Annotated in this window: 51 protein-coding genes and 2 tRNA genes (1 of these 53 only partly in view); 36 read left to right on the forward strand and 17 right to left on the reverse strand. The window is 61.9% G+C overall.

Annotated features, from left to right (window positions below; all coding sequences use genetic code 11):
- The first annotated feature begins 26 nt into the window (after positions 1-26).
- From gorA to AC2TC0_RS09065, 10 genes are all read left to right on the forward strand, one after another.
- Entirely contained in the window at positions 27-1,373 is a 1,347-nt protein-coding gene (gorA, locus tag AC2TC0_RS09020; protein WP_484717173.1) for a glutathione-disulfide reductase, read from the forward strand.
- A gap of 70 nt (positions 1,374-1,443) precedes the next feature.
- A complete protein-coding gene (locus AC2TC0_RS09025) occupies positions 1,444-2,460 on the forward strand; it encodes an NAD-dependent epimerase/dehydratase family protein (RefSeq protein ID WP_484717174.1) in 1,017 nt (338 codons plus the stop codon).
- 61 nt (positions 2,461-2,521) lie between these two features.
- Complete coding sequence (locus AC2TC0_RS09030) at positions 2,522-4,048, forward strand: acyl-CoA carboxylase subunit beta (protein WP_484717175.1); 1,527 nt, start codon at positions 2,522-2,524, stop codon at positions 4,046-4,048.
- A gap of 9 nt (positions 4,049-4,057) precedes the next feature.
- Entirely contained in the window at positions 4,058-4,498 is a 441-nt protein-coding gene (mce, locus tag AC2TC0_RS09035) for a methylmalonyl-CoA epimerase (RefSeq protein WP_484717176.1), read from the forward strand.
- Complete coding sequence (locus tag AC2TC0_RS09040; RefSeq protein ID WP_484717177.1) at positions 4,495-5,106, forward strand: glutathione S-transferase family protein; 612 nt, start codon at positions 4,495-4,497, stop codon at positions 5,104-5,106. The genes mce and AC2TC0_RS09040 overlap by 4 nt, the downstream gene beginning before the upstream one ends.
- Positions 5,107-5,117: 11 nt before the next feature.
- A complete protein-coding gene (scpA, locus tag AC2TC0_RS09045) occupies positions 5,118-7,253 on the forward strand; it encodes a methylmalonyl-CoA mutase (RefSeq protein WP_484717178.1) in 2,136 nt (711 codons plus the stop codon).
- Complete coding sequence (bioB, locus tag AC2TC0_RS09050) at positions 7,250-8,257, forward strand: biotin synthase BioB (RefSeq protein WP_484717179.1); 1,008 nt, start codon at positions 7,250-7,252, stop codon at positions 8,255-8,257. The genes scpA and bioB overlap by 4 nt, the downstream gene beginning before the upstream one ends.
- On the forward strand, positions 8,254-8,928 hold the full coding sequence (locus AC2TC0_RS09055) for a CPBP family glutamic-type intramembrane protease (protein ID WP_484717180.1): 675 nt from the start codon (positions 8,254-8,256) through the stop codon (positions 8,926-8,928). The genes bioB and AC2TC0_RS09055 overlap by 4 nt, the downstream gene beginning before the upstream one ends.
- Positions 8,928-10,934, forward strand: coding sequence for an ATP-binding protein (locus tag AC2TC0_RS09060; RefSeq protein ID WP_484717181.1), 2,007 nt, complete (start codon positions 8,928-8,930; stop codon positions 10,932-10,934). Before AC2TC0_RS09055 ends, AC2TC0_RS09060 begins: the two co-directional genes overlap by 1 nt.
- 8 nt (positions 10,935-10,942) lie before the next feature.
- Positions 10,943-11,353: a hypothetical protein gene (locus AC2TC0_RS09065; protein WP_484717182.1), complete on the forward strand. Its 411-nt coding sequence runs from the start codon at positions 10,943-10,945 to the stop codon at positions 11,351-11,353.
- 6 nt (positions 11,354-11,359) lie between these two features.
- Here the strand turns inward: AC2TC0_RS09065 and AC2TC0_RS09070 are convergent, their stop codons facing one another.
- A complete protein-coding gene (locus AC2TC0_RS09070) occupies positions 11,360-12,127 on the reverse strand; it encodes a cyclase family protein (protein ID WP_484717486.1) in 768 nt (255 codons plus the stop codon).
- Between the two features lie 168 nt (positions 12,128-12,295).
- Between AC2TC0_RS09070 and AC2TC0_RS09075 the strand changes: the two genes are divergently transcribed.
- A complete protein-coding gene (locus tag AC2TC0_RS09075; protein WP_484717183.1) occupies positions 12,296-13,873 on the forward strand; it encodes an MFS transporter in 1,578 nt (525 codons plus the stop codon).
- A gap of 28 nt (positions 13,874-13,901) precedes the next feature.
- Positions 13,902-14,945, forward strand: a complete 1,044-nt coding sequence (alr, locus tag AC2TC0_RS09080) for an alanine racemase (protein ID WP_484717184.1) — start codon at positions 13,902-13,904, stop codon at positions 14,943-14,945.
- Between the two features lie 160 nt (positions 14,946-15,105).
- On the opposite strand, the gene AC2TC0_RS09085 is transcribed toward alr, so the two are convergent.
- On the reverse strand, positions 15,106-18,300 hold the full coding sequence (locus AC2TC0_RS09085) for a TonB-dependent receptor domain-containing protein (protein ID WP_484717185.1): 3,195 nt from the start codon (positions 18,298-18,300) through the stop codon (positions 15,106-15,108).
- Between the two features lie 257 nt (positions 18,301-18,557).
- Between AC2TC0_RS09085 and phaR the strand changes: the two genes are divergently transcribed.
- Genes phaR through AC2TC0_RS09100 form a run of 3 tightly spaced genes read left to right on the forward strand, consistent with a single transcriptional unit; the run spans position 18,558 to position 22,978 of the window.
- A complete protein-coding gene (gene phaR, locus AC2TC0_RS09090) occupies positions 18,558-19,115 on the forward strand; it encodes a polyhydroxyalkanoate synthesis repressor PhaR (RefSeq protein WP_484717186.1) in 558 nt (185 codons plus the stop codon).
- 47 nt (positions 19,116-19,162) lie between these two features.
- Entirely contained in the window at positions 19,163-20,686 is a 1,524-nt protein-coding gene (locus AC2TC0_RS09095) for an aminoacyl--tRNA ligase-related protein (protein ID WP_484717187.1), read from the forward strand.
- Positions 20,687-22,978, forward strand: a complete 2,292-nt coding sequence (locus tag AC2TC0_RS09100; protein WP_484717188.1) for a ribonuclease R family protein — start codon at positions 20,687-20,689, stop codon at positions 22,976-22,978.
- On the opposite strand, the gene AC2TC0_RS09105 is transcribed toward AC2TC0_RS09100, so the two are convergent.
- A complete protein-coding gene (locus AC2TC0_RS09105) occupies positions 22,975-23,430 on the reverse strand; it encodes a universal stress protein (protein ID WP_484717487.1) in 456 nt (151 codons plus the stop codon). The two genes, AC2TC0_RS09100 and AC2TC0_RS09105, sit on opposite strands and share 4 nt — an antisense overlap.
- A gap of 163 nt (positions 23,431-23,593) precedes the next feature.
- Here AC2TC0_RS09105 and AC2TC0_RS09110 point away from each other — a divergent pair, with 163 nt between their 5' ends.
- The 8 genes from AC2TC0_RS09110 (at position 23,594) to AC2TC0_RS09145 (ending at position 30,246) form a co-directional block, all read left to right on the forward strand.
- The gene (locus AC2TC0_RS09110) at positions 23,594-24,904 is read left to right on the forward strand and encodes a pyruvate dehydrogenase complex dihydrolipoamide acetyltransferase (protein ID WP_484717189.1); all 1,311 of its coding nucleotides are present in this window, start codon (positions 23,594-23,596) and stop codon (positions 24,902-24,904) included.
- 1 nt (position 24,905) lies between these two features.
- Positions 24,906-25,466 (forward strand): hypothetical protein, encoded by a 561-nt coding sequence (locus AC2TC0_RS09115; RefSeq protein WP_484717190.1) that lies wholly within the window; start codon positions 24,906-24,908, stop codon positions 25,464-25,466.
- 15 nt (positions 25,467-25,481) lie between these two features.
- Positions 25,482-25,805, forward strand: a complete 324-nt coding sequence (locus tag AC2TC0_RS09120) for a hypothetical protein (protein WP_484717191.1) — start codon at positions 25,482-25,484, stop codon at positions 25,803-25,805.
- Positions 25,802-26,215: a hypothetical protein gene (locus tag AC2TC0_RS09125; protein WP_484717192.1), complete on the forward strand. Its 414-nt coding sequence runs from the start codon at positions 25,802-25,804 to the stop codon at positions 26,213-26,215. Before AC2TC0_RS09120 ends, AC2TC0_RS09125 begins: the two co-directional genes overlap by 4 nt.
- Before the next feature lies 1 nt (position 26,216).
- Complete coding sequence (locus tag AC2TC0_RS09130; RefSeq protein ID WP_484717193.1) at positions 26,217-26,879, forward strand: hypothetical protein; 663 nt, start codon at positions 26,217-26,219, stop codon at positions 26,877-26,879.
- Positions 26,872-28,263: a dihydrolipoyl dehydrogenase gene (lpdA, locus tag AC2TC0_RS09135; protein ID WP_484717194.1), complete on the forward strand. Its 1,392-nt coding sequence runs from the start codon at positions 26,872-26,874 to the stop codon at positions 28,261-28,263. The genes AC2TC0_RS09130 and lpdA overlap by 8 nt, the downstream gene beginning before the upstream one ends.
- 109 nt (positions 28,264-28,372) lie before the next feature.
- Positions 28,373-28,798: a hypothetical protein gene (locus tag AC2TC0_RS09140; RefSeq protein ID WP_484717195.1), complete on the forward strand. Its 426-nt coding sequence runs from the start codon at positions 28,373-28,375 to the stop codon at positions 28,796-28,798.
- A gap of 101 nt (positions 28,799-28,899) precedes the next feature.
- On the forward strand, positions 28,900-30,246 hold the full coding sequence (locus AC2TC0_RS09145; RefSeq protein ID WP_484717196.1) for a Xaa-Pro dipeptidase: 1,347 nt from the start codon (positions 28,900-28,902) through the stop codon (positions 30,244-30,246).
- A gap of 8 nt (positions 30,247-30,254) precedes the next feature.
- Here the strand turns inward: AC2TC0_RS09145 and AC2TC0_RS09150 are convergent, their stop codons facing one another.
- Both AC2TC0_RS09150 and AC2TC0_RS09155 read right to left on the reverse strand, forming a co-directional pair.
- A complete protein-coding gene (locus tag AC2TC0_RS09150) occupies positions 30,255-31,034 on the reverse strand; it encodes a tyrosine-protein phosphatase (protein WP_484717197.1) in 780 nt (259 codons plus the stop codon).
- 2 nt (positions 31,035-31,036) lie between these two features.
- The gene (locus tag AC2TC0_RS09155; RefSeq protein WP_484717198.1) at positions 31,037-31,840 is read right to left on the reverse strand and encodes a crotonase/enoyl-CoA hydratase family protein; all 804 of its coding nucleotides are present in this window, start codon (positions 31,838-31,840) and stop codon (positions 31,037-31,039) included.
- Positions 31,841-31,887: 47 nt separating this feature from the next.
- Between AC2TC0_RS09155 and AC2TC0_RS09160 the strand changes: the two genes are divergently transcribed.
- The gene (locus tag AC2TC0_RS09160) at positions 31,888-33,024 is read left to right on the forward strand and encodes an acyl-CoA dehydrogenase family protein (RefSeq protein ID WP_484717199.1); all 1,137 of its coding nucleotides are present in this window, start codon (positions 31,888-31,890) and stop codon (positions 33,022-33,024) included.
- On the forward strand, positions 33,021-33,728 hold the full coding sequence (locus AC2TC0_RS09165) for an acyl-CoA dehydrogenase family protein (RefSeq protein WP_484717200.1): 708 nt from the start codon (positions 33,021-33,023) through the stop codon (positions 33,726-33,728). The genes AC2TC0_RS09160 and AC2TC0_RS09165 overlap by 4 nt, the downstream gene beginning before the upstream one ends.
- A 90-nt stretch (positions 33,729-33,818) precedes the next feature.
- Here the strand turns inward: AC2TC0_RS09165 and AC2TC0_RS09170 are convergent, their stop codons facing one another.
- A complete protein-coding gene (locus AC2TC0_RS09170) occupies positions 33,819-34,949 on the reverse strand; it encodes a CaiB/BaiF CoA transferase family protein (protein ID WP_484717201.1) in 1,131 nt (376 codons plus the stop codon).
- Between the two features lie 76 nt (positions 34,950-35,025).
- Here AC2TC0_RS09170 and acs point away from each other — a divergent pair, with 76 nt between their 5' ends.
- Positions 35,026-36,969 (forward strand): acetate--CoA ligase, encoded by a 1,944-nt coding sequence (gene acs / locus AC2TC0_RS09175; protein WP_484717202.1) that lies wholly within the window; start codon positions 35,026-35,028, stop codon positions 36,967-36,969.
- A gap of 12 nt (positions 36,970-36,981) precedes the next feature.
- Positions 36,982-38,118, forward strand: coding sequence for a zinc-binding dehydrogenase (locus AC2TC0_RS09180; protein ID WP_484717203.1), 1,137 nt, complete (start codon positions 36,982-36,984; stop codon positions 38,116-38,118).
- On the opposite strand, the gene AC2TC0_RS09185 is transcribed toward AC2TC0_RS09180, so the two are convergent.
- The gene (locus AC2TC0_RS09185; protein WP_484717204.1) at positions 38,099-38,707 is read right to left on the reverse strand and encodes a TetR/AcrR family transcriptional regulator; all 609 of its coding nucleotides are present in this window, start codon (positions 38,705-38,707) and stop codon (positions 38,099-38,101) included. The genes AC2TC0_RS09180 and AC2TC0_RS09185 overlap by 20 nt on opposite strands.
- A 110-nt stretch (positions 38,708-38,817) precedes the next feature.
- Between AC2TC0_RS09185 and AC2TC0_RS09190 the strand changes: the two genes are divergently transcribed.
- From AC2TC0_RS09190 to AC2TC0_RS09200, 3 genes are read left to right on the forward strand one after another with little or no spacing between them, the layout of a single operon-like run.
- The gene (locus tag AC2TC0_RS09190; RefSeq protein WP_484717205.1) at positions 38,818-39,870 is read left to right on the forward strand and encodes an efflux RND transporter periplasmic adaptor subunit; all 1,053 of its coding nucleotides are present in this window, start codon (positions 38,818-38,820) and stop codon (positions 39,868-39,870) included.
- A complete protein-coding gene (locus AC2TC0_RS09195) occupies positions 39,867-42,917 on the forward strand; it encodes an efflux RND transporter permease subunit (RefSeq protein ID WP_484717206.1) in 3,051 nt (1,016 codons plus the stop codon). Before AC2TC0_RS09190 ends, AC2TC0_RS09195 begins: the two co-directional genes overlap by 4 nt.
- A 47-nt stretch (positions 42,918-42,964) precedes the next feature.
- Positions 42,965-44,476, forward strand: coding sequence for an acetyl-CoA acetyltransferase (locus tag AC2TC0_RS09200; protein ID WP_484717207.1), 1,512 nt, complete (start codon positions 42,965-42,967; stop codon positions 44,474-44,476).
- 87 nt (positions 44,477-44,563) lie between these two features.
- Here the strand turns inward: AC2TC0_RS09200 and AC2TC0_RS09205 are convergent, their stop codons facing one another.
- The 4 genes from AC2TC0_RS09205 to AC2TC0_RS09220 all read right to left on the reverse strand — a co-directional run bounded on the left by AC2TC0_RS09205 (position 44,564) and on the right by AC2TC0_RS09220 (position 48,335).
- Positions 44,564-45,547 (reverse strand): NADPH:quinone oxidoreductase family protein, encoded by a 984-nt coding sequence (locus AC2TC0_RS09205; RefSeq protein ID WP_484717488.1) that lies wholly within the window; start codon positions 45,545-45,547, stop codon positions 44,564-44,566.
- Positions 45,548-45,554: 7 nt separating this feature from the next.
- The gene (locus AC2TC0_RS09210; RefSeq protein WP_484717208.1) at positions 45,555-47,480 is read right to left on the reverse strand and encodes a PhoX family protein; all 1,926 of its coding nucleotides are present in this window, start codon (positions 47,478-47,480) and stop codon (positions 45,555-45,557) included.
- A 70-nt stretch (positions 47,481-47,550) separates the two neighbouring features.
- On the reverse strand, positions 47,551-48,222 hold the full coding sequence (locus AC2TC0_RS09215; RefSeq protein ID WP_484717209.1) for a nitroreductase: 672 nt from the start codon (positions 48,220-48,222) through the stop codon (positions 47,551-47,553).
- Between the two features lie 22 nt (positions 48,223-48,244).
- Positions 48,245-48,335: transfer RNA gene (locus AC2TC0_RS09220), tRNA-Ser, on the reverse strand.
- 198 nt (positions 48,336-48,533) lie between these two features.
- Between AC2TC0_RS09220 and AC2TC0_RS09225 the strand changes: the two genes are divergently transcribed.
- The 3 genes from AC2TC0_RS09225 to AC2TC0_RS09235 all read left to right on the forward strand — a co-directional run bounded on the left by AC2TC0_RS09225 (position 48,534) and on the right by AC2TC0_RS09235 (position 50,105).
- Positions 48,534-49,448, forward strand: a complete 915-nt coding sequence (locus AC2TC0_RS09225) for a peptidylprolyl isomerase (RefSeq protein ID WP_484717210.1) — start codon at positions 48,534-48,536, stop codon at positions 49,446-49,448.
- 31 nt (positions 49,449-49,479) lie between these two features.
- Positions 49,480-49,803, forward strand: coding sequence for a DUF1905 domain-containing protein (locus AC2TC0_RS09230; RefSeq protein WP_484717211.1), 324 nt, complete (start codon positions 49,480-49,482; stop codon positions 49,801-49,803).
- Positions 49,804-50,030: 227 nt separating this feature from the next.
- A tRNA-Thr gene (locus AC2TC0_RS09235) sits at positions 50,031-50,105 on the forward strand.
- A gap of 108 nt (positions 50,106-50,213) precedes the next feature.
- Here AC2TC0_RS09235 and AC2TC0_RS09240 read toward each other — a convergent pair.
- On the reverse strand, positions 50,214-51,092 hold the full coding sequence (locus AC2TC0_RS09240; protein ID WP_484717212.1) for a LysR substrate-binding domain-containing protein: 879 nt from the start codon (positions 51,090-51,092) through the stop codon (positions 50,214-50,216).
- Positions 51,093-51,242: 150 nt separating this feature from the next.
- Here AC2TC0_RS09240 and AC2TC0_RS09245 point away from each other — a divergent pair, with 150 nt between their 5' ends.
- Positions 51,243-52,169 carry an AAA family ATPase gene (locus AC2TC0_RS09245; RefSeq protein ID WP_484717213.1) on the forward strand — a complete coding sequence of 309 codons (927 nt, stop codon included), beginning with the start codon at positions 51,243-51,245 and terminating at the stop codon, positions 52,167-52,169.
- Here AC2TC0_RS09245 and AC2TC0_RS09250 read toward each other — a convergent pair.
- Positions 52,166-53,461, reverse strand: a complete 1,296-nt coding sequence (locus tag AC2TC0_RS09250) for an MFS transporter (protein ID WP_484717214.1) — start codon at positions 53,459-53,461, stop codon at positions 52,166-52,168. The genes AC2TC0_RS09245 and AC2TC0_RS09250 overlap by 4 nt on opposite strands.
- Positions 53,458-53,793 carry an antibiotic biosynthesis monooxygenase family protein gene (locus AC2TC0_RS09255; protein ID WP_484717215.1) on the reverse strand — a complete coding sequence of 112 codons (336 nt, stop codon included), beginning with the start codon at positions 53,791-53,793 and terminating at the stop codon, positions 53,458-53,460. The genes AC2TC0_RS09250 and AC2TC0_RS09255 overlap by 4 nt, the downstream gene beginning before the upstream one ends.
- Positions 53,794-53,939: 146 nt before the next feature.
- On the opposite strand from AC2TC0_RS09255, the gene AC2TC0_RS09260 reads away from it, so the two are divergent.
- The gene (locus AC2TC0_RS09260) at positions 53,940-54,566 is read left to right on the forward strand and encodes a class I SAM-dependent methyltransferase (RefSeq protein ID WP_484717216.1); all 627 of its coding nucleotides are present in this window, start codon (positions 53,940-53,942) and stop codon (positions 54,564-54,566) included.
- 3 nt (positions 54,567-54,569) lie between these two features.
- Here AC2TC0_RS09260 and AC2TC0_RS09265 read toward each other — a convergent pair whose 3' ends face one another.
- Positions 54,570-55,763, reverse strand: coding sequence for a phospholipase D-like domain-containing protein (locus AC2TC0_RS09265; RefSeq protein WP_484717217.1), 1,194 nt, complete (start codon positions 55,761-55,763; stop codon positions 54,570-54,572).
- Positions 55,764-55,892: 129 nt separating this feature from the next.
- On the opposite strand from AC2TC0_RS09265, the gene rpoZ reads away from it, so the two are divergent.
- Positions 55,893-56,237 carry a DNA-directed RNA polymerase subunit omega gene (gene rpoZ / locus AC2TC0_RS09270; protein ID WP_484717218.1) on the forward strand — a complete coding sequence of 115 codons (345 nt, stop codon included), beginning with the start codon at positions 55,893-55,895 and terminating at the stop codon, positions 56,235-56,237.
- Between the two features lie 63 nt (positions 56,238-56,300).
- Here the strand turns inward: rpoZ and AC2TC0_RS09275 are convergent, their stop codons facing one another.
- Positions 56,301-56,897 (reverse strand): DUF3800 domain-containing protein, encoded by a 597-nt coding sequence (locus AC2TC0_RS09275; protein WP_484717219.1) that lies wholly within the window; start codon positions 56,895-56,897, stop codon positions 56,301-56,303.
- A gap of 6 nt (positions 56,898-56,903) precedes the next feature.
- On the reverse strand, positions 56,904-57,108 hold the 3' end of the coding sequence (locus AC2TC0_RS09280; RefSeq protein WP_484717220.1) for a hypothetical protein. Its footprint extends 281 nt past the window's final position; only the last 205 of its 486 coding nucleotides appear in the window; its start codon lies beyond the right edge, outside the window; the stop codon is at positions 56,904-56,906.

Below are 57,108 nucleotides of genomic sequence, written 5' to 3' on the forward strand. Positions count from 1 at the left end.
CGGGCAACGCAGCGAAAGACCAGAGTATGAGCGAGTTTGATTTTGACCTGTTCGTCATCGGCGCAGGATCGGGCGGCGTGCGCGCCGCGCGCATCGCGGCATCGCATGGCGCGCGCGTGGCCATGGCCGAGGAATATCGCGTCGGCGGCACATGCGTGATCCGCGGCTGTGTTCCCAAAAAGCTGCTGGTCTATGGCTCGCACTTTGCCGAAGATATGGAGGATGCGCGCCGTTTTGGTTGGGACACCATGGGCGCCACCTTTGACTGGCCGACGCTGCGCGACAATGTCGCGGCCGAAGTAGACCGGCTGGAGGGGCTCTATGGCGAAACACTCGATAGTCATAAGGTTTCGCTGTTCCACCAGCGCGCGACGATTGCTGGGCCGAACCGCATCGCGCTTGCCGACGGCAGCGAAGTTAGCGCCGAGCATATTCTGGTAGCGACAGGCGCCCGGCCAATTGTGCCAGACCTTCCGGGTGCAGAGCTGGCCATCACCTCGAACGAGGTCTTCCATCTCGGCACTCTTCCCAAACGCGCGGTCATCGCCGGTGCGGGTTATATCGCCAACGAATTTGCGGGGATATTCCACGAACTGGGCGTCGATGTGACGCTGGTGACGCGCGGCGATCGGATGCTGCGTGGCTATGACAGCGAAATCGTCGACCGGCTGGTCGCGATCAGCATCGCCAAGGGCATCGACATCCGCTTCAACTTTCCGTTTCGCTCTATCGCAAAGCAGGATGACGGCAGCCTGATCGTCGATGGCGGCGAACAAGGCATGATCGAAACCGACCTGGTGATGTTCGCGGTGGGTCGCCAGCCCAACAGTGCGGGCCTTGGTCTCGAGGCGCTGGGTGTCGATATGGGCGATGACGGCACCGTTTTCGTTGACACCCACAATCGCACCAATGTTCCCGGCGTCTATGCCGTCGGCGACGTCACCAACCGCGTCCAGCTGACCCCGGTGGCGATCCGCGAGGGGCATGCGTTGGCCGACATGCTGTTCGGCGGGGTAACGCGCACTATCGATTATTCCAGCATCCCGACCGCCGTCTTTGCAAACCCGCCGCTGGCTGGCGTGGGCCTGACAGAGGCCGAGGCGCGCGACCGATTTGCCGATGTGGTTGTCTATCGCTCCAATTTCCGCGCCATGAAGAATGTGCTCGCGGGCCGCGACGAGCGCGCGCTCTATAAAATGGTCGTTGATGGCGCGTCGGGGCGGGTGCTGGGCCTTCACATCATCGGCCCCGACAGCGGAGAGATTTTGCAGGCTGCCGCCATTGCGGTGAAGGCGGGCCTTACCAAGCAGCAATTCGACGACACCGTCGCGCTGCACCCAAGCATGGCCGAAGAACTGGTGCTAATGAAATAACCAGTTTTGATTTGCAACTAAAATAATAGCACGCTATGCGGCACCTTAGCCAACATCGGGGAGGAAGCCAATGTCAGATACAGTGCTGGTCACCGGCGGTTCAGGATACATCGCCGGCTTCATCATCCGCCAGCTCGTCACCGATGGCTGGACAGTCCACACCACTATCCGCAACCTGAAGCGCGAAGCCGAAGTCCGCGGTTGGTTGGACGTCGACAACAGCAAGCTCAAATTCTTCGCCGCCGACCTGATGTCCGATGATGGTTGGGCCGACGCGGTGGCGGGGTGCAGCCATGTCGCCCACGTCGCCTCACCGCTCCCGTCCAACGCGCCCAAGAGCGATGACGAATTGATCGTCCCCGCGCGCGAGGGCGCCTTGCGCGCGCTGCGCTTTGCCCATGCGGCGGGGGTCAAGCGGCTGGTGATGACCAGCTCGGTCGCCGCCATTGCTTATGGTCATGGCCGCGACCGCCAACGCTTCAGCGAGGCCGACTGGACGAATGTCGATAGCCCCGACGCCTATGCCTATGTAAAATCCAAGACCATCGCCGAACGCGCCGCGCGCGAGTGGATGGCCGCCAATGGCGCGGGGATGGAGTTTGTGACGGTCAACCCGTCGCTGGTGCTGGGGCCGCTATTGACCGGCGATTTTTCAACCTCGCTCGAGGCGATCAAGAAGATGCTCGAAGGATCGCTGCCCGGCATTCCCAATTTCGGTTTCTCGGTGGTTGATGTGCGCGACGTCGCCGACCTGCACGTTAAATGTCTGACCGCCCCGGGCATGGCGGACGAACGCTTCATTGCGGCAGGACCGTGGCTGACGATGAAGGAAATTGCCGCAATCTTGAAAGTTGGCCTAGGTCAGGAAGCGCGCAAGGTGCCGTCGCGCGGGCTGCCCGATTTTCTCGTCAGATTGTCGGCGTTGTTTGATCCGGTGCTCCGGCAGGTAGTTGGCGAGCTCGGCAATATGCGCGACACGCCAGCGGCGCACGCCAAGGAAAGGCTTGGCTGGCAGACGCGCGACGCGCGTGACACGATCATCGAAACCGCGCGCGACATGATCCGGCTGGGCGTGGTGAAGGTCTGACATCTTGCCAAATCGCGCGCTTCCCGCCATCGCCTGAACCAAGGCAATCAAGGGAGCGGGCATGTCGGCCAATATCGCGGAAATGGAACGGCGGCGCGCGGCGGCGCGGCTGGGCGGCGGGCAGAAACGCATCGACACCCAACACGCTAAAGGCAAGCTGACCGCGCGCGAACGGCTCGACATCTTGCTCGACGAAGGCAGCTTTGAAGAGCTCGACATGTATGTCGAACATAATTGCACCGATTTCGGGATGGCCGACCAGATCATCCCCGGCGACGGGGTGGTGACCGGCAGCGGCACGATTAACGGGCGCCTCGTCTATGTCTTCAGCCAGGATTTCACCGTGTTCGGCGGTGCGTTGTCCGAACGCCATGCGCAGAAAATTTGCAAGGTGATGGACAAGGCGATGCTGGTGGGCGCGCCGGTCATTGGCCTCAACGACAGCGGCGGGGCGCGGATTCAGGAGGGCGTCGCGAGCCTCGGCGGCTATGCCGAAGTGTTCCAGCGCAATGTGCTGGCGTCGGGCGTAGTGCCGCAGATCAGCCTCATCATGGGGCCGTGCGCGGGCGGCGCTGTCTATTCACCTGCCATGACCGACTTCATATTCATGGTGAAAGATTCAAGCTATATGTTCGTCACCGGCCCCGACGTGGTCAAAACAGTGACGAACGAGGTGGTGACGCAGGAGGAACTGGGCGGCGCGACGACGCACACGTCGAAGTCGGGCGTCGCCGACGTGGCGTTTGATAATGATGTCGAAGCGCTGCTCGCGGCCCGCGAATTTTTCGATTTCTTGCCCGAAAACAACCGCAGCGGCGTCCCCACCCGCCCGACCAGCGATCCCTATGACCGCGTCGAACCCAGCCTCGACACGCTGATCCCGCCCAGCGCGAACCAGCCCTATGACATGCACGAACTGATCCGCAAAACCGTCGATGAAGGCGATTTTTTTGAGGTGCAGCCGACTCACGCCGCCAACATCATCGTCGGCTTTGGGCGTGTCGAAGGCCGTACTGTCGGCATCGTTGCCAACCAGCCACTGGTGCTCGCGGGTGTGCTCGATATCAATTCGTCGAAGAAGGCCGCGCGCTTTGTGCGTTTCTGCGATGCGTTCGAAATCCCGATCGTCACCTTCGTCGATGTTCCCGGCTTCCTGCCGGGCACGGCGCAGGAATATGGCGGCATCATCAAGCATGGCGCGAAACTGTTGTTCGCCTATGCCGAGGCGACCGTGCCGAAGATTACCGTCATCACGCGCAAGGCCTATGGCGGTGCCTATGACGTGATGGCGTCAAAGCATCTGCGCGGCGATTTGAACTATGCTTGGCCCACTGCCGAAATTGCGGTGATGGGTGCGAAAGGCGCGGTTGAGATTATATTCCGTGGTCTGTCGGGCGAAGAGCAGGCCGAAAAGGTCGCCGAGTATGAGGAACGTTTCGCCAACCCGTTTGTGGCGGCGAGCAAGGGGTTCATCGATGAAGTGATTCATCCGCGGAATACCCGGAAGCGGGTGGCGCTGGGGCTACGAAAACTGCGCAACAAGGCGCTGGAGAACCCCTGGAAGAAGCACGACAATATTCCGTTATAGGAATCTGCCATGAAACTCGGCCGCCTAAACCACATCGGCGTGGCAACGCCATCCATCGCCGACAGCATCGCCTTTTACCGCGACGTCATGGGCGCGACGCACATCCAGAATCCCTTCGACCTGCCCGAGCAAGGGGTGAAGGTGTGCTTTGTCGACACGCCCACCGACAGCGGTATGAACGGTACCCAGATCGAACTGATCGAGCCGCTTCCCGGCAACATCAGTATTTCCGCATTTCTCGAAAAAAACCCCGCGGGCGGGCAGCATCATGTCTGTTACGAAGTGCCCGACATCCACGCCGCTAAAGCCTGGTTCGAGGGGCAGGGCAAGCGCGTGCTAGGCGAGCCGCGCATTGGCGCGCACGGGACGCTAATTTTCTTTGTCCATCCGCGCGATATGCAGGGCGTACTGACCGAGATCATGGAAACGCCAAAGGTGCCGCACGCATGATGTTTTTCGACAGCCCCAACCCTGCGCAAAATCCCCGCCGGGTGCGGATCTTTGCGCACGAGAAGGGCATCACGCTGCCGTCGCAGACGGTGTCGATCATCAAGCGCGAACAAAAAAGCCCCGAATTTACCGCGCTCAACCCGCGCGGACAAACACCGGCGTTGCAGCTCGACGACGGCACGGTGATTGCCGAAAGCGTCGCCATTTGCCGCTATCTGGAGGAGGTGCACCCGGAACCACCGCTGTTCGGCACCGGCGCGCTGGAACAGGCCATGGTGGAGATGTGGAGCCGCCGGGTGGAAATGATTCTGATGCCGCCCATTGGCGCGGTCTGGGTCCACACCCATGATTTTACCGCCGCGCTGCCGGGCCGCAATGCGGAATGGGGCGCGGCCAATCGCCCGCGCGTTGAAGAGGCGCTGCGATTCTTTGATGCCTCGCTTTCGGACCGCGAATTTCTGGCGACCGACAGCTATAGCATGGCCGACATCTTACTGCTGACCACGGTGGATTTTGCTGCCTTTATCGGCATCGCCGTCCCCGACGATCTGGCCCATTTGCGCGGCTGGCACGCGCGCGTTTCGGCGCGGCCTAGCGCCGCCGCCTGACAGGACGAATGATGACCGACAAGCCGACCACCGACCAATGGGCCGCCGCCGCCGCCAAGGAAGTGAAGGGCAAGGACCTGACTTGGCACACGCCAGAGGGCCTTGCGATCAAACCGCTCTATACCGGCGAAGATGTGACGAGCGATCCTGGCCTACCCGGCTTCGCGCCCTTTACGCGCGGGGTGCGCGCGAGCATGTATGCGGGTCGGCCGTGGACTATCCGTCAATATGCGGGCTTCTCCACCGCCGAGGAATCCAACGCCTTTTACCGCCGCAATCTCGCTGCTGGGCAAAAGGGGTTGAGTGTTGCCTTCGATCTCGCCACCCACCGCGGCTATGACAGCGACCACCCGCGCGTCGTCGGCGATGTCGGCAAGGCCGGCGTCGCGATCGACAGTGTCGAGGACATGAAGATCCTGTTCGACGGCATCCCGCTCGATCAGATGTCGGTCAGCATGACGATGAACGGTGCGGTCATCCCTATCCTCGCCTTCTTCATCGTCGCGGGCGAAGAGCAGGGGGTCAGCCAAGCGCAGCTCGACGGCACCATCCAGAACGACATTCTGAAGGAGTTCATGGTCCGCAATACCTATATCTACCCGCCCGAACCTTCGATGCGGATCGTGTCGGACATTATCGCCTACACCTCGGCGCACATGCCGAAATTCAACAGCATCTCGATTTCGGGCTATCATATGCATGAGGCCGGGGCGACAGCGGTGCAGGAACTGGCCTTCACCATCGCTGACGGTAAGGAATATGCGCAGCGCGCGATCGCGAGTGGGCTCAACATCGACGCCTTTGCGGGGCGGTTGAGCTTCTTTTTCGGCATCGGCATGAATTTCTTCATGGAGGTTGCCAAACTGCGCGCCGCGCGGACGCTTTGGTGGCGCGTGATGGATGGCCTTGGCGCGAAGGATGAGCGGTCAAAGATGCTCCGCACCCATTGCCAGACATCGGGCGTGAGTTTGCAGGAGCAGGATCCTTACAACAACGTGATCCGCACCACCGTCGAGGCGATGGCGGCGACGCTTGGCGGCACGCAGTCTCTCCACACCAACGCACTCGACGAAGCCATCGCGCTCCCCACCGATTTCAGTGCCCGCATTGCCCGCAACACACAGATCGTGCTGGCCGAGGAAACGGGCATCACCCGTGTCGTCGATCCGCTTGGGGGCAGCTACTATGTCGAGGCGCTCACCCAGATGCTGGTCGATGACGCCTGGAAGATCATCGAGGAAGTCGATGCGGCGGGCGGCATGACCGCCTATGTCGCAACCGGACGTCCCAAAGCGATGATCGAAGAGGCTGCTGCCGCCCGGCAGGCGCGCGTTGATCGCGGCGAAGATGTTATCGTCGGGGTCAACAAATATCAGCCGCCCGCAAGCGACCCCCTCGACACGTTAGAGGTCGACAACCACGCCGTCCGCGAAGCGCAGATTGCCCGGCTGAAGCGGGTGCGGGCGGAGCGCGATGAAGCGGCTTGTCGCGCGGCTTTGGCGGCGCTGACCGAAGGGGCAAAGGGTGACGACAACCTGCTGGCGCTCGCCGTTGCTGCCGCTCGCGCGCGCGCCACGCTGGGCGAGATTTCGGACGCGATGGAGGCCACCTTTGGCCGCTATGCCACCACCCCCGAACCAGTAAAGGGCGTCTATGGCAAGGCCTATAGCGACGATACACGCTACGCATTGGTCGTCGAAGGCGTCGATGCGGTCAGCCGCCGATTGGGCCGCCGCCCACGCATCCTGGTTGCCAAGATGGGGCAGGACGGGCACGATCGCGGCGCTAATGTCGTCGCCAGTGCCTTCACCGACATGGGGTTCGAGGCCGTGAGCGGGCCGCTGTTCCAGACGCCCGAAGAGACGCTGGCACTCGCGTTGGACAGGGACGTCGATGCCATCGGCGCTTCCTCGCTTGCGGCGGGGCACAAGACGCTGATTCCGGAACTGATCCGCCTGCTGAAGGAAGCGGGGCGCAGTGACATCAAGGTCTTTGCGGGCGGCGTTATCCCCCCGCAGGACTATGATTATCTGCGCGAAGCCGGCGTTGTCGGCATCTATGGCCCTGGAAGCAATATCGTGGAATGCGCTGCCGACGTGCTGCGCCTATTGGGGCACAATATGCCGCCGGTTGGAGAGAATGCATGACGCTAAGGACCGACTGGACCCGCGAGGAAATTGCCGCGCTGTTCGACCTGCGGTTTGACGAACTGGTCTTTCAGGCCGCGACCGTCCACCGTGCGCACCATGCGGTGGGACAGATCCAGCTGTGCACGCTGCTTAGTATCAAGACTGGCGGCTGCCCTGAGGATTGCGGTTATTGCAGCCAGTCGGTGAAGGCCGACAGCGGGGTCGCCGCGACCAAGCTAATGGATGTGCGCGAAGTGCTGCAATCGGCGGCGCGGGCAAAGGATTCGGGCTCGCAGCGTTTCTGCATGGGCGCCGCTTGGCGCAACCCCAAGGACCGCGACATGCCCGCGATTGTCGAGATCGTGAAGGGCGTGCGCGCGATGGGCATGGAAACCTGCATGACGCTGGGCATGCTGTCGCCAAAGCAGGCCGACATGCTGGCCGCGGCAGGGCTCGATTACTACAACCACAATATCGATACCTCGCCCGAGCGCTATAATGATATCATCACCACGCGGACGATGGACGACCGGCTTGAAACGCTGGCCGAAGTTCGCCGCGCGGGCATCAATGTGTGCAGCGGCGGGATCGTCGGCATGGGGGAGACGCGCGCCGACCGGGTGGGCTTCATCCACACGCTGGCGACGCTGCCGCAGCATCCCGAAAGCGTGCCGGTCAACGCGCTGGTGCCGGTGAAGGGCACGGTGCTCGGCGACATGCTGGCCGACACGCCGATGGCCAAGATCGACGACATTGAATTCGTCCGCACGGTCGCGGTTGCGCGGATCACCATGCCGCTTAGCATGGTGCGCCTGAGCGCAGGGCGCGAAAGCATGAGCGAGGCGACGCAGTCGCTGTGCTTCATGGCGGGCGCGAACAGCATCTTCACCGGCGACAAGCTGCTGACCGCTGCCAACGCCGGCGATGACAAGGATGCGGCGCTGCTGGCGAAGCTGGGGTTGGTGCCGATGGCGGCGGAAGAACCCCTAAGGGCATGCAAGACGCTGGAGGCGGCGGAGTGATAGCCGCCGCCACTGCGCTTTTGGGTGCCTGTCTGGTCGTGTTCTTGCGGTCGGCCGGGAGATTCGGGAATGGGGGCATCCGCCCCCGCCTGATCGCAGCGGCTGCTCTTTGGCTGGTCGCTGGCGGTGCCTGCTGGCTGGCTCTGCATCAGCAAGGCTTTGATGCGGCGCGGGCAGGTTTTTTCACCATCGGCTGGGCACAGTTGGGCTACGGGTTCTTGTTTGGTCTGCTCGCTCTGGTGTCTTTCCCTCTCTATGTCCTCATCACGAGCAAGCTGGGTGGCGAGCCCCCTCAAACCGATACATTGGCGACCATCGCCTCGGCGTCTTTGCCCCAGAGGCTGTTCCTGCTCTGCACAGCCGCAGGTGCGGAAGAGCTGATCTTCCGCGCCGTTGCAATCGGCGGGCTCATGGCGGCCGGCGTCAATCATGCTGCTGCAGTTGCCGTTCCCCTTGTCGTGTTCGTTCTTCTGCACCGCGCATCATGGGGATTGGCGCATCTGGCATTTGTCACAATTGTGGGAATGCTGATGACGGCGGCGTTTTTGTATGGCGGGCTGTGGGCTGCCATTCTCGCGCATTTCATCGTCGACGCGCCCCTGATGTTGGCAGGGAAAGCGCTATCCGCCCGCGGCAACGGCAACCAAGCTGTCGAAACTGGAAGAGAATGATGTTCAAGAAAATCCTGATCGCCAACCGTGGCGAAATCGCTTGCCGGGTGATCAAGACCGCGCGTCGGATGGGGATCGCCACGGTCGCGGTCTATTCCGATGCTGATGCGCGCGCGCCGTTTGTGAAGATGGCGGACGAGGCGGTGCATATCGGGCCTTCGCCAGCCGCGCAGTCCTATTTGCTGGCCGAGAAGATCATCGCGGCGTGCAAACAAACGGGCGCGGAGGCGGTGCATCCGGGCTATGGTTTCCTGTCCGAACGCACCAGCTTTGCCGAAGCGCTGGCGGCGGAAGGCATCGCCTTTATCGGCCCCCCGGTGGGTGCGATTGCCGCGATGGGCGACAAGATTGAGTCCAAAAAGCTTGCGAAAGAGGCAGGTGTCAATGTCGTTCCCGGCTTCGTCGGCGAGATTGAAGATACCGAACATGCCGTGCGCATTTCGGCGGAAATCGGCTATCCGGTGATGATGAAGGCGTCTGCTGGGGGCGGCGGCAAGGGCATGCGCCTCGCCTATAGCGAACAGGACGTCCGCGAAGGCTTCGAGGCGGTCAAGCGCGAGGGGCTGAACTCGTTCGGCGATGACCGCGTGTTCATCGAAAAATTCATCCTGAACCCGCGCCACATCGAAATCCAGATCCTTGGCGATCAGCACGGAAACATCCTTTACCTCAACGAACGCGAATGCAGCATCCAGCGGCGGCACCAGAAAGTCGTCGAGGAAGCGCCGTCGCCTTTCGTCACGCCCAAGATGCGCAAGGCGATGGGCGAACAATGCGTCGCGTTGGCGCGCGCGGTGGGCTATTACTCCGCAGGTACCGTCGAGCTGATCGTGTCGGGCGCCGACCCTTCGGGCGAGAGCTTCTACTTCCTCGAAATGAACACGCGGCTGCAGGTCGAGCATCCGGTGACCGAGGCGATCACCGGCATCGATCTGGTTGAACAGATGATCCGCGTTGCGGCTGGCGAGAAGCTGCCTTTCGGGCAGGACGATGTGAAGCTTGACGGCTGGGCGATCGAAAACCGCGTTTATGCCGAGGATCCCTATCGCGGGTTCCTGCCTTCGACGGGCCGGCTGGTACGCTATCGCACGCCCGTTCCAGCTTGGGACGGCAAAGAGCGCGGTGTCGATGGGGTGCGGGTCGATGCGGGCGTCGAAGAAGGCGGCGAGGTTTCCATTTTTTACGACCCCATGATCGCCAAGCTCGTCACCTGGGGCGAAACGCGCGACGAGGCCGCCGACAAGCAGATCGCCGCGCTCGACCGTTTCGAGATCGAGGGCCTTGGCCACAATATCGATTTCGTCAGCGCTATCATGCAGCACCCGCGCTTCCGCTCGGGCGAGCTCACTACCGGCTTCATCGCTGAAGAATATCCTGACGGCTTTCACGGCGCGGCGGTGGCGGACGACCTGCCGCGCGCGCTCGCGGCCATCGCGGGCTTTGTCGCGACGGCGGAGGCCGATCGCGCGCGCCGCGTCGATGGCCAGCTTGGCGACCGGCTCGAACCGCCGCACGTCTGGCAGGTGACGATTGGCGGCACGCCGATGAAGGTCAAAGTCGGCGCCAAGCATATCAAGGTCGAGGGCGACAAGGTCGATATCGCACTGGAATATACCCCCGGCGACCGCCTGGTGATTGCCGACATCGATGGTGCGGAGCTGGCGGTGAAGCTGGCCAAGACGCGCACCGGCTGGCGCATGACGGCGCGCGGGCGGGCGCATGATGTGCGCGTGCTGCCCTGGCACGCCGCGCCCTATGCCAAACATATGATCGAGAAAATTCCGCCCGATCTGTCGAAGTTCTTGATCTGCCCGATGCCCGGCCTGCTCGTCTCGCTGCACGTCGGCGAGGGCGATAAGGTTGAGGCGGGCCAGCCACTCGCCACGGTCGAGGCGATGAAGATGGAAAATATCCTACGCGCCGAGAAAGCCGGCGTGGTGGCCAAGGTCAACGCGGCGCAGGGCGACAGCCTGGCAGTCGATGCGGTGATCTTAGAGATGGCGTGATGTGGGTGATGCTGGCGATGGCAGCGCTCGGGCAGGCGGTTCCTGTGGATGAAAAACTGGTCGACGGATTGCCGGTGCAAACGGTCACGCTAGTGGTGCATGGCACCACCCAGCAGTGCAGCGGGCCGATGCTTGCCGACGTCCTAAACCGTTTGGGCGCTCCCGCGGGCAATGATGTACGCGCTGACGCTCTTCGGTTGATCCTGCTCGCCAAAGCGCGCGACGGTTATCAGGTCGCCTTCACGCTGGGCGAACTGGACCCGTTGCTGGGGAACAAGCGGGCGATTATCGCGACGCAGTGTGATGGCAAGCCCCTGGCGGCTGAGGATGGCCCCTATCGGCTGGTCATGGCCGACGAAAAGCGCGGCGCGCGATCATTGCGACAGCTGGAGACGCTAACGCTGCTTAATGTTGAGTAGCCGCGCCTAATCCATCATTGCCACCGCTCTGATCCACCCCGCGCTCGCACGTTCGATCTTCACCGGAAAGCAGCTGAGCGTAAAGCCGAACGGCGGCAAACTCGCCAAATTGGTCAGTTTTTCAATCTGGTAATAGGGGCGGATGCGGCCCGCTTTGTGCCCTTCCCAGATGATGCTGGGGTCGCGCGTTTCGGCCCAGCGCTTGGCGGTATGGCTGAACGGCGCGTCCCAGCTCCACGCGTCGGTGCCGACGACCTTCACCCCGCGTTCGGTCAGATACAGCGTCGCTTCCGCGCCCAGCCCGACGCCCTGATCGGTGAAATTGTCGGTGCCGTAAACCGCGCCCGACTGCACCAGCACGATATCGAGCGGCTGCAGCGCATAGCCGATGCGCGCCAGTTCACCCTCCACCTCCGCCGCGCTGACCACATGGCCATGCGGCAGGTGGCTGAAATCCAGTTTCACGCCGGGACGGAAGAACAGGTCGAGCGGCGCTTCGTCGATGCTGGGCGCGCGGCTCGCGCCGCAGTCGGTCGTCGAATGGAAATGCCACGGCGCGTCCATATGCGTGCCGTTGTGCGTCGACAGCGTCAGCATCTCCACCGCCCAGCCCTCGCCATCGGGCAAATCCTCGCGGGTCAGACCGGGGAAGAACATGGCGATCTGTTCCCACGTATGCTCGTGGGTCATATAGGTCACCTGCGGGCGCATCACCGGCGGGTCGGAAATCACATCATTGGTGATCGGGATCGACAGGTCGATGAAGCGCGGCATGCCGTGCAGGATGCTTGCCCGCAAAGCCATAGGCAAGGCCTAAAGCTATGTTCCCACAAACCGCCGCCCCTGAGCTTGTCGAAGGGCTGTTCTTCTTTTAGCGATGTTGCAAAGAAAAGAACGCCCCTTCGACAAGCTTGGGGTATGCGGATTTAGGGGAGAGCATAAGTGTCCGAAGTAGCCATCGATCCCAAGCGCGACCGGTTGGTCATCACCGCCTCGGCGCTGGGGACCGTGTTCGAATGGTATGATTTCTTCGTATACGGCATCCTCGCCGTGCTGATCGGCAAGCTGTTTTTCCCGAGCGACAATGAAGCGGTGGCAACGCTCGCCAGCCTTGCCGCCTTCGGCGCAGGCTTTGGTGTGCGCCCGCTTGGTGCGCTGGTGTTCGGTTATCTGGGTGATCGTATCGGGCGCAAATATACCTTCCTGATCACCATCACGCTGATGGGCGGTGCGACCGCGGCGATCGGTTTTCTGCCAACTTATGCACAAGCAGGGCTGTGGGCGGCGGGATTGCTGGTGTTTCTGCGCTGTTTGCAGGGGCTGGCGCTGGGCGGCGAATATGGCGGCGCGGCGATTTACGTGGCCGAGCACGCCCCTCCGGGCAAGCGCGGCCAATATACCAGCTGGATTCAGGCGTCGGTTGCGGGCGGATTCCTGCTCGCGGTATGCGTGGTGCTCGCCACACGTTCGGCCATGTCAACCGAGGCGTTTGAAGCATGGGGCTGGCGCATCCCCTTCCTCATCTCGATCCTGCTCCTCGCCATTTCGCTTTGGATCCGGCTGATGCTTAACGAAAGCCCGGTGTTCAAGGCGATGAAAGAAGCGGGCACCGTTTCCAAAAATCCCTTTCTCGACAGCATCCGTTACCCCGGCAACATCAAGCGCATCTTTATCGCGATGTTCGGTGTCGCAGCGGGGTTGACGGTAATTTATTACACCTCGCAATTTTACACGCTCTATTTCCTGACTGGCACCGCGCGCGTGCCGGAAACCGACGCGCTAGGATATATGGCGGTGGGCGCGCTGCTGGCTGCCCCGCTTTACGTGGCGGCAGGGTGGCTGTCGGACCATTATGGCCGCAAACGCATTTTGCTGACTGGCTATGCGCTGTCGATGCTGCTGACCTTCCCCTTATTCTGGACGATGGCCGACGCCGCCAATCCGGCACTGTCAAAGGCGACGGCGACCAATCCTGTGACCTTGGTCGGACCCGACTGCGACTATGGTCTGGGCGATATTTTGAGCGGCAATCAGGACACCGACTGCAAAAAGGCACTGAATTTTCTGTCCAAACGCGGGATCAGCTATGCCAAGGCACCTGGCGAGGCCGTCGTGCTCAAGGTTGGGACGGCTGAGGTACAAGGGTTTGACAATGATGCTTATGTCGCGGCGCTCGAAGCGGCTGGCTACCCGGATAAGTCTGACCCGGAACAGCGCAACGGGCTGGTCATCATTTTGGTCGTCGCCGCGCTCGTCGCGCTGTCAGCGATGACCTATGGTCAGGTCGCTGCGATACTGGTGGAAATGTTCCCGGCGAAAATCCGCTACACCTCAATGTCTATCCCCTACCATATCGGCACCGGCTATTTCGGCGGCTTTTTGCCGTTCTTCTCGCAATTGATCGTGGTTTCGACCGGCGGGGCATTCAACGGATTGTGGTATGGCATTGGCGTGACCGCGATGGCGTTCATTGTCAGCGCTATCTGGCTGCCCGAAAATCGCAACGCGGTGCTCGACTAGGCTGGGACGGAAAGGTAGGCGCAGCGGGATGCTGGAAATACCCGCCCCTCTGCGTTTGCGCCTCGATGGCGATGCGCTGGTTCACAACTGGCGCTGGCTGGCGCGGCAGGGAGGCGCAGCGGCAGGGGCCGCGATCAAGGCCAATGGCTATGGGTTGGGCGCGAACGGCGTGATGGAGCGACTGTTTGCCGCGGGATGCCGGGACTTTTTTGTCGCCACCTGGGCAGAGGCGGCGGCGCTGATGCCGCTACCAGCGGGCGCGCGGCTAAGCGTACTGCACGGCGTGCGCGCCGAGGACATGGCGGCGGCGCTGACTTTGCCCGCAGTGCCCGTGCTCAACAATCTGGAACAGGTGGCACGCTGGCGGGCCAGCGGGCAGGGACGGCGCTGCGACATCATGGTCGATACCGGAATGAACCGGCTGGGGCTGCGCCCCGAGGAAGCGTTGGGCGGGGCGCTGGACGGGCTGACCATTGAAACGGTGATGAGCCACCTCGCCAGCGCCGATGAGGATAGCGCCCAGAACGCCGCACAGCTTGGGGCCTTTTCCAAGATCCGCTCGGCATTTCCGGCTGCGCGCGCCAGTTTGGCCAATAGTGCGGGCATCTGCCTGGGTGCGGATTATGGTTTCGATCTGACGAGGCCCGGCCTTGCCCTGTATGGCGGCATCCCCCGTGCGGACGCCAGCGAACATATTCTTCCTGTTGTCACTATCGAGGCACAGCTGATCCAGCGCCGCATGGTACCTGCGGGCGAAACCGTCGGTTATGGCGCGACATGGACTGCGCTGCGCGACACGCCGCTGGGCATTGCCAATCTGGGTTATGCCGACGGGTTTTGGCGGGCCTTTGCCGGACAAGGTTTTGCGCTGGCGGGTGACACAAAACTGCCGCTGGTAGGGCGCGTTTCGATGGATTTGATCGCGCTGGACCTGACCGCGGCGGCGCAAGTGGGTGAGGGCGACTGGATTCGCCTGCCGCTCGACCTCCCTGCAGCGGCGGAGCAGACCGGCAAGTCGCAATATGAATTGCTCACCGGGCTTGGGCAGCGGTTCGAGCGAGTTTGGGCTTAGTCATTCGTCATTGCGAGCATAGCGAAGCAATCCAGGGCAGTGGCTAGCCGCTTTGGATTCCTTCTCTGCGCTCGCCATGACAGCAGAATGAGCAAACCACATAGAAAAAGGGCCGCCCCTCATCAGGGCGGCCCTTTCTGTTTTGGCGTTGGTCAGGAGCTTAGAAGCTGGCCTGGATCCCCGCGAAGAAATAACGCCCAAAGGTGTCGTACGGATCACCACCCGCGGTGCCGAGCAGGCCCAGCGGCGGCTGGCGGTCAAACGCGTTGTCGACGCCAACATAGAAGTTGAACTTGGTGTTCACTTCCACGTCTACCCGGAACGAGTGGTAGAAAGCGTCGGGGTAGTAGATTTGTGAGAAGGCGTCGGCATTGTTCGGCGCGATCGTGATGAGATCGCCAGGCGTGCAAGGCACGGCCGCACCGTTGATACCACCGGTATTCTGCGTGATACCCGAGGCTGGGCAGATATCCCGATAGGCATTCTGCGTTTCATATGCGCCGATGGTCTGCTTGCCAATGTAGCGCAGGCCATAGCGCACCGAGAAGGACCCGAAGTCATAGCTCGCCGTCAGATTGGCTGCCCATTCCGGGTCGCCCAGCTCGCTCAATTGGCGATCGGGACGACGGGCGTCGGTCGGGTTAACAAAGTTGGTCCGTTCCAATACCTTGGTCGCGATAGCGCGGATGCTGAGGCGCTGACCATTTTCGAACGTCTTGCGATAGGCGAGGTCGAAGTCGATACCGCGTGCGGTGCCCTTCGCGAAGTTGACGCCGCCCGAAATCACCGCCGGCTCCACGAACAGGCCGGTGGCCGGATCGCGGTTGACCGTGGCGCAGAACGGGTTGCCGATGCCTTGCGCGCTGTCATAGCAGTTGTTGATGATGACCTGCGCACCCAGCGTCTCGATCCGGTTTTTCACCTCGATGTCATAATAGTCGATGGTGAAGTTCAGACCCGGGATGAAGCTCGGCTCGAATACCGCACCCAAGGTCAGCGACTTGCCGCGCTCTTCGGTCAGCGTCGGGTTACCGCCCGACAGGAAGCCGGTCGATGACGTCAGCGCCGTACAGTTGCGCCATGGGGTGCCCGGGGCCGCCGGGAAAGCGGACGAGGCGCACGCCGCCGACGAAGCCGCCGTGTGCGTGGTCGGAACACCGGCAGCAGCGCAGTTGGCGGCGCGGTTGGGGTTGTTGTTGATGTTCACGCTGTCGCAGGGGTCGCCAATGAAGGCGAAGTTCTGCGATGCGGTGGCAAACAAGTCACCCTGCGTTGGAACACGCACCGACGTTGCATAAGCAGCGCGCAGGCGAATGTCGGGGATCGGCGCGTAAATGCCCTGAACGTTGTACGCATAAACGGTGCCGGTCGCGGTGTTGTAATCCGACACGCGGCCTGCCGCCGAAATGGTCAGTTCCTCGGCGAAGGGCAGATCCTTCAGCAGCGGAATCTGGATTTCGCCATAGGCTTCTTTCACCGTCAGCTGCGGCGGATTGAAATCCTGCAGCGCGTTGAGGAAGGTCGCACCCGACGAGGTCAGATCATCATAATCGACGCTCGAACGCTCGCGGCGATACTCCGCACCGACCACGAAGCTGATCGGACCACCTGGCAACTCGAACAGCTGCGACAGGTCGCCGCTGACGAAGGCGCCGGCGTTAAGCTGTGAAGCCCGCTCGTCCGTAACACCATCACGATGGATGAAATCCAGCGCGCGAGGGTCGCTATTGCCCGACCCGAAGACGTTCACGGGAACGCAATTGGGGCTGACGTTGGTGACCGAGTTGACGCGGCAGATCACGCGTTGACCAGCCGAGTTGGTCACGAAGTTGGTGCCAGTGAAGCCAACCGGGGCAACGACGGCATCGACCGCCAGGTTAAAGCCGTCGAACGCGCTGCCGTCTTCGGTGAAGAGCAGCAAGTTGTTCTGGTTCAGCCCCAGCGCTTCGAATTTGCCATAGTTCACAAAGACTTCATACTTCCAGTCTTCGTTGAAGTCGCCTTCGACTCCGGCGACGACACGATAGGTTTCGCGCTTGCCGTCAAAGAAACGGCCGCGGAAATCGGTGTTGAAGCGCGCGAGCGGGAAGGTTCCGGTGGCAACGTTGGTGCACAGCCCGTTCGCCTGCAAAGTGGCGAGCGCCTGTGCATTGAGGAAGCCGTTGTTACAACGGATGGCAGGGCCACCCAGCGTACCAGGGACGCTGGTGAAGAAGCTTGGCTGACCCTCGCCCGACGCATCGACGCGGACATATTTGGCTTCGACATAGGGGCGGAAAGCGTCCGAGACGTCAAAGTGCGCGAGCAAGTTGACAGCGGCGCGATCAACCGCCGCCAGCATCGAGCCGGTGTTGCGCAGCGTCGATCCATTCCCGCCCTGAACGTTGCCGGAGAAAGTACCGAAGAAGGTGGTCGGAACGTCGCGAATGATATTGCCTGCGTTGTCAAAACGCAGGAACACGCCGCTGCCCAAACCGCCGATAGTACCGCCATCTGAAATCGTGCTGTTGCGCACGCCGCAGACAAAGGTGCTGTCGGGGATGCCGTCGCCGGCGGCAGGTTCGCCGGCCGGGTTTTCGGTCAACTGAAATTGGCAGCGACCACTGAACGCGCCGGTGATGCCGTCACGGTCACGGAAATACAGCGGTTCTTGCCGCGAATATTCGGCTGACAGGGCAACGTTACCGCGACCATCAGCGAAATTGCGACCCCAGGTCAGGCTGGCCGAATAGGTGCCACGGTCGCCGCGCGACGAAATGCCGCCCTGGGCGTCGAGCTCCAGCCCTTCAAAGTCGCGCTTCAGCACGAAGTTGACGACACCGGCGACCGCGTCCGAACCATAAACCGCCGAGTTACCGCCGGTGACGATGTCAACGCGTTCGAGCAAATCGATCGGAATGGTGTTGACGTCGATTTCATAGCTGCCCGCGCTTGCCGTGATGTGGCGCTTGCCGTTGACCAGCACCAGCGTGCGGGCAGTGCCCAGTCCGCGAAGGTCAAGGAAGTTCAGACCGGCAGTGCCGATGAAGCGGGTCGAGTTGCCTGACGAGAAAGTCGAGCGCAGCGAGGGCAGGTCGTTCAGCGCATCGCCCAACGAAACGCTGCCGTCGTCGGTCAGTTCGCCGACGCTAACCGAGGTCAGCGGCGTGGGTGAATCGAGCGTCGGGCGTGCAATACGCGAACCGGTGACGACGATGGCGCGCCCTTCGGTTTCGTCGCTGTCGCAAACGCCATTGTTGTTGTCGTCGACGCAGTCGGCTTGCGGCGCAGGTGCGTCCTGCGCAAACGCGGGCTGGCTGACGGAAACGGCTACTGCAAAGGCTGCAGCACCCAGAAGCAGGTGCGACTTGATCATTAATAACTCCCCGGTTGCGGCCTGCGCTAACATGAGCGCAGCCCGATTCTTGCAACAAAGCCATTTTTGCGGACACGCACAAGCCCCTACTGCCACAAAAATGCCATGACGCAGCGATGCGACAAGGGTTGTGGTAAATGTGCAACAAAATTTCGCATGACGGACAAATTATGTGCTTTGTTGCGCCGCACCAACTTTTGCTGCTACGCAAGCTGCGGTGGCAGCGCCCCGCTGTTATCGCTTTTGGAGCATAGACGATGGCCCGCAATCGCACCCGTTCGCCTGATGAGGCCGTGGTCATCAAAAAGTACGCCAACCGGCGGCTCTATGACACCGAACGCAGCGCTTATATCACGCTGGACGATCTTGGCGCGATGGTGCGCGACGGGCGCGAATTCAAGGTGGTCGACGCCAAAACCGATGAAGACATCACGCACAATGTGCTGACGCAGATCATCATGGAGGAAGAGACCAAAGGCAGCACCTTGCTGCCGGTCAATTTCCTGCGCCAGCTAATTGGCATGTATGGCGACAATATGCAGGCATCGGTGCCGCATTATCTGGAAGCATCAATGGCGGCCTTCCGCAAGAATCAGCAGCAGTTCCGCTCGGCGGTCGAAGGCGCGCTGGGGGCGAACCCGTTTGCTGAAATTGCCAAACGCAACATGGAAATGTTCAGCCAGGCGGCTGGCGCGCTGATGCCCGTGCGTCCCGGCGACAAGGCGCGCGATGCCGAAATCAAGGCGCTCAAGGATGAAATCGCCGCGCTCAAAGCGGAAGTGGCGGATTTGCGGGCGCAGCTCGACGCCGACTGAACGGGACGCCCTTGTCGCCCTATGCGCCACCGGCTAGGGCGCGGGGCATGAAACACGCATTATCCGTCACCCGCCAAGAAAATTTCGCCGCCTGGTATCAGGAAGTCATCGCCGAGGCCGATATGGCCGAAGAGAGCGGTGTGCGCGGCTGCATGGTCATCCGCCCATGGGGTTACGGTATCTGGGAACGCATCCAGACGCTGATGGACGCGCAAATCAAGGCGGCGGGCGTCGAAAATTGCTATTTCCCGCTGTTTATCCCCTTGTCCTTCTTTGAAAAAGAGGCGGACCATGTTGACGGCTTTGCCAAGGAAATGGCGGTCGTCACCCATCACCGACTGGTGCCCGATGGCAAGGGAGGGCTGATCCCCGATCCGGCGTCCAAACTGGAAGAGCCGCTGGTTGTGCGCCCGACATCCGAGACTTTGATCGGCGCCGCGATGAGCCGCTGGGTCCAGTCGTGGCGCGACCTGCCGCTGATGGTCAACCAATGGGCTAATGTCGTGCGCTGGGAAATGCGCACGCGCATGTTTCTGCGCACCGCCGAATTTCTGTGGCAGGAGGGGCATACCGCGCACGCCACGCGCGACGATGCGATGCAGGAAACACACCGCGCGCTGGAAATGTACCGCGCCTTTGCCGAAGGACCACTGGCGATGCCAGTAATCGCGGGCGAAAAGCCGGAAAATGAGCGCTTCCCCGGTGCGGTTGCGACCTTCAGCATCGAGGCGATGATGCAGGATGGCAAGGCGCTTCAGGCGGGCACCTCACACTATCTTGGCACCGGTTTCGCCGAAGCGTCGGGCATCCGCTATCAGGACCGCGAGGGCGCGCAGCAATTTGCCCACACCACCAGCTGGGGCGTGTCGACGCGGATGATCGGCGGCGTCATTATGACTCACGGTGATGACGATGGCCTTCGCTGCCCGCCGCAAGTCGCGCCGCACCAGATTGTCATCATCCCGATGCTGCGCGAGACCGACGAGGATGTTGCCATCCTCCATTATTGCCGGGCGCTGCTGGGCGCGCTGCGCGCATTGACCGCATTCGGTGAGCCGGTGCGCGCGCATCTGGACGCGCGCTCGGGTAAAGCGTCGAACAAGCGTTGGGCCTGGGTCAAAAAAGGCGCGCCGATCATTGTCGAGGTTGGGCCGCGCGACGTGGCGGGCGGCAACGTCGCCGTGCTGCGCCGCGACCAGCTGTACAAGGATGATGGCAAGGTCAATTCGGCTTTCGTCGCGCGCGAAGACTTTGTCGCTGGCGCATCGACGCAGCTACAGGCGATCCAGTCAGCGCTCTATGCCGAAGCCAAAGCGCGCTTGGACGCCAATATTGTTCGGGGCGTGACCGACCTTGGTGCCCATTTCGGCGGCGACGACAAATTCGTCGGCTGGGCCGAGGTGCAATGGTCGCGGCCGACCGGTGCGGCGCTCGATAAGGTAGTGGAGCAATTGAAGGCACTCAAGCTGACGATGCGCAACGTACCGATGGATGCGGCAGCCGCCGATGGCCCATGCATCTTTACCGGCGAGCCGGCGGTAGAGCGGATTCTGGTGGGGCGGTCTTACTGAGTGGCGCGCCAGCCGCGCCCCAGCCCCTCCGGCCTGCCCACCCGTGAGGCTATCCTTGCCTTTATTGAGTCGTCGCAGTCCCCTGCGGGCAAACGCGAGATAGCCAAGCATTTCGCCATTCGCGGTAACGACAAGATTGCGCTGAAAGCGCTGCTCAAGGACATGACCGACGAGGGGCTGGTCGATCTCGCACCGGGCCGTGCCTTTCACAAGCACGGTGGATTGCCCAAGGTTACCGTGCTGCGCGTCGTCGCGATTGAGGGCGACGCCGCCTATGCCGTCCCGGAACATTGGGAAGCGGCCACGCCGCCGCCACGGCTACGCGTTTTGGAAAAGGGGAAGCGTGGTGCGCTCGGCATGGGTGACCGTATCCTTGCGCGCACCGAGGAGCGCGGGGCTGGCCATGTCGCGTACCCAATGAAAAAGCTGCAAGCGGGGGGCGAAAGCGTCGTCGGGGTAATCGTCCGGGAAACCGGCGCGGGCGGTAAGCCGCTCCTGATGCTCCGTCCAACCGACAAGCGGGCGCGGCATGATTTTGCCATTGGCGACATCGGTGATGCCGCGGAGGGCGAGCTGGTGCGGGCCGAACTGTCAGGCAAGGGCGCGGGCGTGCGTGCCAAAGTCATTGAACGGCTGGGCGATCCCTTTGCCCCGCGCGCGCTCAGTCTGATCGCCATCAGCAAACATGATATTCCGCACATATTTGGCGGCGAAACGCTGGCCGAGGCCAAAGTTGCGGCCAAACTGCCGTTGACGATCGACGGTCGCGAGGATTTGCGCGACCTGCCCATTGTCGCCATCGACCCCGCCGACGCGCGCGACCATGATGATGCAGTGTGGGCAACGCCCGACAATGATCCGGCAAACAAGGGCGGACACCGCGCCATCGTCGCCATTGCCGATGTCAGTTTCTATGTCCGCGACGGCGGCGCGCTTGACCGTGAGGCGCGGCGGCGCGGCAACAGCGTCTATTTCCCCGACCGGGTCGTGCCTATGTTGCCGGAGGAGCTATCGGCAGGGGCCTGCTCGCTAAAGGCGGGTGAAGACCGGGCGGCGATGGCGTGCCATCTGGTCATCGACAAGCATGGCAAGGTTACCGCGTGGCGCTTTGCGCGGGCGCTGGTGCGGCTGCGCGCCAATCTAGCCTATGAAGCTGCGCAGGCGATCATCGATGCAGGTAAGGGCGATCATCATGATGATCTGGCGTCACTTTGGACCGCATGGCGCCTACTCGCCAAGGCGCGCGAAGGGCGCGCCCCGCTGGCGCTCGAACTACCCGAACGCCAAGTGATCCTCGACGATGCCGGCAACATCGCCGAAATCCGTGTGCGCGAGCGGCTCGACGCACACCGGTTGATCGAGGATTTTATGATCGCCGCCAACGTCGCCGCAGCCAAGGCGCTCGAGGCGAAGAAATCGCACGTCATGTACCGCATCCATGAGCCGCCGAGCCGTGAGAAGCTGGTCAGCCTCAAGGACTATCTTGCCACCTTTGGCCAGAATTTCGCATTGGGGCAGGTGATTACGCCTGCGACCTTCAACCGGCTGATCGATGGCTTTTCGGGCGACGACCGGCTCGACGAGATTATGACCGCGATTTTGCGCAGTCAGACGCAGGCCTATTATGGTCCCGCGAATGTTGGCCATTTCGGGCTGGCGCTAGGCAGCTACGCCCACTTCACCTCGCCCATCCGTCGCTACGCCGACCTGATCGTCCACCGCGCGCTCGTCGATGCCTATGGCCTTGATGTGCCGGGCAAGGCCAAAGGCTTACCCCCGCGCACCGGACTAGGCGAGGCTGATGGCAAAAGCCTGACGCGGATCGGTGAAGCAATCAGCGCGCTCGAGCGCCGCGCGATGGAGGCTGAGCGTGAGACCATCGACCGCTATGTCGCCGCATGGCTGGCCGGCAAAGTCGGCGAAGTGCTGCCCGCGCGCATCACCGGGGTGCAGGCCTTCGGGTTCTTTGCTACCGTCGAAGGGCTTGGCGGTGACGGGCTGGTGCCGGTGTCGACGCTGGGTGACGAGCGGTTTTTCTACGATGAGGCGGCGCGGTCACTGGACAGCGAGCATGGCAAGGTCAGCTATGCCATCGGGCAAAAGCTGGAATTGCGGCTGGTCGACGCCAATCCGGTTAGTGGTGCGCTGCGCTTTGCCTTGCCCGATGCAGAGCCCTCATCGGGTAGCGTCCGCCGCGATGGCCGCAAACCCGCACGCCGCGATGGCGCGGGGCATGTGGTCGGCAAACGCGGGCGACCGGGCAATATCCGGCACCAGGGGAAACGGCGCTAACTCAGCGACGCCAGCCGCTCCACATCCATCCCTCCTGGGACGATCATGACGGGACAGGGCAGGGTGCCGCAATCGGCCCCGGTGAAATGCGCGACCAGCGGTCCTGGCGGGCCGCTCGCCGCCGCGCCCAGCACCAGCGCCGACACTTCGGGGCGTTCGTCGAGGATCAGGTGCACAACTTCGGCGGGTTGCCCCTGCTGCACCATGATGGTGGGGGTAATCCCGGCTTCACTGGCAACCGCGTCGGCCCCGGCGGCAACCAATTCCTCGGCATGTTCGCGTGCTTCGGCCTCGATGGTGGCCTGCACGCCGCCAAAGGCAACGAAATCGGTGGGGGGAATAATGGCGAGGACAATGACATGCCCTTTCGTCCGCGCCGCCCGCCGTGCCGCAAAGCGCAGCGCCAGCGTCGCTTCGGGACTGTCGTCGATCACCACCAGATAGGTCCGCATGTTCGCCTGCCCCGCCTCAACCCCTGTGCCTGAGTCTGCGCTACATTCGTATGAATGGCAAGGCGGCGGCGCTTGCCCCTTGACCGGCGCGCCGCTTATGGCAGGGAAAGGCAGTGTGCCGTTACGGCGTCCCACCAGCTGCAACAGGAATTGAGCGCGCCCCATGGGAATCGAAATCAAAATGCCCGCCCTGTCCCCCACCATGGAAGAGGGCACACTCGCCAAATGGCTGGTCAAAGAGGGCGACAGCGTCCAGTCGGGCGATTTGCTCGCCGAGATCGAGACAGACAAGGCGACAATGGAATTCGAAGCCGTCGACGAGGGCGTGATCGGTAAAATTCTGGTCGCCGAGGGCACCGACAATGTGAAAGTTGGCACGGTTATCGCGATTATTGGGGAGGGGGAGGTCGCGGCCAAGGCTGCACCGGCGCCAAAGGCCGATCCGGTGCCGGTTTCAAACCCCGCCCGTCCTGAGCTTGTCGAAGGACCGTCCTTGGCTTCAGCGCCAGTCAAAGAAAAGGACAGCCCTTCGACAAGCTCAGGGCAGGCGGGAGAGAGGGTGTTAGCTTCTCCGCTTGCGAAGCGCATAGCCGCGAATAACGGCGTTGATCTTGCATCGCTGACCGGCAGCGGTCCCAATGGCCGCATTGTTAAGGTCGACGTCGAGGCGGCCGGCAAAACGGTAGCCCCTGCGCAGACTGGGGCCGCTGTCGGCCAAGCGCCTGCGCCCGCAGTCAGCGCGCCGGCTGCATCGGCTCCCGCATCCGCGCCGATCAACACCGACATTCCGCACACGTCCGAAAAACTGTCGAACATGCGCAAGACGATCGCGCGGCGTTTGACCGAGGCGAAGCAGACGATCCCGCACATCTATCTGACCGTCGATATTCTACTCGACAAGCTGCTCAAGCTGCGCGGCGAACTCAATGCCGCGCTGGAAAGCTCCGGCGTCAAGCTGTCGGTCAACGACCTGCTGATCAAGGCGCTCGCCAAGGCGCTGCTGCAAGTGCCCAAATGCAATGTCAGCTTCGCCGGCGACCAGCTGATCAGCTACACCCGCGCCGATATTTCGGTCGCAGTCAGCGTGCCTGCGGGCCTTATCACCCCGATCATCGTCGATGCCGGGTCAAAGTCGGTCAGCGCGATTTCGACCGAGATGAAAGAACTCGCGGGCCGCGCCAAGGACGGCAAGTTGCAGCCGCATGAATATCAGGGCGGCACTGCCAGCCTGTCGAACATGGGTATGTTCGGCATCAAGCATTTCGAGGCGGTCATCAATCCGCCGCAGGCGATGATCATGGCCATCGGCGCGGGCGAAAAGCGGCCTTATGTGATAGACGATGCCCTGCAGATCGCCACCATCATGTCCGCCACCGGCAGCTTCGACCACCGCGCCATCGACGGTGCCGACGGCGCCCAATTGATGGCGACGTTCAAGGCGCTGGTGGAAAGCCCGCTGGGGCTGGTGGCTTAGCGTGAATTTGGAGCTTGCAATTACGCTGCTTGGCGTCGTTGGCACTCCGGTCGTTGGCTTATTTTTATATTACTACAGAAATACGATTGTTTACAGCATTCAAAAAACTAGTCAGTCGTTTGCCATTTCAAATGATAAACCCGTCAATGACAATTCTAAGATTCAGTATGATTTGAATATCTGGAAATTGAAGTTAAAAAATAAGGGGTTTCGTCATCTTCGGGACATAAAAATTCACGTTAGCACAGCCACTAAGCTGTTCGATTACCGCGTGGTGAAAGCGGAACACTTATCGCTAGCGTCCATTTCGGTCACAGCAGATCCGAAGTATTGGGAAATATCCATTCCGAAATTTACAATGAATCAAGAAATAGAAATTGATTTCTCATTTTTTGGAATGAGCATATCTCCAGACATTTCACCTGCTGATTCAAATTCTAACTACAAAATCCAAAGAGAGAGTTTTTACGATTCTAGAAGGGGATGTTTATTCAACCTCGTCGCGGTCCCTGCTTATATTTTTGTCATCTATGTGGCGTTCAGATACGTTTTTTCAACTTAGGCTGGTCGCATCGGAATGAGCAACAGCGAATCAATTCAATCGGTTTCCGCGCTCGGCCTGATGGTCGGCGGGGTCGCGGGGGTGCTGGCAACGCTGGCGGCTGTGTGGAACCGCGTCCCGCTGGGCGAGCTGGCCTGGTGGGTGTGGTTGGTCCCTGTCTGGGCGCTGGTCGCTTTTCCGCTCGGCTGGACGCTGCGCCGCCGCTCGGCGCCCGCCAAGCTGCGCAATGTCGGCCGCGCATGGCTAATCGCCGCCGCTATCCCTCTGATCGCGCTGCTCAGCCTTGGGCGTCCGCTACAAAAAGCGATGCAGGAGCAGGCAGCGGAGGCGGGGAAGTGAGCTGGCTGACCACAGCTTTGCGCCGCTTCCTGTTTCCCGCTCTGGTAGGGGGCTATCTCGCCAATTTCGCGGTCTTCGCCATGCTGGGCAGCGAGGGGGCCGCGACCGATTGGCAGGGGATTGGCGTTCTGTTCGGGATTATCCTGGCCGGGCTGCTGGTTGCGTGGCCGCTGTTCGTGCTCCTGCGGCGGTGGCAGGTGAGTGGGTGGCGGCTGGCACTGCTGCTACTGCTGGTCGGTACAGCCATCGGCGTGCTCGCGGCTTACCTGATCGCGCTCCGGCTCGTGCCCGATACCGCGGGCGAATATGCCTTTTTCGGGCTGGCTGTGGGGCCGGTGGCGGCGCTGCTCTGGCTCATCGTAAATTTCGACGTTCTGCGTACGGATCCCGCGCGGCAATTTGGAGACTGACGTGACCGAATTGAAGAAAGAGCTACTTTACCCAACAATCGTTGGAATTGTTGTTGGAGCAGTTCTCCTTTTCGGAGATATAGCCGTTGAGGAAATACGGAAACCCGAGGCCTTGCCGCCTGCAGAAATACTGTACGGATATAGTAGCAAGACTTTGAATGATGACGAGCTTTCTGAAATATTTCCTGAGAAATTTAAAGATAATGAAGAGCGTGAAACAATATTTATATCGACTATATTTTTGACAAATGCATCTGGAAGGTCGTTGAACGATCTGAATTTTGTTGCGCAAAATCGGTTCTACCGACCATCATCATGGCTGAAAGTGGATGTGGAAACGTCGGATGCAATTCTCGCCCAAGCCATCGATAACAGTTCGCTCGACAAAAATGGAAATCTGCGTTTTGAGATATCAAAATTCGGCCAAGATGGCACGGTCGAAATAACAGTTAAATCCAACGATCTATCTTTTGTTCCCGAATTAGATACACCAAACACTAATGTAAAACTCAGAAACGTGATTGTTCCTCAATATATGTATTTTTCTACGCCAACAAGAACAAACAGTGATTGGAGTTATTTGTTTGCATTGATTGGCGCGTTGCTTTCATCAGTTGGCGCTTATTTTTCTGCTAAAAAGTTCGGACCTAAAACAAATGTCTAACTATGACCTAATCGTCCTTGGCTCGGGCCCCGGCGGCTATGTCGCGGCGATCCGGGCGAGCCAGCTGGGCCTCAAAACCGCGATTGTCGAACGCGAGCAGTTGGGCGGCATCTGCCTCAACTGGGGGTGTATCCCCACCAAGGCGTTGCTGCGCTCGGCCGAGATTTACCACTATATGCAACATGCGGGCAGCTATGGCCTGAAAGCGGCTGAAATATCGGCGGATATTGATGCGGTAGTGAAGCGGTCGCGCGGGGTGGCTAAGCAGCTGAACCAGGGCGTCACGCACCTGATGAAGAAGAACAAGATCGCCGTGCATATGGGCGAAGGCAGGCTGACTGCGGCGAACAGGCTGGTCGTCAAATCCGACAAGGGTGAAGAGACCCTGACCGCCAAGAATATCATCCTTGCGACCGGCGCGCGCGCGCGTGACCTGCCATTTGCGCCTGCCGACGGCCAGCGCATCTGGACCTATCGCCACGCAATGGTGCCCCCAGCCATGCCGACGAAGCTGCTAGTCATCGGCTCAGGTGCGATCGGTATCGAATTTGCAAGCTTCTACAACGATATGGGTGCCGAAGTGACCGTCGTCGAAATGCTCGACCGCATCGTACCGGTCGAGGATGCCGATGTGTCGGCTTTCCTGGAAAAGGCGCTGAGGAAACAAGGCATGACGATTATGACCGGCGCAGGCGTCGAGAGCCTGAAGGCCACCGCGACGGGCGTTTCCGCAAGCATCAAGGACAAGGACGGCAAGGTTACGGCGAGCGAATATAGCCATTGCATCGTTGCCATCGGCATCGTCCCCAACACCGAAAACATCGGGCTGGAGGCGCTCGGCGTGGCGATGGACCGCGGCTTCCTGAAAACCGACCCAATGTGCCGCACCAATGTTCCCGGCCTATGGGCCATCGGCGACATCACCGCGCCGCCCTGGCTGGCGCATAAGGCGAGCCACGAAGGCGTGATCGCCGCCGAAGCCATCGCGGGCGGCCATCCGCATGCCATGGATCCCAAGAATATTCCCGGCTGCACCTATTGCCACCCGCAGGTCGCCAGCGTCGGTCTGACCGAAGCCAAGGCGAAGGAAGCGGGCTATGAAGTGAAGGTTGGCAATTTCCCCTTCATCGGCAATGGCAAAGCCATCGCGCTGGGCGAGGCCGAAGGGTTCATCAAGACGGTGTTCGATGCCAAAACCGGCGAGCTGCTGGGCGCGCATATGGTGGGCGCGGAGGTGACCGAGCTGATCCAGGGCTATACCATCGGCAAAACCGCCGAGCTGGTCGAGGCCGACTTCATGCACACCGTGTTCCCGCATCCGACGCTGAGCGAGATGATGCATGAAAGCGTGCTCGGGGCCTATGGCAAGATGCTGCATATGTGACGTGCGCGGCGCGCGCGCCAAGGCAGTGCCAGGTGGTTAACCATTTTCTCATCCACTGCTACTAAGTGGTTGGTCCGATTTCGGAAACGGATTTCCGGGGACGTGAACCATGAGCAGTCGAAACGCGCAATCGCCCACATTGCTGACCTTCATTCTCAGCCTTCTGCCTGCCCTCTACTTCGGCGGCTTTCTGTGGTATTTCAACGGTGTCGGGGGCGGCAACATCGCGGGTATCGTCGGTATCGGTCTGGGCCCGACCGTTGCTGGCCTTGGCCTGCTGGTCGCGCTGTTTTCGATTAAGCCAATCATCGTGGTGCTGCGTTTTCTGCTGGGTGCTGATTGGGTAACGACGCGTAACGAACGGCAAGGGGCAGGTCCTGCGTCATCAATGGCAGGCGACGAGGCTTTCGATGCCGATGCCGCCTTTGCGCGCTATATGGCGCGGCGTGATACTGCCGGCGAAGCCGATGGGCCGCCGATGGACCCTGCACCGTCGCCACCGCCGCGTCCGGGCTTTGGCCGGAAGGGCAGCTAAAGCAGACGCGGCGACACCAGCAGCAGTAACCAGATTTCGCTTTCCTACATGCCCTGCGTTTGCCACTCTCATCGCGCGGTAACAGGGGAAGGGCGGATACCATGCAAGTCAGAGTGAAGTTGCGCAGTTTTCTGCGGGTTTTGGTATTCGCGCTAATCGGCGCCATTGCCGCCCCCGCAGCGGCGCAAACGGTCATCACTGCCGACCGCATGATCGATGTGCTGACTGGCAAGGTCGTCGAATATCCCGCCATCTTTGTGGGTAGCGATGGCCGCATCACGAACATTGCGGACGCGCGCACGGTGCGCTGGGGCAGCGATGTGCGGCACTTTGACCTCAGCGGGAAAATACTCCTGCCCGGCCTGATCGACATGCATGTGCATTTGGATGGCCCTGCCGACATCGGCGGCTATCGCGGGCTCGAGTTTACCGACAGTTTCTGGGGCATGACCGCGGTGGGCAATGCGCGCGCGATGCTCGATGCCGGTTTCACCACGGTGCGCAATGTCGGGTCGGACAACCGCAATGACATTGGCCTCAAACAGGCGATTGATGCGGGCTATGCAGTAGGACCGCGGATCGTGCCGGCGGGCTATGCGCTGGGCGCGACGGGCGGACATTGCGATTCGACCTTTCTGCCGCCCAGCCTGGAAAATCCGCGCAAGGAAGAGGGGATCGGCGACACGCCGGAGGAGCTGAAATATCAGGTGCGTCGCCAGCGCAAATATGGCGCCGAGGTGATCAAGGTGTGCGCCACCGGCGGGGTTTTTTCGCGCAACACCGAACCGGGTCAACAGCAGCTGAGCGTCGCTGAACTCAAGGCCATCGCTGACGAGGCCCAACAGTGGGGCATCCGCACCGCCGCGCACGCGCATGGGGCAAGTGGCATCCGTGCGGCTATCGCGGCGGGCATCGACACGATCGAACATGCGAGTTTGGTTGACGATGAGGGCATCAAAATGGCGGTCGCGCGCGCGCGACCGGTATGGTTCTCGATGGATATCTATAACACCGAATATACGCAGGCCGAGGGCGCAAAGAACGGTGTGCTCGAGGATAATCTGCGCAAGGACCGTGAGATTGCCCAGATCCAGCGCGACAATTTTCGCAAAGCCCATAAAGCGGGTGTGCGCATGGTGTTTGCCAGTGACGCTGGGGTGATGCCGCATGGCGAAATCGGGAAACAATTCCGCGTGATGGTCGAATATGGAATGACCCCGCTGGAAGCCATTCAGGCCGCGACGCGCAACGCCGCACAGGCGCTGGGGCGCGAAGGCGATGTCGGCGCAATTGCTGTGGGGCGCTTTGCCGATATTGTCGCGGTGGACGATGATCCGCTGGCCAATGTGCGCACGCTGGAAAATGTGCGCGCGGTGATCAAGGGCGGCGAGGTGGTGAAGTGGCGCACCGAGGAGCTGCCAATGATGGTGGCGCCTGCGGCTCCATAAGCAGCGGCCTACTCCACCAGCCGGTCCCGCATCGCGTCGTGCATCTCGGGGGTCATGCCCAGCACATCTTCGGCATATTGCGCCAGCGACCCATGCCGTTCGCGCATCGCGGCAAAGGCGGCATCCAGATACGCAGGGCTGACCATCATCAGCGTGCGGATCGCATCGTCTTGAATGTCTTGACCATAGTTGGCCCGGATCACCCGCGCGCCCTGATCGATGCGTTCCTCGATCCGTCCGGCGACATTGGTCAGCAGATAGTCGGACATGACGTCATCCTCATGCACCCCCAGCAAGCGGTGGACGAGTGCGACGGCAAAGCCTGTGCGGTCCTTGCCAGCGACGCAGTGGACCAAGCTGGGGCTGTCATATTCAGCGAGCGCGGCGAGATAGAGTTTGAGCGATTCCACCAGCACCGGACGATGCGGCATGTTTTCATAGGTCGCTATCATCCGTTCGCGCGCCACCTCGGCGGTGATATGCGCCTTCGCGGCGGCGAGGTGCGGCGCAAGGCCCGCCGTATTGCCCGGCGCGAACATCACGCGCGCGGCAAAATTATTGCTGCGGCGGCACGGATGCGCGGCGCGTTCGTCATCGCCGCGCAGGTCAACGACTGTATCGATGCCGAGTCCGTCGATGGCGGCCAAATCTTCATCGCTCGCCTGTTCATGGTGCGCCGAGCGCCACAATATTCCGCGCCGCAGCCGCCCGCCGCTTTCCGTGGCATAGCCACCATAGTCCCGGAAATTATGGACGCCGGTGAGCGGCAAGATGCGCGTTTCGTCCATCGCTAATCCCCCGTAAACACCGGTGGCCGCTTTTCGACAAAGGCAGCGATGGCTTCGGCATTGTCTGCGGTTTCATGCGCAATCGCCTGATAGGCAGCGCTGAGTTCGAGGATGTCGGACAGACGGCTGTGCTGCGCCTCGCGCAGCAGCCGCTTGGTCAAGCGCAGTGCGCGCGGCGGGTTGCACACAATGCGGTCGGCAATGGCGATGGCGCGGTCGAGCAACTGGTCGTCGGGAACCACTTCGCTCACCAAGCCATAATCCTTGGCGGTCGCGGCATCGAAACGGTCGCCGGTCAGGAACAGCTCCGCCGCGCGCGAATAGCCCAAGATGCGCTGCAGGATCCACGCGCCGCCATCGCCGGGAACAATCCCGACCTTGATGAAGCTGCACGCGAACTGCGCACTTTGGCCCGCAATGCGGATATCGCAGGTGCAGGCAAGATCGCAGCCAAGGCCAATGGCATGACCGTTCACCGCCGCGATCATGGGGATTTCGCAGTCCATCAATGCGCGGATAACGCGCTGCACGCCCTGCCGGTAATTGGCGCGTGTGCTGTCGGGCTGGTCCAGCACACCAATGCCGGTCCGCGCCGCCATGGCTTTCAGGTTGCCGCCCGCGCTGAAGGCCTTGCCACTGCCGGTAAGGATTATGGCGCTGACGCCGCGATCCGCGTTCAGCGCGCCGAGCGCGGCTACAATATCCTCGCAATCCTGATGCGTGCCGATGGCGTTCATGCTTTCAGGCTTGGCCATGGTCAGGATGGCGATGCGCCCGCGCCGATCGACGTTCAGAAATCCTGTCATGCGCGAAAATCCTTTCCTACTCGGGAAGGCTATTGCATGGCAGCGGGGTGACGCAAGCGTTCGATTTCCACCGCTTTGATTTGCCGGACGATGCCGGCCCGCTGCGTGCCAACCTGCGCGGCTGGCTGGCTGAGCATCAGCCAGCAACAAGCGCGGCGCGGCGAGCCAATTGCTGGGCCGAGTTTGATACGGATTTTAGTCGCAAGCTGGGCGCAGCGGGCTATCTCGGCATGACCTGGCCCGTGCGCTATGGCGGGCACGAGGCGCATCCGCTGGCGCGCTATGTCGTAATCGAGGAGTTGCTGGCGGCGGGTGCGCCGGTGGGGGCGCATTGGATCGCTGATCGGCAAACCGGGCCGCTGCTGCTGAAATACGGGACCGAGGCGCAGCGCGAACGCTATCTGCCCGCGATGGCGCGTGGCGAATGCTTCGCCTGCATCGGACTGTCCGAACCGCAGGCGGGGTCTGACTTGGCAGCGGTGCGCACGACGGCACGCGAAACGGCCGAGGGCTGGCGCGTCAATGGCCAGAAACTATGGACCACTGGCGCGCATATCAGCCATGTCATCCTTGCGCTGGTACGCACCGACGAGGGCAGCGAGCGCAATGCGGGGTTGTCGCAGCTGCTGATCGACATGGACACGCCGGGCATCACCGTGCGCCCCATAACCGACATGGCCGGGCGAACCGATTTCAACGAGATATTCTTTGACGATGTGCTTGTGCCGCACGACGCGCTGGTGGGCACGCGCGCGCAGGGGTGGGCGCAGGTTACCGCCGAACTGGCGCTCGAACGCTCCGGCCCGGAGCGCTATCTTTCGAGCCATGCGCTGCTGGTCGCGCTGATTGAAGCGGCGCACGGCAGTGCCGCATTGACGTCATTGGTGGGCGATCTGACCGCCGAGCTATGGACACTGCGCAACCTGTCACGATCAACGGCAGCCAAGCTGGCGATAGGCGGCGATCCAATGGTCGAGGCGTGCGTCGTCAAGGAATTGGGTAACGCGTTCGAACAGGATATGCCGCGCCGGGTGCAGGCGCTGCTGGACATGGAATGGGCGGATAGCAGCGAATTGGCGGGCGTGCTGCGCGCCTTGCTTATCGCCAGCCCCAGCTTTTCGCTGCGCGGCGGGACGCGTGAGATAGTGCGCGGCATCATCGCGCGCGGGCTGGGCCTGCGATGAGTGCCGCCCGTGACATGCTTTGCGATACTGCCCGCGCGGTGTTTACCGAGGGGCGGGAAGAGGCGCTGGCCGAGGCGGGCTTTGACTTGCTGCTGGTGGCAGAGTCCGCTGGTGGCTTTGGCGGGGATTGGGGTGATGTCACGGCGGTGTTGCGGATCGCGGGTGGCATGGATCCTGCGCTGCCGGTGGCCGAGTCAGTGCTGGGCGAGCGGCTGGCGCTGCAGGGGTGGCGCGCCTTTGCCAATGTCGCGCTCAGCGCCGGTGCACTGGGCAAGGCGCTGGAACTCGCCGTCGACCATGTCAACACGCGCGAACAATTCGGGCGGACACTTGCCAAGTTTCAGTCGGTGCAGCAGGCACTGGCGCAGCTGGCGTGCGAAGTGGCGGCAGTTGACGTTGCGGCCTTTGCGCTGGCCGACCGGCTTGACCGTGTCGATGGCAACTTGGATGCGGCGCGGTTTGAGGTGGCGGCGGCGAAACTGCGCACCAATCGTGCCATCGGTGTGGGTACCGCGATTGCGCACCAGATGCACGGCGCGATCGGTTTTACTGCGGACTATCCGCTGCACCGTTACACCACCGCGCTGATGCGCTGGCGCAGCGAAGGGGGCAATGACGCGCATTGGTCGCGCGTGCTGGGTGAGCAGGTGGTGGCGCTGGGCGGCGTCGGCTTGTGGGCCGAGATGACAGCGCGGGGGGATTAGGTTTCCGTCATTGCGAGGAGCGGAGCGACGAAGCAATCTAGGGGCGACTTTGCGCCACTCTGGTTTGATTCGCTTCGCTCGCAATGACAGTTATTTCGTTGCGCCCGTCGCCTTCAGTGCCGCAATCCGCGCTGCATCGTACCCCAACTCTGACAGCAGCGCCGTACCATCGCTCCCCGCGGCGGGCGGCGGTGCGGGGCGATCGGAAACCGTTCCCGAATAGCGCGGGGTAGGTGCCGGCTGGGTCACGCCACCGACCTCGATAAAAGTTTCCCGCGCCACATTGTGCGGGTGTTGCGGCGCTTCCGCCAGCGACAAAACGGGGGCGAAACAGACGTCCGTCGCCTCCATCAGCTTGCACCAATGGTCGCGGGGCTGGCTGGCGAACAGCGCAGTCAACTTGGCCTTGAGTGCGGGCCATCGCGAAGGGTCCATTTGCGGGTCAAAATCGGGATCGGTGGCCAGTCCAGTCTTTTCGCGTAGCAATGCATAAAATTGCGGCTCGATTGACCCGATCGAGATGAACTTGCCGTCGCTACAAACATAGGTGTCATAGAAATGGGCCGCGCCATCGAGCAGATTGACCCCCGGCTCGTCGCGCCAGCGACCCGTGCCGTAAAAGCCCCAGGTCATGGCCGACAAGGTGGCCGATCCGTCGGTCATCGCGCAGTCAATCACCTGGCCCACGCCGCTCCGCTGGGCGTGGAGCAAGGCGGCCGCCATGCCGAACGCCAGCATCATCCCGCCCCCGCCGAAATCACCGATGTAATTGACCGGCGGCACCGGGCGTTCGCCCTGACGCCCGACGGTGTGGAGCGTGCCCGACAGCGCGATATAGTTGATGTCGTGCCCGGCGGCCTGCGCATAAGGGCCAAACTGCCCCCAACCGGTCATGCGGCCATAAACCAGCGCGGGATTGTCTGCGAGCAGCACATCGGGGCCAAGGCCGAGCCGCTCCATCACGCCGGGACGGAAGCCTTCGATCAGGCCGTGAGCGGACTTGCACAGATCACGCGCGATAATGACCGCGTCCGGCTGCTTCATGTCCAGCACCACCGACTTGCGCCCGCGCAACAGCGGATCGCGCGGGTCGAGGTGCGCGCCGGGGCGGTCAATGCGGATCACTTCTGCTCCATGATCGGCCAGCATCATCCCGCAAAAGGGAGCGGGGCCGATGCCCGCAAATTCGACGATGCGGATGCCTGCAAGTGGACCGGCCATAATTCTCTCCCTAAGCTGTTGCCTTGGACGCTAGCGGCTGCTTTACGTGAACGTCAACGAGGGAGTGGAGCTCATCATGGGTGAACCCGTCTATCCGGTGCCGCCGGGCTTTGCTTTGCCGCAGTCGCTGACAGAGGCCGATTATCACCGCGCCTATGCTGAGGCGCGCGACAACCCAGACTATTATTGGCGGCGCGAGGCAAAGCGCCTTGACTGGATGCAGCCGTTCAGCCGCGTCAGCGATTGCAGCTTTAACGAGGCCGACTTCCGCATCCGCTGGTTTGACGACGGCGTGCTCAACGTTTCGGCCAATTGCCTCGACCGCCATCTGGCGGCGCGCGGCGACCAGACCGCGATCATTTTTGAAGGGGATCAGCCGGGCGAAGGACGGACGCTGACCTATCGCGAGCTGCATGCCGAAGTGTGCCGCTTTGCCAATGTGCTGAAATCGCGCGGGGTGGCGAAGGGCGACCGCGTCACTCTGTATATGCCGATGATTCCCGAAGCAGCGGTGGCGATGTTGGCCTGCACGCGTATCGGCGCGATCCACAGCGTGGTGTTCGGCGGCTTTTCGCCGGACAGTCTGGCGGGAAGGATTCAGGATTGCGACTCGCGGCTGGTCATAACGGCGGACGAGGGCGTACGTGGCGGCAAGACGATCCCGCTGAAAGCCAATGTCGATGCGGCGCTGGCGCAATGTCCGTCCGTGGATACAGTCATCGTCGTTGCGCGCACTGGGGCCGAAGTGCCGATGGTCGCCGGGCGCGACGTCGCTTATGCTGAGGCACGCGCGGCGGTGCCCGCCGATTGCCCGCCCGAGCCCATGGGGGCCGAGGACCCGCTGTTCATCCTTTACACTTCGGGTTCGACAGGAAAGCCCAAGGGGGTACTGCACACCACGGCGGGCTATCTGCTGTGGGTCGCCAAAACCTTTGCCGAAGTGTTCGATTACCGTGAAGGCGAAGTCTTCTGGTGCACCGCCGATGTCGGTTGGGTGACCGGACACAGCTATGTCGTCTATGGCCCGCTGGCGAATGGCGCGACGACCGTGATGTTCGATGGCGTGCCCAACTACCCCGATCATGGGCGCTTTTGGGAAACGTGCGACCGGCTGGGCGTTAACATCTTCTACACAGCGCCGACGGCCCTTCGCGCGTTGATGCGCGAAGGCGACGCGCATGTGCAGAAACACCGCCGTACGTCAATCCGGCTACTGGGCACAGTGGGCGAGCCGATCAATCCCGAGGCGTGGGAGTGGTACCACCGCGTTGTCGGGGAGCGGCGCTGCCCTATCGTCGACACCTGGTGGCAGACCGAGACCGGCGGCGCGCTGATCGCGCCCTTGCCCGCGGCAACCCCGCTCAAGCCCGGTAGTGCGACGCGGCCCTTGCCCGGCGTGTTCCCGCAGCTGGTGGATGCCGACGGTGCGGTGCTGGAGGGAGCGGCGAGCGGTAATCTGTGCCTGACAGGCAGCTGGCCGGGGCAGATGCGTACCGTGTGGGGCGACCATGAGCGCTTTTTCCAGACCTTTTTCACCACCTATCCGGGGAAATATTTCACCGGTGATGGCTGTCGCCGCGACGAGGATGGCTATTACTGGATTACGGGCCGCGTTGATGATGTCATCAATGTGTCGGGGCACCGCATGGGCACCGCCGAAGTCGAGAGCGCGCTGGTTGCCCACGCCAAGGTTGCCGAGGCTGCGGTCGTCGGCATGCCACACGAAATCAAAGGGCAGGGCATTTACGCCTATGTCACGCTAAACGCGGGCGAGCCCGATAGCGAAGAACTGCGAGCCGAGCTGAAAAAATGGGTGCGCCATGAAATTGGGCCCATTGCGACGCCCGACGCCATCCAGTTTGCGCCGGGGCTGCCCAAGACTCGCAGCGGCAAGATCATGCGCCGTATCCTGCGCAAGATCGCCGAAAATGACGTGGGCAATCTGGGCGACACCTCGACACTTGCCGACCCATCGGTGGTCGACAATCTGGTTTCCAACCGCATTACTGCCGCTTCCTGAAGGATCATATTCATGACCGATTTGCTTGCCACCAACCTGACCATGCTGTCCGAAATCAAGGATAGCGGTACGCTGGAAATCAGTCTGGCGCGGCTGCCTATGCCCGAGCCAAAGCCGCACGAGGTGCTGGTCAAGGTGCTGGCTGCGCCGATCAACCCGTCGGACCTAGGCTTGCTGGTTGGCGCCGGCGATGTGAAACAGGCGGTAGCTGGAACGCGCGATGGTTTGCCGCTCGTCACCGCGCCAGTGGGGGCCGCAGGGCTTCGCGCCATGGCGGGACGGATGAACGAAGCGATGCCCATCGGCAATGAAGGCTGTGGTGTGGTCGTTGCAACGGGTAGCAATCCCGACGCGCAGGCGCTTCTCGGCAAGACCGTCGCGCTGCTGGGTGGAGCGATGTATGCCGAATATCGCTGTTTGCCGGTGCAGATGTGTATGGTCCTGCCTGACGGTACCGACCCTGAGGATGGTGCATCCTGTTTCGTCAATCCGTTGACCTCGCTCGCTTTTACCGAGGTGATGAAGGCCGAAGGGCACAGCGCCATCGTTCACACCGCCGCCGCGTCCAACCTTGGGCAAATGCTGGTCAAGATTTGTTCGAAGGACGGCATTCCGCTCGTTAACATCGTTCGCACACCAGCGCAGGTCGAACTGCTAAAGGGGATTGGCGCGCAGCATGTGCTGGACAGTAGCAGCGAGAATTTTCGCAATGACCTGGTCGCAGCCCTCACCGAAACCGGCGCGACCATAGCGTTTGACGCCATTGGCGGTGGATCGCTGGGCGGTCAGATATTGGCGGCGATGGAGCAGGCCGCTGTCGCGCGCATGGCGAGCTATAGCCGTTATGGCAGCGATACTTTCAAACAGCTCTATATCTATGGCGCGCTTGACCTTGGCCCCACCAGTTTCAACCGCAGTTTCGGCTTCTCTTGGTCCATTTCAGGCTTTCTGCTGACACCGTTCATGCAGAAAGCAGGCATGGAAACTGTTGGCAGGATGCGCCAGCGCGTTGTTGATGAGCTTACGACCACCTTCAAAAGCCACTACAGCCACCGGGTGACGCTGGAACAGGCGCTCGATGTGGCCACGCTACAGGCCTATGAGGCCAAGCGTACCGGGGAGAAATATCTTATCCGTCCGCACGGTTGAGGCCGCGCCATCCCGCGAGGCACAAGTCAACCATCCGCTCGATATGTGCGGCAAGCGCCGCCTCGTCCCAACGCGTTAGCCCCATTTCCACCGCCAGCATCGGCTTTGACCGCCACAGGGCTAAAAGATCGGTGGCTGCGGTGGCGGGGTCTTCCACCTCGAGGCCCAACCGCGTGATCAAAAGCGCCAGCCGGTCCTGCGTGGGCAAGATGGCGGCATCGTGAAACAATGGCCCAAGTTGCGGTGCGCGCTCGCGCTCGGCGACGACCAGTCTGTGCACGGCAAGCGCCTCTGCGTGAAGGATGAGTCCTAGAAAAGCATGGCCAAAGGCAATGAGCGCGTCGCGTGGGTTGCCGTGTCCCGGAATGTCAGTGTCAAAATGGCCGAGCATCGCCGCGCAGCGTGCGGTGACCGCTTCAGCAAACAGCCGGTCTTTCGAACCAAAATGACGATAGGCGGTCAGCTTTGACGTGCCCGCGCGGCGGGCCACCGCATCCATCGATGTCGACGAGAAGCCAAGCTGCGCAAACAGTTCTTGCGCCGCCACCAATATGGCAGCGCGCTTGGCTGGGTCCGGGGGGCGGCCCACCGGGACTTGTCGCACTTTTTTGCCCATAAAAAAGCCATCTAGCATTTGTAAACCGCTGAGTATAGTAATCTTGCGACTCACTCGCTCTCCCCCTTTTCCTGGAGTGATGCATGCGCGCCACCGCCCTGGTCATTTTTGCTGCCGCAGGCTCGCTGCTGCTGGCAGCCTGCGCGGATACCGATGCACAACCACAGCAGCAGGCGGCAAAGCCAGTGCCGGTCGCGGTGGCTACTGTGGGCCGTGCTTTGGATGGTGAAGGAGCCTTGGTCAGCGGCACGGTCCGTGCGCGCCAAGAAGCCAGTCTGGCTTTTGTCGTCGCGGGAAGGGTGACTCGCATATTGGTGAATGAAGGCGACCGAGTCGCTGCCGGGCAATTGCTGGCCCAGCTTGACATGGTTGAGGTCAATGCCGGTGTTGCGGCCAGCCGCGCCGAACAGGTCCGCGCCGATGCTGAGCTGGCGCGGCAGCGCGAATTGTTTGCCAAAGGCTGGGTAACCAAGGCGCGCGTCGAATCCGCTGAGGCCGCCGCCAGTGCCGCTCGTTCAAATAGTGCGTCGAGCGGTTTTGCACAGCGTTACGCACGAATCACGGCTCCAGGCGCTGGTGTTGTACTCGCACGGTCCGCTGAGCCAGGACAGATTGTCGCTGCAGGTACGCCGGTACTTACGGTCAGCCAAGCCGGCGAAGGTCTAGTCCTACGCGTGGCAGTAACCGACAGCCAGCTTGCTGCATTGCGGGTGGGTCAGGTGGCGACGGTGCAGTTGCCAGCTTTAGGGAACAAGCCGATGGCGGCGCGGGTCATCGAGTTGGGTGGACGTGGTGATGCGCGCACAGGCACCTTTGAAGCCGAACTGGCTTTGCCACCGCTCGCCGGATTGCGGTCCGGGATGATCGGTGAGGCCCGCTTGCCAGCCACAGACCGGTCAGGCGCGCTCGAAATTCCGGCTAGTGCGGTTTTCCAAGCACGTGCGGGCGAGGCCTTTGTTTATGTTGTCGATGGAGACAATAAGGCGATTGTCCGCCGCATCACGACCGGCCGTGTAGACAATCGCGCGATTGAGGTGCTTAGCGGCCTCTCGCCCGGCGAAAAGGTGGTGAGCAAGGGCCTGTCGCGCATCCGGGCAGGCGTAACCGTTGCTCCGCAGCCGGATAGCGCGCCGTGAAATTGATCGATTTTGCCATCACGCGGTGGCAGATCACCTTGGTTGCCTTTGCGCTGATGGCGGCATTGGGTATCACCGCGCTAAACACAATCCCGCGGTCTGTTGACCCGCATTTTCCCATCCCAGTCACGGTAATCCTTGCTGCGCAGCCGGGTGCTGATCCGGCCGATATGGAACAGACCATTGCCAAGCCCATCGAGGATGTACTGCGGGGGCTCGACGACATTGAGGAAATTCAGTCCACTTCGGGTGACGGCTTCGCGACCATCATCGCCGAGTTTGACTGGGGCAGCGACACCGAAAAGAACTATGACGGAGTGGTGCGTGAGGTAAACGCGATACGCAGTCAGCTCCCGTCATCCTTGGCGCGGCTTGAGTTTCGCAAGGTTCGCACCACTGAAAGCGCGGTGGTTCAGCTCGCGTTGGTGAGCAACGGCGCATCGCCTCGCCGGATCGAGAAATATGCCGACGACCTGCGCGATGAAATCAACAAAGTCGACGGGGTACGCAACGCGCGCGTTTACGGTCTCGCCCGCCCACAGGTTATGGTAGATATCGACGCAACGCGGTTGGCGCAGGCGGGAATTGCAGTGACCGCGGTCGCCGATGCGCTGCGCACCGCCGGGGCTGATCTGCCACCCGGCGCCGTGCAGTCCGGTGGTAGCCGCTTCAACGTTAAGACCGACGGCGCATTTCGTTCGCTTGATGAAGTCCGCGATGTGCCGGTGCGTGCGGTAGATGGCCGTGTCGTACGCGTCGCGGATGTTGCATCGGTCAGCTGGAAGCCAGCCGAAGCGAGCCATGTAGCGCGCTTCAACGGCAAGCAGGCGATATGGCTGACCGCCACGCAAAAGGACAACCGTGACGTCCGCAAAGTGCGCGACGCGGTGATGGCGACGGTCGAAGCGTATCGCGCGACTTTGCCGCCAGACATGCAGATCGAACTGGTTTTTGACCAGAGCTTGGACGTCCGCGCCAAACTGACCGTGTTGGCCCGCGATTTCTCCATTGCCGTGCTGCTGGTGCTGATCACGCTGCTGCCGCTGGGGCCGCGCGCCGCGGCGGTGGTGATGGTGTCGATACCCTTGAGCTTGCTGATGGGGCTGTTCGCCATGCAGCTCTTGGGCTTCACGCTCAACCAGCTGGCCATCACGGGTTTCATTGTCGCGCTGGGGTTGTTGGTCGACGACAGCATCGTTGTGACGGAAAATATCGCGCGGCACTTGCGGATGGGCAAGGAACGCACGCAGGCTGCGATCGACGGCACGAAAGAAATTGCGGTGGCCGTGCTGGGCTGCACCGCGACGCTGGTTTTTGCCTTTCTGCCGCTGGTGTTCCTGCCCGAGGGCGCTGGGAAGTTCACCCGGTCACTACCGCTGGCGGTGCTGATGACGGTGCTCGCTTCTTACATTATCTCCATGACCATTGTGCCATTTCTGGCGGCGCGCATCTTGCCGTTGCACGAAGCGCCAGAGGGCAACCGATTCCTGCAGGCAGTGCAGGGGTTGATCCACCGTTTCTATGCGCCGGTGTTGCACCTGTCGCTGACGCATCCGCGCCGTGCGCTGACCTTGTCGATGGCACTGTGTTTCGGCGCGCTGGGACTGGTGCCGGTGATAGGGTCGAGCCTGTTTCCGCCTGCCGACGCGACCTATTTCCTGGTCGATGTCGAAACGCCGCAAGGCTCGTCGCTGATGCGCACCGATCGCGCAATCCGTTACGTCGAAGACGCGATGGCCAAGGAGCAGGACATCGTCCGCCGCCTCGCCAATGTCGGGCGGGGCAATCCGCAGGTATTTTACAATGTCCGCGACGAGGCGGAGGCAACGAACATTGGCAATGTCCTGGGCATCATCGAAAAGTTCAAGGGCGACGATACCGTTGCGATGTACAACCGGCTGCGCGTCAAGTTCGACGCCTATCCCGACGCACGCATCGTGCTGCGCCAGTTTCAGAATGGCCCGCCGATCGAAGCGCCGATTTCGGTCTCGGTCGTGGGCACCGACCTCGACACCATTCGCAGCCTGTCGGCGCGGGTCGAGAAATTGATGCGCGAGACGCCGGGTACGCGCGATGTGCAAAACCCGCTGGCGGTGGACCGGATCGACCTTAATCTGGGCGTCGACAGCGATCGTGCCGCCTTGCTGGGCATCGCGCCGGGGACGGTGCGGCGTGTGACGCGGCTGTCGCTGGCGGGCGAAACATCGGGCCGTTTCCGCGATGCCGAGGGCGACAGTTTTGATGTGGTGACACGGTTGCCGCGTGCCGATTTTCAGACGGTGTCAGCGCTGGAGCGCATCTATGTGCCCAGCAACAACGGTGGCATCGTGCCGCTGTCCCAAATCAGCACCCCCTATCTGGCGAGTGCTCCGGCGCAAATCAGCCGGTATCAGCAGCAGCGCTCGAACAGCATTTCAGCCTATATCGAGACCGGCGTCCTCAACAGCCGGGTCAGCCGCGACTTTTACAACCGGCTGGATAGCATCGCCTTGCCGCCGGGCTATCGTTTCGAGGTTGGCGGCGAAGCGAAAGCGTCGGCGAACAGCTTTGCTGGCATGGGACCCATTGTGATGCTTGCCTTGTTCGGTGTGCTGATGGTGCTGGTACTGGAGTTTGGCCGGTTCCGCGAAACGCTGGTGGTGGCGGGGGTGATTCCGCTCGGCATGTTCGGAGGGCTGATTGCGCTGCTGCTGACCGGGAACAGCCTGAGTTATAACGCGCTGATCGGCTTTGTTGCGCTGATCGGCATCGAGATCAAGAACAGCATTTTGCTGGTCGATTTCACCACCCAGCTACGCCAGCAGGGCGTCGAATTGCGTGAGGCGATCGAGCGTGCGGGCGAGGTGCGATTCCTGCCGGTTCTGCTAACCAGCGTGACGGCGATTGGCGGCTTGTTGCCGCTTGCCTTGTCAGGGTCGGGGCTGTTCTCACCGCTCGCATGGGTGATAATCGGCGGGCTGGTGTCGTCGACGCTGCTGTCGCGCGTGGTCACGCCGGTGATGTATCTGCTGCTGGTCAGGGGCGCGCCGCCGCCACCGGTGACTTGACGTTCGCGTAAAGTGCAGGGCATGGCAAGGGCGAGGAGCACGCCGCAATGCCCATGACCGACCCTGAACATATCCCCGTCATCATTGCGGGCGGTCAGGTCAACGATCGGCCTGCAGACCCCGATGACGGTCTTGATTCGTTGGGGCTGATGGTTGCGGCCTTGCGCGCGGCGGAAGCCGACGCCGGGGTTGGGCCATTGCTGGGCGATCTCGACAGCCTCGCCATTGTTGATCAGATCAGCTTTCGCCACCTGGGCAAGCTGTGCGAACCGCTTGCTGCCGCCATTGGGGTGACGCCTGCCGTCAATTACCAGTCCGAAGCACCGCACGGCGACACGCCGATCCGGCTGTTAAACGAGGCCGCCAATCGCATTGGTGGGGGCGAAATCCGGCTGGCCGCCATCGTAGGAGCCGAAGCACTGCGCACCGCCGCCGGGCGCGCGGCCAAAGCGGCGACAGGCGAAGATCGCAGCTATAGCGAGATCCGCAAAGTAGCGACGCGGCAAGAGCCCAATTATGCGCAAGTACACGGGCTGATCGCGCCGGTTGACGTTTATCCGCTGTATGAAAATGCCGGGCGTGCGGCTTACGGTCAGAGTCTTGCCGAGGCACAGGCCGAAAGCGCCGCCATCTGGTCGCAAATGAGCCAAGTGGCGGCGAAAAATGATGGCGCCTGGATCCGCAAGGCGGTTACCCCCGAGGCGGTGCTGGCCAGCGGGGAGGGCAATCGCCCTATCGCTTTCCCTTATAACAAGCTGATGGTTGCCAATGCTTCGGTCAACCAGGGTGCGGGGTTTATCGTCGCGAGTCTGGCCGAAGCACGGCGTCGCGGTGTGCCCGAAAGCCGCATCATCTATGTCGGCATGGGGGCTGCGGCGAAGGAAGCGGGCAGCATTTTGAAGCGCGACCGGTATGACCGCTCGGTCAGCATGGACACCGCAATCCGCCGCACACTGCAGTTAAACCAGACGACGGCGACGGATTTTGACTTCGTGGAACTTTACAGCTGTTTTCCGTGCGTTCCCAAAATGGCGCGGCGCACACTGGACTGGCCAGTCAATCGCCCCGCGACCGTGTTTGGCGGGCTGACCTTTGGCGGTGGGCCGATTGCCAATTACATGAGCCATGCCGTCGTTTCGATGGTGGAACGGTTGCGCCACGAAGGTCGCGCTGGTTTCCTGTTCGCCAATGGCGGCTTTGCCACCGACAATCATTGCATTGTCTTGGCAAACCAGCCGATCGCGGCAGCGCAATTCCCACAGGATTTTGACTATCAGGCCGAAGCGGATGCGGCGCGCGAAGCCATCCCGCCGCTGGATGAGGCCTATGTCGGGCTGGCGACAATCGAAACCTTCACGGTCTTTTATGCCCGCGACGGCGTGCCCCGGGCGGGCGTGGTGGTCGCGCGAACGCCAGAAGGCGCTCGGACGCTGGCCCATGTCGATGCAGGCGATGCAGCCATGGTGGCGTTTCTGACCGATGGAAAGGTGGAGCCGGTGGGGACGGGCGGGGTGATTGTTGCAGGCGAGGGCAACTATAGGGTCTGGCAGAAGTCCTAAATACAGCGCGTCATTGCGAGCGACGCGAAGCAAGCTAGGGAGTGGCAATCCGCGCTGGATTACTTGGCTACGCTCGCAATGACAGAGTCAGCTCCACGGGAGCAGCACCACTTTACCCACTACCTTCCGCTCGTCGAGCATTGCAAACCCTTCGCGCCATTCCCTCAGCGGGAGTGCGGCGTGGACATGCGGGCGGATCGCACCCGATGCCGCCAGCGCGTCGATCGCTGCCAGATTCTCCGCCCCGCGCTCTGGAAAACGCCGCCCATATTCGCCCGCGCGCACCCCCAGCACCGAAAAGCCCTTGATCAGCGGAATGTTGGCGTTGACGGTCGGGATGCGGCCCGACGTGAAACCGACCACCAGCAGGCGTCCGTCGAACGCAATGCAGCGGCAGCTTTCGTCGAATATGTCGCCGCCGACCGGGTCGAAGATGACATTGGCTCCGGTACCACCCGTAATGTCCTGCACCACCTGGCGGAAACCCGGCGCGCTGTCGATGACCGCGTTCGGAGCATATAGGCCGGCAATGGCCGCACGTTTTTCTGCTGAAGCACTGGCGGCGATTACGCGCGCCCCCAGATGCTGCGCCAGATCGACGCAGGCCAGACCCACGCCGCCAGCTGCGCCATGCACCAGCACCCATTCGCCGGGTTGCACCAGCGCCCGCCGCACCAGTGCGACCCACGCCGTCAGGTAAGTCGCGCCAAATGCTGCGCCTTGTGCCCAATCGAGCGTCGCGGGTTTGGGTCGCGCCGTAGTGGCGCGAACGCAAACATATTGGGCCATGCAGCCTGACCGGTTGCCCGCGACTACGGCTTCGCCGACCCGCGCAGGATCGACGCCGGTACCGACAGCATCGATCACACCCGAACATTCGATCCCGGCGACAAAGGGCAGGTCGGGTTTGAACTGATATTCGCCGCGTGTCATCAACAGGTCGGGAAAATTGATCGCAGCGGCGCGCACGGCAATCCGCACCTCGCCCGGTGCTGGTTCGGGCACCGCAATGTCCGCTAATGCGCAGCCGCCATAGTCGGGCAGCAGCGCGCTGACCTGCATCGCCTGCATGACATGCTCAGCCGCCAATCGGTCCGCCATCCTCGCGCCGGATTGCAACTACACTGGGGCGCGGCGGTGACGCGGGTTGGAAATCGGGCCACCGCGTTGTCGGCTTTTCAAAGGTCGCTGGGTTGTCGTCATCGCCGTCGCCGGGATGCTGCACCGCGACGAACAGCGTATCACCGCCCGGGGTGAAGCGCGGCCCGCATAGTTCTGCCCCAACCGGACAGCGGAAGAAATGCCGCCCGGTGGCCCGGTCGCCGCCGTCGGTGCCAATGGCCCACAGACCGTCCGCCGCACCCGTCGCATCATTGCCGTCGGTCGATACCCACAGCCGCCCTTTTGCATCCAATGCGCAATTGTCGGGGCTGCCGAGCCAGCCGTCGGGCGAGGTGCTGCCGTTCCACGTCGCGCCCACCGCCGGGTCGGCAGGGTCGCCGCAGCGTACAAGGATTTCCCAACGCGAGCTGGTCGCAGTGAAATCGCCGTCGGGTTCGCGGATTTCGATGATGTGCCCGAACTTATTGTCGGCACGCGGGTTGGCGGCGTTAACCTGACCTGCGGTGCGGCGACTGTTATTGGTCAGCATCACCCACACGCGCCCGGTGCGTGGGTCGGGCTCGACATCCTCGGGCCGGTCCATTGGCGTTGCTCCGAGCAGATCGCCTGCGCGGCGCGCTTCGATCACGACATCCGCTTGGCTGGCGAAACCGTTGGCTGGTGTAAGCGGGCCGAAACCTTGGACCAGCGGCAGCCACGCGACAGTGCCATCGGCATCAAAGCGCGCGACATAAAGGGTGCCTTGGTCGAGCAAATTCCGGTTGGCGGCGCGATTCTTGGCATCGAATCGGCCTGCGGTGACGAATTTATAGACATAGTCGAAGCGCTGGTCGTCACCCATATAAATGACCACGCGGCCGTCGGGCGCGACCACGGTTTCGCAGCCTTCATGCTTGAACCGGCCCAAGGCGGTGCGCTTTTTGGGCGTGGACATGGGATCAAGCGGGTCGATTTCGACAATCCAGCCGAAGCGGTTGGGCTCATTGGGTTCTTTGGCGAGGTTGTAGCGGTCGTCAAACCGCCCCCACTGATACCAACTGCCGGGCAGGCCCATGCGCTTGTGGTTCGCGGCCTCGGGATGTCCCGCAGGCAGGTCGCCCAGAAAATTGCCGTTGATATTCTCTTCCGCCGACAGCCAGGTACCCCATGGCGTCATCCCGCCGGCGCAATTATTCATCATGCCCGACACGGTGGTTCCCGCCGGATCGGCGCTGGTGCGCATGCGCGGATGTCCAGCGGCAGGGCCGCTGATGGTCATCGGCGTCGTATCGGCGGTGACGCGGCGGTTGTATTTGGAACCGCGCACGACCGACCATTTGTCGCCCTTGCGCGCCACCTCGACCACGCTGCCGCCGTGCGCGGCCATTTCGATGGCGCACAGCTCGCGCGTCATCGATTTGGGATAGGTTGTGGCAACGCCGGGCAGCATTAGGGTCGTCGAGCTATATTCATGATTGACGCACAACAGGCCGCGTTCGTCGGCATCGCCCTTTCCCAGCGGAGTATAGCCGAGGAAGTCGTTGTTATAGCCGAACTGACGCCGCTGACTTGCTGCCGACTGGTTCAGCGGATCGAACGCGGGACTGTCGGCGAACAATGGATCGCCCCAGCGGATCAGGATGTCGGCGCGATATCCCGCCGCGACATGATGCGTTTCATCCATGCCGCGCGATATTTCGGGGAAGTTGAACGGCGGCGGCGTGGCCGGGGCGGAGAGCGCAACATTGCTGGTCTCGCCATTCGCGCAGCCCGCCAAAGCCAAAGCACCAAGTCCGCCAACCATTGCGCGGCGCGACAGCCGCGCTTCGATGATTTCGTTCATCGTCACCACGCCTTCGGCGATGCGTGGGTTGCTGGTGATATTCTCGCTCGCGTCAATCATTTGCCCGCTCCGATTCCCGTCCTTCGTTAGGACAGGGCGGCGATGACAGCAATGTGACGATATTGCCGATTCAGAAGCCGACGAAAGTTGCCGCTTCCGCCACGGATTTGCGTTCGGACACGACAGCATTTGCGGGGAAGCTGAAATCGGGCCAGCCCAGCGCGATGCTCTTCATGATGACCTGATCGTCGGCGATTCCGGCATGTTCGCGCACCACCGGCGATTGCATGATGCCCTGACTGTTGATCACGGTGCCCAGCCCGCGTGACCAAGCCGCGTTGACCAGCGCGGTTGCCACGGCGCCGCAATCGAACGGGGTGTCGTCGCTGCCGTCGCAGACCTTGTCATAGGTGATGATGATGCACACAGGCGCGTCAAACTGGCGGAAGCCGCGCAGCACCCAGTCCTGCCGCGCCGCCGCATCGTCGCGGGCGATGCCCATTTCGGCGAACAGCTGCTTGGCGACGAAAATCTGGCGCTCGCGGTGCACCCCGGTGAAGGGTTGGCCCTGCCGAAACTCCCGGCTTTGCGGCACGCCGGCGACCATGCGTTCGGTATTGCCGGCGCGAATGCGGTCGAGCGGCTCGCCGGTGATGACGTAGAAATTATACGGCTGGGTGTTCATCGACGAGGGCGCGCGCATGGCGAGGGCCAGGATTTCCTCGATCAGCTCGCGCGGCACGGGATCGGGCTTGTAGCCCCGGATACTGCGGCGGCCGAGGATGACTTCGTCGAATGTCATGGGAGTCCTTGCGCTGGTCGAATGGCGGAGCGGGAGGGATTCGAACCCTCGATGGGCTTTTGACCCATACTCACTTTCCAGGCGAGCGCCTTCGACCACTCGGCCACCGCTCCGCATTGCTTGGAACGGTGCGCCCTAATGCGATGAACCCACGCTGGCAAGGGTGAGCCCGTGTCGACCCCCAACCCGTCTGTGCTGAGCTTGTCGAAGCACCGTCCTTCCTTTCAATGGCGCCAAGAAAGAACGACCCTTCGACAAGCTCAGGGTGGACGGTTATGGGGGAGGGGGTGGTTGTGGACAGAGGGCAGGGTATGAAGAAACTGATGCTGGCATTGGGTGTAGCCGCGTTTGCGGTGTCGGTTGGCATGGCCCAAACTCCGCCACCCCCCGCGCCATCCCCCGGCGAAATCGTCGCAGCTGCTCCGGCCAGCGACTGGACCGCCATCGCGCCGTCGGACCTGCTGGTGATGGACCTCGCGCCGGGTGCGCGCGGGGCGCGCCGCGTCGTCATCCAGCTGATGCCTGCACCGTTCAGCCAGGGGTGGATCGGCAACATCCGCAAACTTGCGGCGGCGAAATGGTGGGACGGCGCCAGCGTCAACCGGGTGCAGGACAATTATGTCGTCCAATGGGGCGACGCGACCGAGAAGAAGGCATTGCCAGAGGGTTTGGTAGAGATACCGGAGAGTGAGTATCAAACTCCGCGCTCATCCGGATTCGCTACATGGTTTTCCTGGCTACAAGATAAAAACTACGCGCACCACGTTGGATTTAAATCGGCTTGGCCGATAGGCTGGGATGCGACACGAGCTTGGCCCGTCCACTGCTATGGCATGGTCGGCGTAGGCCGCAATCTGTCGCCTGACACCGGAAGCGGCGCCGAGCTTTACGCCGTCATCGGTCACGCCCCGCGCCACCTCGACCGCAATATCGCGCTGGTCGGGCGGGTGATCGAGGGGGTTGAGCATCTGTCCAGCCTGCCGCGCGGCACCGGGACGCTGGGGTTTTATGAGACGGAAGTGGAGCGCGTGCCGATCCTTTCAGTGCGTATTGGCACCGAGATCGCCGATTTGCCCGCCTTTGAATATCTGTCGACTGAAAGTGCGAGTTTCGCGAAATATGCCGACGCGCGCGCGAACCGGCGCGATCCGTTTTTCAATGTGCCCGCCGGGGGTGCGGACATTTGCAATATCCCGGTGCCGGTGCGGCGGGTGGTGGCGAAATGAAATCCTCCCCGAGCCTGCTCGGGGAGGATTCATGACCGAATCCTACACCGTCACCGCCACCATTTGGATCTGGAACAGCGACAAGGGCGCGTCGTCGTGGCATTTCCTGACCATCAGCGGCCAAGCTGCCGATGACATCCACGCCACCGCGCTGATGCGGCGGATGGAGGGTGGGCCGAAGCGCGGCTGGGGATCGCTGAAGGTGCGCGCGGCCATTGGCGACACCCAATGGGACACGTCGATTTTTCCTGACAAGGCCAGCGGTGGCTGGTTCCTGCCGGTCAAGGCGGCGGTCCGCAAAGCCGAGGAGCTGGTCGCAGGCGACGCGGTGACCGTTACGGTTGACCTGCTTTAGGATCGGGCTTCCCGCGCGCCTGTTCTTTTCGTTTGCGCAGATTTTCGCGCAGCGCCTGGGCCAGTCGCTCTTCGCGCTCCTTGTCGGATGGGGCAGGGGGTTGGGCCATATCCGGCGAATGACGCGCTATAGCCGGTTTCGTCAAGCCTGCATGGCTTGACAGCGGCAGGCCTCAACGCCATAGGCCGCGCCTGCCCACGCCGCTTGGTTGGCTGGGTCATGGTTACGCTGCTGTAGCTCAGTGGTAGAGCGCGTCATTGGTAATGACGAGGTCGACAGTTCAATCCTGTCCAGCAGCACCATTTTCCGGAGTTAGTAACCCGCATTTTCGTCGTCCCGAACTTGTTTCGGGACAACAGGCCACCGTGGCTTGTTATCCCGGATCAAGTCCGGGATGACGAGGCTTTGGTTTAGATCTTCGCCGCGACCAGCCAATCATGGAACAGCTTCACCGCGGGCTGCCGCATCGCGCGCGGGCGGCACACGAACCAATAGCTGTAGGGGCTGTCGACATTGAAATCGAACAGCCGCACCAACCGCTCGTCGTTGGCATCATCGAAGTGGTGGCCGTGCATGAAGGCGACGCCAACGCCTTGCGCCGCCGCTTCTAGCATCAGCGGCCCGCTGTCGAAATAATCGATCGCCTGCGGTTCGAGATAGGGCATGCCGATGGCGTTTTTCCACTCGTTGAACGTCTCTGGCATTTCGCGGTGCAGCAGCACGGTTGCCCGCTGCAAATGTTCGGGCACGGTGATTTTTTCATTGCCCTCGATCAGGCTACGAGACGCGATTGGGAATACTTGATCCTGATCAAGGCGCACCGCGTAGAGCGCGGGATCGATGGCCCGCGCCAGGGCAATCGCGGCGTCGATCCCCTCGGACAGGCGCGCTTCGCCATGGGACAGGGTTTCAATGTCGATGTGCAACTGCGGGTGGAGCCTGCGAAGTTCGGGAAGCCGCGGGAACAAGCGTTGCTGTGCAAACAGAGGCAAAACGTTTAGGTGCAGCCGCAGCGTCGCGTCGGGTGCGGCAGTGTTGCGCAGGATAGTGCGCAGCTCCTCAAGCACCGGGGTTAGTTCCTCGTGCAGGCGACGTCCCGCCTCGGTCAAGCGCAGCCCATGATGATGGCGGTCGAACAGTGGGCGGCCAACGCGATGTTCCAGTGTCTGGATGCGCCGCGACAGCGCGGGCATCGACAGGCCAAGCTCGGTCGCCGCCGCCTTGACTGTGCCAAGCCGTGCGACTTCCATAAAGGCTTCCATGCTGCTGAGCGGCGGTAGGCGGCCCATGTCTTCTCCCGTTTATGAACGTCAACATGACATGAGCGGGGCAACGTTGCCAAGTTTATTGTGCAGTGCGGCATTTTTTACCGTCGGGACTGCCCAAAGCGCCCCATCCAAGGCGGTTGCAATGCCATAGCGAGGCTCTAGCTTGGCAGGATGGATAGCAATCCTCACCCTGATACGGACATTTGGGCAAAGGTGGGCGGCGTTGATGCCGCGCGCGACAAGCTGATTGAAACATTGGTGACGCCGCTGCGCCACGGCCCTGCACTCGCCAAATTGGGTGTCCGCCCGGCACGCGGGATACTGCTTTATGGTCCGCCAGGGGCCGGCAAGGCGCTGTTGTTGCGTACTGCGGCAGAGGCCGCAGGGGCTGCACTTGTCCAGCACAGCGCGCCTGAAGTGCTGGCGGCTGGGGAAGAGGGAAGTAGCGACGCGCTGCGCACTGCTTTTGGCGCGGTGCGCTCGATTGCCCCCGCAATTTTGTTTGTTGACGAGCTGGAGCTGCTCGCCCCGGCGCGCGTCCCGAACTGCCCCGAACCGCAACGTAACGAGACACTGGTCAACACATTACTGGTTGAGCTCGACCGGCTGTGGCACAGTGACAATGTTGTGCTTGTGGCGTCAACGAGCCGCCCGAACAGTATCGATCCGGCGCTGCTGCGGCCCGGACGGCTTGATGAGCTCATCTATGTGCCCGTGCCGGATACAACGGGCCGCGCAACGATTCTGGCGATCCAGACCGCCGCGGTAAAGCTGGCAAAGGATGTCGATTTGTCAGTGCTGGCGGCGCTAACGCATCGTTTCACCGCCGCTGACCTCGACGATATGATCCGCCGCGCAGGATTGCGGGCCATCCAGCAGTCCAGTTCCGCAAAGCTGATTTCGATGGCCGACTTTGAAGCAGCACTGGCCGATACCCACGCCTCGGTGACCGAAGCGATGGAGAGAGAGTATGAGAAGGTTCAGGGCGCAATTAAGCAAAATGCCCTGAAGCTGGAGCCAATGGGATTCTTCGGACCTGGCCAGCTCAAGCCAGTGCGCGATAGCAAGCACGACCCGGCAGAGCATGCGTCGCGCTAGTCATCTAGCGGGTCTTCGAGCGCCTTCCATCCCCACATCACCAGAGAGATGCAGAGCAGCGCCATCAGGCCGAAGGCCGCAAGTGGATTCCAGCCATAGATGAGTACACCGATGGCCGGCGACACGATATAAGCGGAGCCGTTGATTGAGGCAGTCATTCCCGCAACACTTCCCTGGTCACGGCGCGGCACAGCGAGCGACGCTCCTGCGGTAAATCCGGGGCGAAACAGTCCAAAACCCAGTGACGCCAGCGCAAACCCGATCACGATAGCGTGTAAATCGCTTGCAAGCCCAACCATCACCGCGCCGGCCGCTGCCAATGCGGAACCACCAAGAACGGCAAAGCGCGGTCCTGGCTTAAGAATCGGGATCAACCCCCACTGCGCAAGCAAGGAGGCAAAGGCACCCGCCATCAGCACAACGCCGGTTGGGTCGGCAGCTTCGTCAGGACGCAGCCGCAACCCCAACCGGTCGAGGATCAGAAAACCGACAACGCCCAAAATCATTGCCTGGGCTTGTCCGCCGATAAACCCCGCCAGCATCCATGGCTTGGTGCGGGGGTCATTCCAGGCCAAACGCACGCGCGGTGTCCCGTCGCTGGGCGTATCTTCATCGTCGGCCAAAGAAGCAACGCTGGCAGATGTGGGATAGGTCGCCACGACCCCGCGCACTTCAAAGCGCGGCAGATCGTCGGGCAGCCGCCAGCGCAGTGCGATCAGAACCGCCACACCAATCAGCGCGAACACCAGCATCGGCGCGGCCAGCCCGAAAATGGGAAGAATGAACAGCGGTGCAATCGCCGGGCCAATCACTGTCCCTAGCCCAAAGGACGAGGAAACTAGTGAAAGTGCCTGCGTGCGTTCGCCGGACTCGGTGCGTGCAGCAACATAGGCCTGGACAGCCGGTGGCGCAGCTGATCCGAAACCGCCATACAAGCTCCGGCATGCGGCAAAAAGGATGAATGTTACCCCCGCCGTCAGCCACCCCGACAGACCGGCCCAGATTGTGAAGCCGCATAGCGCCATCGATAGCGCAAAGCCGGTGACCCCCAATGCCATCAACGCTTTGCGCCCACGCCGGTCGGACTGGCGGGCCCAGCGCGGCGCGGTGATCACCCACAACAGCGCCGACCAGCTGAACGCCATGCTGACCCACACGTCGGGAATATGCAATTTCGCGCCGATCGCGGGCAGGATCGACTGCATCGCGGTATTGCCTGCCGCCGCCACCAGCATCACACAGAAAAGTACCGCCATCCGGTCATTGGGGATGGATTTCGCAACCGCGCTCATGCTGGCTCGCGCTGCCAATCATAGCTGCGCTCGACGGCGGCAACAGCAAGCGCATAGCTGTCATACCAACCGGTGCGTCCCATTTCACGAATGCGGGCATGTGCAGGTTCGTCGCGCCACGCCTGCGCGGCCGCATCATCGGTCCAATAGCTGACCGCGATGCCAACACCATCGGTGCCGCGTGCAGCGACGAAGCCAAGATAGCCGGGTTGGCGCGCCGCCAGTATCTCCATCGCCTGAGCTGCTTCGTCATATCCTTGATCGCCGCCGCTGCGCCGCTGCGACACGAATACGACGACCACGGCACCAGCGGGAGGGCAGGGGAAAACCATGTGCTTCCCTTTTTCACAGGCGCTGTGCACTGTCCAGCCTCGAGGGTCTTTCGTCGCCACACTATGACGGTTCGGCGCTAATCTGCTTGCATCCCCATGGCATTTTTGCGACTGCCTTATCTCCCTATGGCAGCCCGGAACCCCACATGACGCAAAGCCGCGCCAAGCCGCGCATCGCCCAACGCCTGACCGACCGTCTGATTCGCAAACTTGGCCCGTGGGGCATGTTTCTGAAGGGCTTTGCCAAGCATCCGGTGATGGTGGGGTCGATCATTCCGTCGTCGCCGACGCTGATCGCCAACATGCTCGGCCCGGTGGAATGGTCAAAAGTAAAGCTGTTTGTCGAATTTGGCCCAGGGGTTGGCACCTTTTGCCGCCCGGTGCTCGAACATTTGCCAGGTGATGCGACGCTTATCGCGATCGATACCAACCCAGACTTTATCGAATATCTGAAAAACGATATTCGCGACAGCCGCTTCGTGCCGGTCCTTGGTTCAGCAGCGGATGTCGAGGCCATCATTCGTGCGCACGGCTTTGATCACGCTGACTATGTGTTGTCGGGCCTTCCGTTTTCGACGCTTCCGGCCGGCGTGGGGCCAGCCATTGTGGAAGCCACGCACCGCGTGCTGCGCAAGGATGGCGGATTTTTAGTCTATCAGTTCCGCGCCCGTGCGCGCGATTTTCTGGCGGTGCATTTCGCGCGCATCGACAAGGGCTTCGAGTGGTGGAATGTCCCGCCCTGCTTCCTGTTCTGGGGCTGGAAAGACAGTTAACTGCTAGCTCTGATCAATCTCTAGCCCGAAGTTCAGGCGCCGGGCCACTGTATAGTCCAATGTGCTGACCACAAACCAGGACAGCACCCAGCGCAGTCGGGTTAGCCAGCCACCTCGCTCTGCAATCCAGTCGCGCGTTACCATTTCGCTTTCGCCAGCGATTGCATCGATTAGTTCGCGCGCCTGTGCAGCAAGCCCAACATGTTCAATCCGCAGCATCAGTTCGAGGTTGACGAACAAACTTCGCATGTCGAAGTTGGCCGAGCCGATATAAACTGAGTCATCGACTACTATCAGCTTCATGTGCAAACGTTGCGGTTGATATTCCAAAATCGTTACACGCTTGCGAAGAAGGTAGCGATACAGCAGGCGCGCCGCGCCGATTGTCGCGCCATTGTCGGATTTGGCGGCGGTAATGAGCCGCACGGACCCTCGACGTGCGGCGCGGCCCATGCGCCGCAGCATGCCTTGCCCGGGCGAGAAATAAGCCATGACCATGTCGATACGGCGACCAACCGCCAAGTCGGTGCGGATCGAACGCGCCCAGGGCGATAACCGTTCCGTCGGACCGCCAACCAGCCATTGCAGCGTCCCGACGGGGCGGTGCATGTCATGCCAGCGACGCAGCAAGCGGCGGAAAGTGAGCCATTTGCCGTCGCTATTGCGCGTGAAGGCGAACAACTGGTCGAACCAGTCTGACATCGCCGCCACCTGCGGACCGGCAAGCACGATACCCAGATCGCTCCATCCGGTAGCAGAAGCGTTATCGAAATAGCCGTCAGCTAGGTTGAATCCGCCCAAAAACACTGTCCGACCGTCCACCAGCAACATTTTCTGGTGGTTGCGGATAAGATATGACGACCGCCATCGTCTGGAAAAGAACGCAACGTCGCCGCCAGCATGGCGCAGTGGCGAAAAAAATTCTGCCCCGGTGTCGCCGGATCCGAAACTGTCGACAATGATCCGCACTGCAATGCCGCGGCGGGCAGCGCGGACCAGCGCTTCGCGGACCCGTCGTCCCACCGCATCATCGTCAAGGATATAGATGATGATCTCAACCGATTGGGCAGCGTCATCAATCAGGCTGATGTAACGTTCAAGGCGGCTGTTGGCGTCGGCCAGTATCTGCGCTTGATGCCCGTCAATTTCCAGCGGTGCGCTGTCCGGCAGTGTTACGGTCTTGCTCTCGCCAGTCATCCACCCCATATCGCGACTGCGGCATTGGGTAGCAAGGCGGTTTGATTGACTCGAGGTGCGCATGCTGCTAGCCGCGCCCGCTGATATGCGGCGTGGCTGCGCCGATTTTCCACATTGCAAGGATGACACATGGCCCGCGTTACCGTTGAGGATTGCGTCGACAAGGTTCCCAACCGCTTTGATCTGGTTTTGCTTGCGGCGCATCGCGCGCGCGAAATTTCGGGCGGCAGCGAACTGACCATCGACCGTGATCGCGACAAGAACCCAGTGGTTGCGCTGCGCGAAATCGCCGAACAGACGGTACGTCCCGATGATCTGGGCGAAACGCTGGTGGGCTCGCTGCAAAAAGTTGTGCTCGATGACGATGATACGCCCGACGAGATTAGCTCGATCTCGCGCTCAGCCGAAGCACTGCGCCTGACGGCAGCTGCGCCGCCGCGCGCGCCTGCCGGCGGCGGTGCCGACTTCGACTGATCCGGCGGACACGTAGGGTTCGAAAAGGGAAGGGGGGGCGCAGCTTGCCTGTCGCCCCCTTTCTTATTGGTGGAGCGCGATTATGCGCAAGCGGCGGCTATCGATCCACGGCTTGACAATCGCGCCGATCCGCCGGGCGCGAACGGACCCGATGGTGAGGTTGAATAGGCTGTTGGCGATGACATCGGCAATCTGGATCCCGGCGCAGCGCCGGCTGTCGGCCACTGATGCATTGCCCCATTGCCCGAGCAGGGCCTGAATATCGCTGCGTACGCCATCAAGAATGCGCGGGTCATAGCGGCCTGCATCAATGACAATATCGGCGCATTCGCCTCCGGTGGCTGGCAGCCATGCCGCTACGGCGGTATCCAGCAATCGTGAGTAAAGTTGCTTGTCGCTAAGCGCTTCCTGCTGCACCTTTGCCAACATCGCCCCGTCCGCAACCGCGACCCAGGCGCGGGCGTCATGCTGGGCAAGTATTTCGAACAGCAAGCCCCGCTCGACCGGGGTAATCCGGCTGCCCTTGAGTTCACCGCGCAGGCCAGTGATGGCGCGGTAGCGGACCAAGACCGCATCGGCGGCTGAGGGAGCGATCGCCACGGCAGCGAATGTCATGGCGCCTGCTGACAGGCCGCCCGATTCGTCGCAGTAAAGGGCCATCGCGCGCTATCGCACGCGCGAAAAGAAACTGACTGAGCCGCGCGAACCCGGCGTTACTGCCTCGGGCAAAATCCACATGACATGGGTGACATCAGCCAATGTGGCAGGGCGCGCGGACCCTGCCGCCGGAGTCACCGTCAATGCGGCCAGCTGCCCCCAGTTGGTGCCGCCATCAACCGAGAGGGTGAATCCTGCCAAATCATCAGTGCCA

The sequence above is a fragment of the Sphingopyxis sp. sgz302558 genome (genome assembly GCF_057220455.1).

Excerpts from the sequence above, each read along its gene's own strand:
- gorA (WP_484717173.1), top strand. The coding sequence starts at position 27 with ATGAGCGAGTTTGATTTTGACCTGTTCGTCATCGGCGCAGGATCGGGC.
- AC2TC0_RS09025 (WP_484717174.1), top strand. The coding sequence starts at position 1,444 with ATGTCAGATACAGTGCTGGTCACCGGCGGTTCAGGATACATCGCCGGC.
- AC2TC0_RS09030 (WP_484717175.1), top strand. The coding sequence starts at position 2,522 with ATGTCGGCCAATATCGCGGAAATGGAACGGCGGCGCGCGGCGGCGCGG.
- mce (WP_484717176.1), top strand. The coding sequence starts at position 4,058 with ATGAAACTCGGCCGCCTAAACCACATCGGCGTGGCAACGCCATCCATC.
- AC2TC0_RS09040 (WP_484717177.1), top strand. The coding sequence starts at position 4,495 with ATGATGTTTTTCGACAGCCCCAACCCTGCGCAAAATCCCCGCCGGGTG.
- scpA (WP_484717178.1), top strand. The coding sequence starts at position 5,118 with ATGACCGACAAGCCGACCACCGACCAATGGGCCGCCGCCGCCGCCAAG.
- bioB (WP_484717179.1), top strand. The coding sequence starts at position 7,250 with ATGACGCTAAGGACCGACTGGACCCGCGAGGAAATTGCCGCGCTGTTC.
- AC2TC0_RS09060 (WP_484717181.1), top strand. The coding sequence starts at position 8,928 with ATGTTCAAGAAAATCCTGATCGCCAACCGTGGCGAAATCGCTTGCCGG.
- AC2TC0_RS09065 (WP_484717182.1), top strand. The coding sequence starts at position 10,943 with ATGCTGGCGATGGCAGCGCTCGGGCAGGCGGTTCCTGTGGATGAAAAA.
- AC2TC0_RS09070 (WP_484717486.1), bottom strand. The coding sequence starts at position 12,127 with ATGCCGCGCTTCATCGACCTGTCGATCCCGATCACCAATGATGTGATT.
- alr (WP_484717184.1), top strand. The coding sequence starts at position 13,902 with ATGCTGGAAATACCCGCCCCTCTGCGTTTGCGCCTCGATGGCGATGCG.
- AC2TC0_RS09085 (WP_484717185.1), bottom strand. The coding sequence starts at position 18,300 with ATGATCAAGTCGCACCTGCTTCTGGGTGCTGCAGCCTTTGCAGTAGCC.
- phaR (WP_484717186.1), top strand. The coding sequence starts at position 18,558 with ATGGCCCGCAATCGCACCCGTTCGCCTGATGAGGCCGTGGTCATCAAA.
- AC2TC0_RS09095 (WP_484717187.1), top strand. The coding sequence starts at position 19,163 with ATGAAACACGCATTATCCGTCACCCGCCAAGAAAATTTCGCCGCCTGG.
- AC2TC0_RS09105 (WP_484717487.1), bottom strand. The coding sequence starts at position 23,430 with ATGCGGACCTATCTGGTGGTGATCGACGACAGTCCCGAAGCGACGCTG.
- AC2TC0_RS09110 (WP_484717189.1), top strand. The coding sequence starts at position 23,594 with ATGGGAATCGAAATCAAAATGCCCGCCCTGTCCCCCACCATGGAAGAG.
- AC2TC0_RS09120 (WP_484717191.1), top strand. The coding sequence starts at position 25,482 with ATGAGCAACAGCGAATCAATTCAATCGGTTTCCGCGCTCGGCCTGATG.
- lpdA (WP_484717194.1), top strand. The coding sequence starts at position 26,872 with ATGTCTAACTATGACCTAATCGTCCTTGGCTCGGGCCCCGGCGGCTAT.
- AC2TC0_RS09140 (WP_484717195.1), top strand. The coding sequence starts at position 28,373 with ATGAGCAGTCGAAACGCGCAATCGCCCACATTGCTGACCTTCATTCTC.
- AC2TC0_RS09145 (WP_484717196.1), top strand. The coding sequence starts at position 28,900 with ATGCAAGTCAGAGTGAAGTTGCGCAGTTTTCTGCGGGTTTTGGTATTC.
- AC2TC0_RS09150 (WP_484717197.1), bottom strand. The coding sequence starts at position 31,034 with ATGGACGAAACGCGCATCTTGCCGCTCACCGGCGTCCATAATTTCCGG.
- AC2TC0_RS09155 (WP_484717198.1), bottom strand. The coding sequence starts at position 31,840 with ATGACAGGATTTCTGAACGTCGATCGGCGCGGGCGCATCGCCATCCTG.
- AC2TC0_RS09165 (WP_484717200.1), top strand. The coding sequence starts at position 33,021 with ATGAGTGCCGCCCGTGACATGCTTTGCGATACTGCCCGCGCGGTGTTT.
- AC2TC0_RS09170 (WP_484717201.1), bottom strand. The coding sequence starts at position 34,949 with ATGGCCGGTCCACTTGCAGGCATCCGCATCGTCGAATTTGCGGGCATC.
- acs (WP_484717202.1), top strand. The coding sequence starts at position 35,026 with ATGGGTGAACCCGTCTATCCGGTGCCGCCGGGCTTTGCTTTGCCGCAG.
- AC2TC0_RS09180 (WP_484717203.1), top strand. The coding sequence starts at position 36,982 with ATGACCGATTTGCTTGCCACCAACCTGACCATGCTGTCCGAAATCAAG.
- AC2TC0_RS09190 (WP_484717205.1), top strand. The coding sequence starts at position 38,818 with ATGCGCGCCACCGCCCTGGTCATTTTTGCTGCCGCAGGCTCGCTGCTG.
- AC2TC0_RS09200 (WP_484717207.1), top strand. The coding sequence starts at position 42,965 with ATGCCCATGACCGACCCTGAACATATCCCCGTCATCATTGCGGGCGGT.
- AC2TC0_RS09205 (WP_484717488.1), bottom strand. The coding sequence starts at position 45,547 with ATGCAGGCGATGCAGGTCAGCGCGCTGCTGCCCGACTATGGCGGCTGC.
- AC2TC0_RS09210 (WP_484717208.1), bottom strand. The coding sequence starts at position 47,480 with ATGATTGACGCGAGCGAGAATATCACCAGCAACCCACGCATCGCCGAA.
- AC2TC0_RS09215 (WP_484717209.1), bottom strand. The coding sequence starts at position 48,222 with ATGACATTCGACGAAGTCATCCTCGGCCGCCGCAGTATCCGGGGCTAC.
- AC2TC0_RS09225 (WP_484717210.1), top strand. The coding sequence starts at position 48,534 with ATGAAGAAACTGATGCTGGCATTGGGTGTAGCCGCGTTTGCGGTGTCG.
- AC2TC0_RS09230 (WP_484717211.1), top strand. The coding sequence starts at position 49,480 with ATGACCGAATCCTACACCGTCACCGCCACCATTTGGATCTGGAACAGC.
- AC2TC0_RS09240 (WP_484717212.1), bottom strand. The coding sequence starts at position 51,092 with ATGGGCCGCCTACCGCCGCTCAGCAGCATGGAAGCCTTTATGGAAGTC.
- AC2TC0_RS09245 (WP_484717213.1), top strand. The coding sequence starts at position 51,243 with ATGGATAGCAATCCTCACCCTGATACGGACATTTGGGCAAAGGTGGGC.
- AC2TC0_RS09250 (WP_484717214.1), bottom strand. The coding sequence starts at position 53,461 with ATGAGCGCGGTTGCGAAATCCATCCCCAATGACCGGATGGCGGTACTT.
- AC2TC0_RS09255 (WP_484717215.1), bottom strand. The coding sequence starts at position 53,793 with ATGGTTTTCCCCTGCCCTCCCGCTGGTGCCGTGGTCGTCGTATTCGTG.
- AC2TC0_RS09260 (WP_484717216.1), top strand. The coding sequence starts at position 53,940 with ATGACGCAAAGCCGCGCCAAGCCGCGCATCGCCCAACGCCTGACCGAC.
- AC2TC0_RS09265 (WP_484717217.1), bottom strand. The coding sequence starts at position 55,763 with ATGACTGGCGAGAGCAAGACCGTAACACTGCCGGACAGCGCACCGCTG.
- rpoZ (WP_484717218.1), top strand. The coding sequence starts at position 55,893 with ATGGCCCGCGTTACCGTTGAGGATTGCGTCGACAAGGTTCCCAACCGC.
- AC2TC0_RS09275 (WP_484717219.1), bottom strand. The coding sequence starts at position 56,897 with ATGGCCCTTTACTGCGACGAATCGGGCGGCCTGTCAGCAGGCGCCATG.